This is a genomic window from Desertimonas flava (assembly GCF_003426815.1).
Lineage (GTDB): Bacteria > Actinomycetota > Acidimicrobiia > Acidimicrobiales > Ilumatobacteraceae > Desertimonas > Desertimonas flava.
This window is the reverse complement of sequence record NZ_QKYK01000020.1, coordinates 1-57671: the sequence shown is the minus strand read 5'-3', so window position 1 is coordinate 57671 and position 57671 is coordinate 1. Positions and strand designations below refer to the sequence as shown.

General features: G+C 70.4%; 50 protein-coding genes. 32 read left to right on the top strand and 18 right to left on the bottom strand.

The annotated features are described in order from the left end of the window. Nucleotides 1-2: 2 nt before the first annotated feature. The 10 genes from glmM to dusB all read left to right on the top strand — a co-directional run bounded on the left by glmM (nucleotide 3) and on the right by dusB (nucleotide 12248). A complete protein-coding gene (gene glmM, locus DN771_RS19820) occupies nucleotides 3-1388 on the top strand; it encodes a phosphoglucosamine mutase (RefSeq protein ID WP_420810934.1) in 1386 nt (461 codons plus the stop codon). A gap of 93 nt (nucleotides 1389-1481) precedes the next feature. Beyond that, entirely contained in the window at nucleotides 1482-5000 is a 3519-nt protein-coding gene (locus DN771_RS19815) for an SIS domain-containing protein (RefSeq protein ID WP_116999296.1), read from the top strand. 219 nt (nucleotides 5001-5219) lie between these two features. After that, entirely contained in the window at nucleotides 5220-5600 is a 381-nt protein-coding gene (locus tag DN771_RS19810; protein WP_116999295.1) for a holo-ACP synthase, read from the top strand. After that, nucleotides 5597-6964, top strand: a complete 1368-nt coding sequence (locus DN771_RS19805) for an NAD(P)H-hydrate dehydratase (protein ID WP_116999294.1) — start codon at nucleotides 5597-5599, stop codon at nucleotides 6962-6964. Before DN771_RS19810 ends, DN771_RS19805 begins: the two co-directional genes overlap by 4 nt. Then, entirely contained in the window at nucleotides 6961-8121 is a 1161-nt protein-coding gene (gene alr, locus DN771_RS19800; RefSeq protein ID WP_116999293.1) for an alanine racemase, read from the top strand. The genes DN771_RS19805 and alr overlap by 4 nt, the downstream gene beginning before the upstream one ends. Before the next feature lie 12 nt (nucleotides 8122-8133). After that, on the top strand, nucleotides 8134-8703 hold the full coding sequence (gene tsaE, locus DN771_RS19795; protein WP_116999292.1) for a tRNA (adenosine(37)-N6)-threonylcarbamoyltransferase complex ATPase subunit type 1 TsaE: 570 nt from the start codon (nucleotides 8134-8136) through the stop codon (nucleotides 8701-8703). Further along, a complete protein-coding gene (gene tsaB / locus DN771_RS19790) occupies nucleotides 8697-9401 on the top strand; it encodes a tRNA (adenosine(37)-N6)-threonylcarbamoyltransferase complex dimerization subunit type 1 TsaB (RefSeq protein WP_116999291.1) in 705 nt (234 codons plus the stop codon). Before tsaE ends, tsaB begins: the two co-directional genes overlap by 7 nt. Then, nucleotides 9398-9940 carry a ribosomal protein S18-alanine N-acetyltransferase gene (rimI, locus tag DN771_RS19785; RefSeq protein WP_116999290.1) on the top strand — a complete coding sequence of 181 codons (543 nt, stop codon included), beginning with the start codon at nucleotides 9398-9400 and terminating at the stop codon, nucleotides 9938-9940. Before tsaB ends, rimI begins: the two co-directional genes overlap by 4 nt. Further along, nucleotides 9937-10956 (top strand): tRNA (adenosine(37)-N6)-threonylcarbamoyltransferase complex transferase subunit TsaD, encoded by a 1020-nt coding sequence (gene tsaD, locus DN771_RS19780; RefSeq protein ID WP_116999289.1) that lies wholly within the window; start codon nucleotides 9937-9939, stop codon nucleotides 10954-10956. Before rimI ends, tsaD begins: the two co-directional genes overlap by 4 nt. Nucleotides 10957-11048: 92 nt before the next feature. Next, on the top strand, nucleotides 11049-12248 hold the full coding sequence (gene dusB, locus DN771_RS19775; protein ID WP_116999288.1) for a tRNA dihydrouridine synthase DusB: 1200 nt from the start codon (nucleotides 11049-11051) through the stop codon (nucleotides 12246-12248). A gap of 80 nt (nucleotides 12249-12328) precedes the next feature. Here dusB and phnE read toward each other — a convergent pair whose 3' ends face one another. The 5 genes from phnE to DN771_RS19750 all read right to left on the bottom strand — a co-directional run bounded on the left by phnE (nucleotide 12329) and on the right by DN771_RS19750 (nucleotide 17357). Continuing rightward, on the bottom strand, nucleotides 12329-13231 hold the full coding sequence (gene phnE, locus DN771_RS19770; protein ID WP_116999287.1) for a phosphonate ABC transporter, permease protein PhnE: 903 nt from the start codon (nucleotides 13229-13231) through the stop codon (nucleotides 12329-12331). Beyond that, a complete protein-coding gene (locus DN771_RS19765) occupies nucleotides 13228-14070 on the bottom strand; it encodes a PhnE/PtxC family ABC transporter permease (protein ID WP_116999286.1) in 843 nt (280 codons plus the stop codon). Before DN771_RS19765 ends, phnE begins: the two co-directional genes overlap by 4 nt. Further along, complete coding sequence (gene phnC / locus DN771_RS19760; RefSeq protein ID WP_116999285.1) at nucleotides 14067-14846, bottom strand: phosphonate ABC transporter ATP-binding protein; 780 nt, start codon at nucleotides 14844-14846, stop codon at nucleotides 14067-14069. The genes DN771_RS19765 and phnC overlap by 4 nt, the downstream gene beginning before the upstream one ends. A gap of 105 nt (nucleotides 14847-14951) precedes the next feature. Continuing rightward, entirely contained in the window at nucleotides 14952-16667 is a 1716-nt protein-coding gene (locus DN771_RS19755) for a phosphate/phosphite/phosphonate ABC transporter substrate-binding protein (protein ID WP_116999284.1), read from the bottom strand. A gap of 138 nt (nucleotides 16668-16805) precedes the next feature. Next, nucleotides 16806-17357: a 5' nucleotidase, NT5C type gene (locus tag DN771_RS19750; RefSeq protein WP_116999283.1), complete on the bottom strand. Its 552-nt coding sequence runs from the start codon at nucleotides 17355-17357 to the stop codon at nucleotides 16806-16808. A gap of 39 nt (nucleotides 17358-17396) precedes the next feature. On the opposite strand from DN771_RS19750, the gene DN771_RS19745 reads away from it, so the two are divergent. From DN771_RS19745 to DN771_RS19715, 8 genes are all read left to right on the top strand, one after another. Continuing rightward, nucleotides 17397-18011, top strand: a complete 615-nt coding sequence (locus DN771_RS19745; RefSeq protein WP_227462417.1) for a Maf family protein — start codon at nucleotides 17397-17399, stop codon at nucleotides 18009-18011. Between the two features lie 159 nt (nucleotides 18012-18170). Then, nucleotides 18171-18470 (top strand): co-chaperone GroES, encoded by a 300-nt coding sequence (groES, locus tag DN771_RS19740; protein ID WP_162942168.1) that lies wholly within the window; start codon nucleotides 18171-18173, stop codon nucleotides 18468-18470. A gap of 8 nt (nucleotides 18471-18478) precedes the next feature. Beyond that, complete coding sequence (gene groL / locus DN771_RS19735; RefSeq protein WP_116999281.1) at nucleotides 18479-20116, top strand: chaperonin GroEL; 1638 nt, start codon at nucleotides 18479-18481, stop codon at nucleotides 20114-20116. 212 nt (nucleotides 20117-20328) lie between these two features. Next, complete coding sequence (locus tag DN771_RS19730) at nucleotides 20329-20862, top strand: GNAT family N-acetyltransferase (RefSeq protein WP_116999280.1); 534 nt, start codon at nucleotides 20329-20331, stop codon at nucleotides 20860-20862. 38 nt (nucleotides 20863-20900) lie between these two features. Then, complete coding sequence (locus DN771_RS19725) at nucleotides 20901-21377, top strand: methyltransferase (RefSeq protein WP_162942167.1); 477 nt, start codon at nucleotides 20901-20903, stop codon at nucleotides 21375-21377. An 85-nt stretch (nucleotides 21378-21462) separates the two neighbouring features. Then, on the top strand, nucleotides 21463-21939 hold the full coding sequence (locus tag DN771_RS19720) for a hypothetical protein (protein ID WP_116999278.1): 477 nt from the start codon (nucleotides 21463-21465) through the stop codon (nucleotides 21937-21939). A 69-nt stretch (nucleotides 21940-22008) separates the two neighbouring features. After that, a complete protein-coding gene (locus tag DN771_RS29690; protein WP_162942166.1) occupies nucleotides 22009-22176 on the top strand; it encodes a hypothetical protein in 168 nt (55 codons plus the stop codon). A 31-nt stretch (nucleotides 22177-22207) separates the two neighbouring features. Continuing rightward, the gene (locus tag DN771_RS19715) at nucleotides 22208-22843 is read left to right on the top strand and encodes an NUDIX hydrolase (RefSeq protein WP_162942165.1); all 636 of its coding nucleotides are present in this window, start codon (nucleotides 22208-22210) and stop codon (nucleotides 22841-22843) included. Nucleotides 22844-22952: 109 nt separating this feature from the next. On the opposite strand, the gene DN771_RS19710 is transcribed toward DN771_RS19715, so the two are convergent. Beyond that, nucleotides 22953-24380: a pyridoxal-dependent decarboxylase gene (locus tag DN771_RS19710; protein ID WP_116999276.1), complete on the bottom strand. Its 1428-nt coding sequence runs from the start codon at nucleotides 24378-24380 to the stop codon at nucleotides 22953-22955. A gap of 99 nt (nucleotides 24381-24479) precedes the next feature. Continuing rightward, nucleotides 24480-24896 carry a hypothetical protein gene (locus DN771_RS19705; RefSeq protein WP_116999275.1) on the bottom strand — a complete coding sequence of 139 codons (417 nt, stop codon included), beginning with the start codon at nucleotides 24894-24896 and terminating at the stop codon, nucleotides 24480-24482. Nucleotides 24897-24995: 99 nt separating this feature from the next. Here DN771_RS19705 and guaA point away from each other — a divergent pair, with 99 nt between their 5' ends. After that, the gene (gene guaA / locus DN771_RS19700; RefSeq protein WP_116999274.1) at nucleotides 24996-26564 is read left to right on the top strand and encodes a glutamine-hydrolyzing GMP synthase; all 1569 of its coding nucleotides are present in this window, start codon (nucleotides 24996-24998) and stop codon (nucleotides 26562-26564) included. A gap of 109 nt (nucleotides 26565-26673) precedes the next feature. Next, a complete protein-coding gene (locus tag DN771_RS19695) occupies nucleotides 26674-27987 on the top strand; it encodes a C40 family peptidase (RefSeq protein ID WP_116999273.1) in 1314 nt (437 codons plus the stop codon). Nucleotides 27988-28014: 27 nt separating this feature from the next. Here DN771_RS19695 and DN771_RS19690 read toward each other — a convergent pair whose 3' ends face one another. Further along, nucleotides 28015-28887, bottom strand: coding sequence for an NAD(P)-dependent oxidoreductase (locus DN771_RS19690; RefSeq protein WP_116999272.1), 873 nt, complete (start codon nucleotides 28885-28887; stop codon nucleotides 28015-28017). A gap of 191 nt (nucleotides 28888-29078) precedes the next feature. On the opposite strand from DN771_RS19690, the gene DN771_RS19685 reads away from it, so the two are divergent. Further along, a complete protein-coding gene (locus tag DN771_RS19685) occupies nucleotides 29079-30125 on the top strand; it encodes a phosphotransferase family protein (RefSeq protein ID WP_116999271.1) in 1047 nt (348 codons plus the stop codon). A 73-nt stretch (nucleotides 30126-30198) separates the two neighbouring features. On the opposite strand, the gene DN771_RS19680 is transcribed toward DN771_RS19685, so the two are convergent. Genes DN771_RS19680 through mftA form a run of 4 tightly spaced genes read right to left on the bottom strand, consistent with a single transcriptional unit; the run spans nucleotide 30199 to nucleotide 32394 of the window. Continuing rightward, entirely contained in the window at nucleotides 30199-30783 is a 585-nt protein-coding gene (locus tag DN771_RS19680; RefSeq protein WP_116999270.1) for a glycerol-3-phosphate acyltransferase, read from the bottom strand. A 3-nt stretch (nucleotides 30784-30786) separates the two neighbouring features. Continuing rightward, nucleotides 30787-31959 carry a mycofactocin radical SAM maturase gene (gene mftC / locus DN771_RS19675; RefSeq protein ID WP_116999269.1) on the bottom strand — a complete coding sequence of 391 codons (1173 nt, stop codon included), beginning with the start codon at nucleotides 31957-31959 and terminating at the stop codon, nucleotides 30787-30789. After that, nucleotides 31956-32243: a mycofactocin biosynthesis chaperone MftB gene (gene mftB / locus DN771_RS19670; RefSeq protein ID WP_116999268.1), complete on the bottom strand. Its 288-nt coding sequence runs from the start codon at nucleotides 32241-32243 to the stop codon at nucleotides 31956-31958. The genes mftC and mftB overlap by 4 nt, the downstream gene beginning before the upstream one ends. A 13-nt stretch (nucleotides 32244-32256) precedes the next feature. After that, nucleotides 32257-32394, bottom strand: coding sequence for a mycofactocin precursor MftA (gene mftA, locus DN771_RS19665; protein WP_116999267.1), 138 nt, complete (start codon nucleotides 32392-32394; stop codon nucleotides 32257-32259). Nucleotides 32395-32732: 338 nt separating this feature from the next. Here mftA and rpoB point away from each other — a divergent pair, with 338 nt between their 5' ends. Continuing rightward, nucleotides 32733-36350 (top strand): DNA-directed RNA polymerase subunit beta, encoded by a 3618-nt coding sequence (rpoB, locus tag DN771_RS19660; protein WP_116999266.1) that lies wholly within the window; start codon nucleotides 32733-32735, stop codon nucleotides 36348-36350. Nucleotides 36351-36397: 47 nt separating this feature from the next. Beyond that, on the top strand, nucleotides 36398-40321 hold the full coding sequence (locus DN771_RS19655) for a DNA-directed RNA polymerase subunit beta' (protein WP_116999265.1): 3924 nt from the start codon (nucleotides 36398-36400) through the stop codon (nucleotides 40319-40321). A 171-nt stretch (nucleotides 40322-40492) separates the two neighbouring features. Here DN771_RS19655 and DN771_RS19650 read toward each other — a convergent pair whose 3' ends face one another. From DN771_RS19650 to DN771_RS19640, 3 genes are read right to left on the bottom strand one after another with little or no spacing between them, the layout of a single operon-like run. Continuing rightward, the gene (locus DN771_RS19650; protein ID WP_116999264.1) at nucleotides 40493-41650 is read right to left on the bottom strand and encodes a CaiB/BaiF CoA transferase family protein; all 1158 of its coding nucleotides are present in this window, start codon (nucleotides 41648-41650) and stop codon (nucleotides 40493-40495) included. A gap of 48 nt (nucleotides 41651-41698) precedes the next feature. After that, the gene (locus DN771_RS19645; RefSeq protein ID WP_116999263.1) at nucleotides 41699-41950 is read right to left on the bottom strand and encodes a hypothetical protein; all 252 of its coding nucleotides are present in this window, start codon (nucleotides 41948-41950) and stop codon (nucleotides 41699-41701) included. Nucleotides 41951-41979: 29 nt separating this feature from the next. Further along, complete coding sequence (locus tag DN771_RS19640; protein ID WP_116999262.1) at nucleotides 41980-42870, bottom strand: phytanoyl-CoA dioxygenase family protein; 891 nt, start codon at nucleotides 42868-42870, stop codon at nucleotides 41980-41982. A gap of 72 nt (nucleotides 42871-42942) precedes the next feature. Here DN771_RS19640 and DN771_RS19635 point away from each other — a divergent pair, with 72 nt between their 5' ends. Beyond that, nucleotides 42943-43746, top strand: coding sequence for an AraC family transcriptional regulator (locus tag DN771_RS19635; protein WP_162942164.1), 804 nt, complete (start codon nucleotides 42943-42945; stop codon nucleotides 43744-43746). Nucleotides 43747-43752: 6 nt separating this feature from the next. On the opposite strand, the gene DN771_RS19630 is transcribed toward DN771_RS19635, so the two are convergent. From DN771_RS19630 to DN771_RS19620, 3 genes are all read right to left on the bottom strand, one after another. Continuing rightward, nucleotides 43753-45195, bottom strand: coding sequence for a DUF3048 domain-containing protein (locus tag DN771_RS19630; protein WP_162942163.1), 1443 nt, complete (start codon nucleotides 45193-45195; stop codon nucleotides 43753-43755). Between the two features lie 88 nt (nucleotides 45196-45283). Then, complete coding sequence (ggh, locus tag DN771_RS19625) at nucleotides 45284-46627, bottom strand: glucosylglycerate hydrolase (RefSeq protein ID WP_116999259.1); 1344 nt, start codon at nucleotides 46625-46627, stop codon at nucleotides 45284-45286. Next, complete coding sequence (locus DN771_RS19620; RefSeq protein ID WP_162942162.1) at nucleotides 46618-47601, bottom strand: magnesium and cobalt transport protein CorA; 984 nt, start codon at nucleotides 47599-47601, stop codon at nucleotides 46618-46620. Before DN771_RS19620 ends, ggh begins: the two co-directional genes overlap by 10 nt. Nucleotides 47602-47788: 187 nt before the next feature. Between DN771_RS19620 and DN771_RS19615 the strand changes: the two genes are divergently transcribed. From DN771_RS19615 to DN771_RS19585, 8 genes are all read left to right on the top strand, one after another. Next, nucleotides 47789-49291 carry a class I adenylate-forming enzyme family protein gene (locus tag DN771_RS19615; protein ID WP_116999258.1) on the top strand — a complete coding sequence of 501 codons (1503 nt, stop codon included), beginning with the start codon at nucleotides 47789-47791 and terminating at the stop codon, nucleotides 49289-49291. A 97-nt stretch (nucleotides 49292-49388) separates the two neighbouring features. Next, entirely contained in the window at nucleotides 49389-50651 is a 1263-nt protein-coding gene (locus DN771_RS19610; RefSeq protein ID WP_116999257.1) for an ABC transporter substrate-binding protein, read from the top strand. A gap of 25 nt (nucleotides 50652-50676) precedes the next feature. Then, complete coding sequence (locus DN771_RS19605; protein WP_116999256.1) at nucleotides 50677-52743, top strand: ABC transporter permease; 2067 nt, start codon at nucleotides 50677-50679, stop codon at nucleotides 52741-52743. Nucleotides 52744-52954: 211 nt separating this feature from the next. Continuing rightward, on the top strand, nucleotides 52955-53743 hold the full coding sequence (locus tag DN771_RS19600) for an ABC transporter ATP-binding protein (RefSeq protein ID WP_205528670.1): 789 nt from the start codon (nucleotides 52955-52957) through the stop codon (nucleotides 53741-53743). After that, complete coding sequence (locus tag DN771_RS19595; RefSeq protein WP_116999254.1) at nucleotides 53740-54453, top strand: ABC transporter ATP-binding protein; 714 nt, start codon at nucleotides 53740-53742, stop codon at nucleotides 54451-54453. The genes DN771_RS19600 and DN771_RS19595 overlap by 4 nt, the downstream gene beginning before the upstream one ends. 1 nt (nucleotide 54454) lies before the next feature. Next, nucleotides 54455-55384, top strand: a complete 930-nt coding sequence (locus tag DN771_RS19590) for an LLM class F420-dependent oxidoreductase (RefSeq protein ID WP_116999253.1) — start codon at nucleotides 54455-54457, stop codon at nucleotides 55382-55384. Further along, a complete protein-coding gene (locus DN771_RS29685; protein WP_162942161.1) occupies nucleotides 55384-56229 on the top strand; it encodes an ester cyclase in 846 nt (281 codons plus the stop codon). Before DN771_RS19590 ends, DN771_RS29685 begins: the two co-directional genes overlap by 1 nt. Then, the gene (locus DN771_RS19585; RefSeq protein ID WP_162942160.1) at nucleotides 56216-57493 is read left to right on the top strand and encodes a TetR/AcrR family transcriptional regulator; all 1278 of its coding nucleotides are present in this window, start codon (nucleotides 56216-56218) and stop codon (nucleotides 57491-57493) included. Before DN771_RS29685 ends, DN771_RS19585 begins: the two co-directional genes overlap by 14 nt. Nucleotides 57494-57671 lie beyond the last annotated feature (178 nt).

Here is a 57671-nt window from a genome sequence, read left to right as displayed (position 1 = left end):
GAATCGGGGGCGTGAAGTTCGGGACTGATGGGGTGCGGGGGGTTGCCAACTCGGATCTGACGGCCGCGTTCGCGCTGGATCTGGGGCGGGCGGCTGCTCGGGTTCTTGCCAGGAAGGGGAGCGCCGACGCTGTGGCGACAGGCGCTCGCGCCGAGGCTGTGGCGACAGGCGCTCGCGCCGAGGCTGTCGTCGGCGGGGACACGCGGTTGTCGACGGCGATGCTCGAGGCGGCGTTCGTCGCCGGGTTGGCGTCCGAGGGCGTGCTGGTCCATCGTCTGGGCGTCGTGCCGACCCCCGTGGTGGCGTTCGAAGCAGCCCGTCGCAACGCGATCGGTGCGGTGATCTCGGCGTCACACAACCCCTACCGAGACAACGGCATCAAGCTGTTCGCCCCGGGCGGTCTCAAGCTGCCCGACGAGGTGGAGGAGCGCATCGAGGCCGACGTCGTCGCCCTGCCGCCTCCCACCGGTGAGCCCGCCCCGCTGCTCGACGTCGAGCAGTCACTCGACTACGTCGAGCACGTGCTGGCCGAGCTCCAGGGTCGCTCGCTCACCGGGCTGAAGGTCGTCGTCGACGCCGCCAACGGCGCCGCCAGCGCTCTCGGACCGGCCCTCTTCGCTGCGGCCGGGGCCGACGTCGTCGCCATACACGACCAGCCCGACGGCCGCAACATCAACCAGCACTGCGGAGCGACGCACACCGCATCGTTGGCGGCCGCGGTGCTGGCCAACGGCGCCGACATCGGCCTCGCCCTGGACGGCGACGCCGACCGTCTGATGGCGGTCGACCACCTCGGCCGCGTCGTCGACGGCGACCACGTGCTGGCGATCTGCGCCACCGATCTCCACCGCCGCGGGCTGCTGCGCGACGGCACCGTCGTCGCCACCGTGATGTCCAACCTCGGCTTCCGCATCGCCATGGAGCAGGCGGGCATCCGGGTGATCGAGACGGCCGTCGGCGACCGCTACGTGCTCGAGGCACTCGACGCGGGCGGCCTGTCGCTCGGCGGCGAGCAGAGCGGCCACGTCATCTTCCGCGACCGGGCCACCACCGGCGACGGCCTGCTCACCGGCATCGTCCTCGCCGATGTCATCCAGCGTTCGGGACGGCCGCTCGCTCGCTTGGCCGACGAGGCGATGACTCGGCTGCCTCAGGTGATGGTGAACGTTCGCGTCGCCGTACGCGTGCCCGACGCCGCCGATCAGCTCGCCGCCGAGATCGCCGCGGTCGAGCGGCAGCTCGGCGCCACCGGCCGGGTGCTCGTTCGTCCGAGCGGCACCGAGCCCCTCGTCCGTGTGATGGTCGAGGCGGCCGACGACGCCGTGGCGCACGAGGCGGCGTCGTCGCTCGCCGCCCTCGCCGACGCCCGCTGGGGCGCCAGCGCCTGATCGCCATCGGGGCCCCGGCAGGGCCCCGATCGTCGCCGACCGGGGCCCGTAACCGCTCGGCGGGGGTGGTCGGCACGGCGTAACCTGACCGTCATGTGCGGGATCATCGCCATCGTCAGCCGGCCTCCGACCAGGGCCGTGCCGGCCGCCGACGATGTGGTCGCCGGGCTCGACGCCGCGCTCGCCTGCCTGGGCGACCCGGCAGCGGTCGCCGATGAACTCGCCGGCGTCGATCGATCACTGCGTGGGTTGCCCGGTGTGCTCGCCCTCGCCGACCGGCATGAACTGCTGGCGGCCATCACCTCGCGCCTCGATCAGCTCGACGCCTACGCCGCCGAGGTCGACGCGGCCCTCGCCGGCATCGACGCCGGTGCGGCCGCCGACGATCTGGAACGCCAGAGCGCCACGGCGATCCGGCTCAAGGACGCGCTGTGGGCGATCCGGTGCGATCGCCTGCGCACCGTGCGCGAGGTCGACATCCTCGCCGGCCGCGGTGCGGGCGATGCCGCACGCGCCGGCTATCTCGCACTGCAACAGGCGCTGTCGGCGATCGATCGCATGGAGGTGCGTGGCCGCGACTCGGCCGGTGTCCACGTCTTCCTCTGGGGTCACGGTCTCGACCTCGCCGATCCGGCGATCGCCACCGTGCTCTCCAAGCGATCGGGCGATCCGCTCTTCCAGAACGGTTCGGTGCGCGCCGTCGACTCGTCGGCCGGCCCCGTGCTCTCGTTCGCCTACAAGGCAGCCGCCGAGATCGGGGAGCTGGGCGACAACACGGCGGCGATGCGAGCGGCGATCGCGTCCGACGAACTGCTGCGACGAGCACTGGCCGCGCCCACCGCGCAGGTGTCCGTCCTCGGCCACACCCGCTGGGCCAGCGTGGGCATCATCTCCGAGCCCAACGCTCACCCGGTCAATGGAGAGGAGAGCTCGCTCTCCTCCGGCGGATCGGAGAGCTTGCTCTCCTCCGGCGGATCGGAGAGCTCGCTCTCCTCCGGCGGATCGGAGAGGTTGCTCTCCTCGGGGGGGTCGGAGAGCGAACTCACCGGCGGGGAGCAGCACCACTACACGGTCGGGGTGCTCAACGGCGACGTCGACAACCACGCCGACCTCAAGGTGGCGCACGGCCTCCGCTTCGCCGGTCCCATCACCACCGACGCCAAGGTGATCCCCGCCCTCCTCGCCCGTCATCTCGACACCGTCGCCGGCAGCCCCGGACAGGCCGCGGTCGGTGCCGGAGCGCTCGCCGAGGCCTTCCGGCGCACGGTCGCCGAGTTCGAGGGCTCGGTCGCCATCGGCGCGGCGTCGGCGTCGGACCCTGGCACGGTGCTCCTGGCCCTGAAGGGCAGCGGTCAAGGGGTGTACATCGGTCTCGCCGACGACCGGTTCATCGTCGCCAGCGAGCCGTACGGCATCGTCGAGGAGACCGACCGCTTCGTCCGGCTCGATGGGGAGGGCGGCGGTCAACTCGTCGCCCTCGACGCGGCGGGCGCCGGGACGGTCGACGGGATCATCCGCCTCGCCTACGACGGCTCGCCGCTGCCGGTCACTGACGCCGACGTGGTGACGGCCGAAGTGACGACGCGGGACATCGACCTCGGCAACGCCCCGCACTTCCTGTTGAAGGAGATCACCGAGTCTCCCGACAGCTTCGCCAAGACGTTGCGCGGGAAGATCGCCGACGGGCCCGACGGGCTGCTCCGGGCCGTGGTGGGTCACCGGGCGCTGCCCGAGGATGTGGTGGCCCGACTGGCGGCGGGGTCGATCACGCGCGTACGGGTGATCGGTCAGGGTACGGCCGCGGTCGCCGGGGCGTCGATGGCCAAGACGCTCACCGAGCTCGCCGCCGGCAGGCTGACCGTGGACGCCATCACGGCCACCGAGCTGTCCGGCTTCGGGCTCGGTCTCGACATGTCCGACACGCTGGCCGTGGCCGTCAGCCAGAGTGGCACCACCACCGACACCAACCGCACCGTCGACCTGCTCAAGGCCCGCGGCGCGGCCGTGCTGTCGATCGTCAATCGGCGGTCCAGCGACCTCACCGACAAGGCCGACGGCGTGCTGTACACGTCCGACGGCCGGGACGTTGAGATGAGCGTGGCGTCCACCAAGGCCTTCTACGCCCAGGTCGCAGCAGGCATGCTGCTGTCGTGTGCCATCGCCGAGGCCGCCGGCGTGCCCACCGAGCGTCGCCGGCACGAACTGCTGTCGTCACTTCGCACGCTGCCCGACGCGATGCGCACCGTCCTCGCCCGGCGTGACGTCATCGCCGACGCGGCCCGCCGCTTTGCCCCCACCAAGCGCTACTGGGCCGTGGTCGGCAACGGTGTCAACAAGGTGGCCGCCGAAGAGGTCCGCATCAAGCTCAGTGAGCTCTGCTACAAGTCGATCGCCTGCGACATCACCGAGGACAAGAAGCACATCGACTTGTCGTCGGAGCCGCTCATCCTCGTCTGCGCGGCCGGGCTCGCGGGATCGACCGCCGACGACGTCAGCAAGGAAGTGGCGATCTTCCGGGCCCACAAGGCCACGCCGATCGTTGTCGCCGACGACGGCGACGTGCGCTACCAGGCCGCCGCCACCATCTCCGTGCCGCCGGTCGATCCGGCCGTGGGATTCGTCCTGTCGACGATGGCCGGGCACCTGTTCGGCTACGAGGCAGCCCTGGCGATCGATGCGTCGGCGCTGCCGCTCCGGGAAGCCCGCGAAGTGATCGAGCGGGCCGCCGTGCTCGACCTGTCGCCCGACGAGATGCTGCAGAACGTGCGGGCCGGCATCAGCCGGTGCTCGGACGAGTTCCACGACGGGCTCCGCAACTCCCGCTACGACGGCCACCTCGAGGCGAGCACGGCCGTGCGGCTGTCAGGACTCCTCGGCGACGCCCTGTCCGATCAGCCGATCGAGCGGTACCAGGCGGGCACCGGCAAGGTCGGCACGCCCGCCGCCCTCCTCGACGACCTCCTCGCCGCCCTCACCCAGGCGATCGAAGAGCTCACCCGGCCGGTCGACGCCATCAAGCATCAGGCCAAGACCGTCACGGTCGGCATCTCCCGCAGCGACGAAGGCGTGCTCGACCGGCGGCTCGTGCAGGCGGTGCTGACCGCCGGGGCGGGCCGCGACGTGCTGAGCTACCGCACGCTGAAGGTGCTCGCCGACCTCGACCCGACCGTCGCCGAGGTGGTGGGCTTCACGCGCTACGGCATCGACGGCGACACCGTCACCGTCGTCGATCGCGGCGGGATCTCGCGCGAGCTCTCCAGCCGCGTCGAGCGTCGCCCCGTGCTGTCGGGGACGAAGCGCAACGTGGCCAGCCAGCGGGAGATCCTCGTCGCGCGCGGGCGCAGCGACGGCCGCACCGTCATCTTCGTCCCCGAGGTCAAGTCGGGCGTCACCACCGGCATCACCCTGCTGCACGTGCGCTTCCACGAGCGACTCGACGCGGCGACGATGCGCGGTGCCCTGCAGGGCTACGACCGGCGCTACGACCGCCTGGTGGACTGGGTGACCGAGACCGAGCAGGAGTTCGACGACAGCCGGCTCGCCGACCTCGACGTCGCCGACCTCCTGATCGCGCCGATCAGCGAGACCGCCGATCTCTGGCGCACGTCATGACGAACACGGTGTCCCCGATGGTGCCAGCCCCACCCCGCTTCCGAGATAGTGCCTGGCACTATCTCGGAGCGGTTCGGTTGCCGGAGTTCAGCGAGCGCAGCGAGCGTCCTGAGGTCCGGGCGGTGAAGGTCGGCGGAGCGCTAGCTGCCGAGGCTTCAGCCGAGCCGGCTTGTCGGCCGGCCGTTCGCGCGGCCTGCGTGGCCGGGGAACCCAATTGACATGGTGAAGGGGGTCGGCGTCGACGTGGTCGACGTCGAACGATTCCGGCTGTCGCTGCAACGTACTCCGTCGATGCGCGAGCGGATTTTCGTCGCCGAGGAGCTGGAGTACGTCACCCCGAAGTCCGACCCCGTGCCCTCGCTCGCCGCCCGCTTCGCGGCCCGCGAGGCGGTCATGAAGGCGATGGGCGTCGGGCTCGGCGCGTTCGGCTTCCACGAGGTCTGGGTGCGGGTCCAGCAGGGCGGCGAGACCAACGGGGCGCCGTCGTTGATGGTCACAGGCAAGGCACTCGACCTCGCGATCGCCAGAGGGATCGGCCGCTGGCACGTGTCGCTCAGCCATGACGGCCCGGTCGCGATCGCCCAGGTCGTCGCCACGTGAGCCCGGTCGTCACGCCCGCCGAGATGGCGGCGATCGACGCCGCCGCGCCCGAGCCGGTCGACGTCCTGATCGACCGGGCCGGCGCCGCCGTCGCGCGTACCGCCCGGCGGATGCTCGGCGGCACCTACGGCCGCGTGGTCAACGTCGTCGCCGGCAAAGGCAACAACGGCAACGACGGGCGGGTGGCCGCCGCGGTGCTCGCCCAGGCCGGGGTGAAGGTGCGGATCTTCACCGCAACCGATGCGCCAGCGGTGCTCCCTGCGTCCGATCTGGTGATCGACGCCGCGTACGGCACCGGCTTCCGCGGCGAGTACGCCGCTCCCGACCCGAGCGGCGCGCCAGTCCTGGCCGTCGACATCCCGAGCGGTGTGAACGGCCTTACCGGCGCTGCCGGAGAGGGCGCGGTGACCGCGCAGCGCACGATCACGTTCGCCGCGCTGAAGCCGGGCCTCGTGTTCGGCGCCGGCAAGCAGCTCGCCGGGATCGTGGAGGTCGCCGACATCGGTCTCGATGTCACGCGAGCGGCCGCTCACGTGATCGAGGCCACCGATGTCGCCCGATGGCTCCCCAGCCGGGCCGCCGACGCCCACAAGTGGCACACGTCGCTGCGCATCGTGGCGGGCAGTTCCGGCATGACGGGTGCGGCCCGGCTGGCGACGGCAGCGGCGATGCGGGCGGGCTCGGGGATGGTGGTGGTCTCTGTTCCCGGCGCCGGCGCCGTCGACCTGCCGGTCGAAGCCGTGGGCCGGACGCTCCCCGCCACCGGCTGGGCCGACCCCGCCCTCGACAGCATCGAGCGGTTTCGCGCGGCGATCGTCGGACCCGGGCTCGGTCGCGCTCCGGGGACGGCCGGCGACATCGCGCGATTCGTCGCCGCAGCACCGACACCGCTGGTGATCGACGCCGACGGGCTCGTCGCCCTCGGTGCCGCGGTCACCGACTTCGTGAACCGCCGCGCCGCTGCCACCGTGCTCACGCCGCACGACGGCGAGTTCGAGGTGCTGTCCGGATCTCCGCCGGGTCCCGATCGCATCGAGGCCGCTCGCTCGCTCGCCGCCCACACAGGCGCCGTCGTCCTGCTCAAGGGTCCGACCACCACGGTCGCCGACCCGTCCGGAGCGGTTCGCCTCGTCGCCGACGGTGACCAGCGCCTGGCCACCGCCGGCACCGGCGACGTGCTCTCCGGCATCATCGGTGCGCTGCTCGCCGGTGGGGCCACCGCGTTCGACGCCGCCGCGGCCGGGGCCTGGCTCCATGCCGCCGCCGCCAACAGCATCCCGGCGGCGGGTCTCGTGGCCAGCGACGTGATCGCCGCGCTGCCATCGGTGCTCGCCGCGATCGAAGAGCACGGGAGCCCGCGGTGAGCGGGTCTCACCGCTGGGCGTGGGTCGAGATCGATCTCGACGCCATCGCCCACAACATCCGGTGTCTCCGTGACGTCGTCGCCCCCGCCGACGTGTGGGCGATCGTCAAGGCCGATGCCTACGGGCACGGCGCCGTCGAAGTGGCCCGCGCCGCGCTCGATGCCGGGGCGAGCGGGCTGGGCGTCGCCCTGGTGAGCGAGGGCGTCGAGCTCCGCCGGGCCGCCGTCGAGGCGCCGATCCTGGTGCTCAGCGAGCAACCGCGGGAGGCCGCCCCTGACATCATCGCCCACGGCATCACGCCGACCGTGTCGACGACGGCCGGCATCGATGCCATCGCCGCCGCGGCTGGCGACGCGGGCGAGACCGGAGTCTCGGTCCACCTCAAGATCGACACGGGCATGCATCGCGTCGGCGCCCGCCCCGACGAGGCCGCCGAGCTCGCCGAGTACATCGCCGCCACCGGCTGCCTCCACCTGGCCGGCCTGTTCACCCACCTCGCGGTGGCCGACGAGCCCGATCGTCCCGACACGGCTGCCCAGCTCGACATCTTCGACGCCGTTCGGGCCGCCCTGCCGCCAGTGGACCTCGTCCACGCCGCCAACTCGGCGGCGGCGCTGGTGCACCCGCGGGCGCATCACTCCTTCGTGCGTGCGGGCATCGCCGTCTACGGCATCTCGCCCGGACCCGGCGTCGACGACGAGGCCGCCATGCTCCGGCCCGCACTCTCGCTGAAGGCGCGGGTGTCGTTCGTCAAACGCCTGCCGGCGGGTGAGCGGCTGTCGTACGGCCTGCGGTACGCCCTTCCCGTCGACGCCAACATCGCCACCGTCCCGCTCGGCTACGCCGACGGCGTGCGACGCAACCTGTCGGGCCTCGGCGTCGACGTGCTCATCCGCGGTCGGCGTCACCCGATCGTCGGCACGGTGACCATGGACCAGCTGCTCGTCGACTGCGGCGACGCCGACGTGGCGGCCGGCGACGAGGTCGTGTTGATCGGCGAGCAGGGCGGTGTCGGCCTCCGCGTGGAGGACTGGGCGGGCCCGCTCGGCACGATCGGCTACGAGATCACGTGCGGCCTCAGCGCACGCCTGCGCCGTATCCACGTCCACCGGGCCGGCACCGACTCGTCCACCGGTGACGGGCGGTCGCCGCAGTAACGTAGATACGCCGTGTCGCCACCCGCTGCCCGCCTCTCCCTACTCGCGTCATCGGTGGCGTCGACGCACGCCATCGCCGGTGAGCTCGCGGCCGTCTGTCGCCCCGGCGACATCGTCGTGCTGGCCGGCGAGATGGGCGCCGGCAAGACGGCGTTCGCCCAGGGATTCGGGCACGCCCTCGGCGTGACCGAACCGATCACCTCACCGACCTTCACGCTCGTGCACAGCTACGACGCCACCGTGCTCGGCACGCCGATCACCCTTCATCACGCCGACATCTACCGGCTCGAGCAGTTCGCCGAGGTCGCCGACCTGGCGCTCGGCGAACTGGCCGAGTTCAAGGGCATCGTGCTCGTCGAGTGGGGCGACGTGGTCGCCGGCTCACTGGGTGAGCACCTCGTCGTCCGCTTGGACTTCCCCGGCGACGAGGACGCAGCCGGAGACGACGAGGACGACACGGTCGCCGACGTCGAGCCGCCGACCGGTCGCTGCATCACGATCTCGGCGACGGGAACGTCGTGGGCCCGTCGCTGGCCGTCCGTGACGTCCCGTCTCGCCGCACTCGGGTTGCCGTCATGTTGATTCTCGGGATCGAGACGGCCACGCCGCAGGTGAGCGTGGCGATCGGAGGTCACGAGGGCGTGATCGGGCTGTTCGAGATCGCCCGCGGCCGGCGGCACGCCGAGACGTTGATGCCGGCGATCGACTTCCTCTGCACGCAGACCGACATCGAGATCGGCGAGATCAGCGTGGTCGCCGTCGACATCGGCCCCGGTCTCTTCACCGGCATGCGGGTCGGCCTCGCCGCCGCCAAGGCGCTGGCGCAGGCGTTGCGCATCCCGATGATCGGCCTGTCCTCACTCGATCTGCTGGCCTTCCCCCACCGGCAGTCCGATCGAGTCGTCGTCCCGGTCGTCGACGCGCGCAAGGGCGAGGTGTTCTACGCCATGTACCGGCAGGTGCCCGGCGGCCTGCAGCAGGTGGCGGCGCCCCGGGTCGCCGGGGTGGACGAGCTCGTGGCCGACCTCCTCGCCCGCAGCCAGGAGGTGCTCTGCGTGGGCGACGGAGCACTGCGCTACCGCGACGAGATCTGCGACGGCTATCGCTGCGAATTCGCCGACGAGGCATCACCGAGCGCCGGCCCGCTCGTCCAACTGGCCCACGCCAAGGCGCTCCGCGAGGAGTGGGCCCAGCCGGCCGACATCCACCCGCTCTACCTGCGCGCCCCCGACGCCGAGATCAACTGGTCGACCCGTGCCGCAGCAGGAGGCACACCGTGAGCATTCTGGACCGGATGCTGGAACGTGCGGTGACGCGGCCGGTGTCCATCGACCCCATGCGCACCCGCCACATCGGCCAGATCATGGACATCGAGCGCGTCGCCTACCCGAAGCCGTGGTCGGCGCAGGTGTTCCACGACGAGTTGCGCGAGGAGCGGTCGGGGCGGCGGCTCTATCTCGTCGCCCGGCGCGGCACCCGAGTGCTCGGGTACGCCGGGGTGATGTTCATCGACGATCAGGCGGGCGGCGAGGCGCACGTCACCAACATCGCCGTGCACCCCGACGAGCGTCGCACGGGCGTCGCCACGCGCCTGATGGTGGCGCTGGCCAAGGCGGCCGTCAGCCGCGGGTGTTCGGCGTGGACGCTCGAGGTGCGGGCGAGCAGTCACGGGGCGCAGGAGCTGTACCGGCGTTTCGGGTTCGTACCCGCCGGCATCCGCAAGAACTACTACGAGGGCAACACCGACGCCATCGTCATGTGGTGCCACGACATCCAGAGCCCTGAGTACGCCCACCGCCTCGGGGAGCTCGCGCGATGAAACCAATCGACGAGAACACGGTCGTGCTCGGGATCGAGACGAGCTGCGACGAGACCGCTGCGGCGATCGTGCTCGGAGGCAGCGACATCGCGTCGAGCGTGGTGAGCTCGCAGATCGAGCTGCACGCGGCATTCGGCGGGGTCGTCCCCGAGGTGGCCAGCCGGGCCCATCTCGACCTCCTCAACCCCGTCGTCGCCCGAGCGATCGTCGAGGCCGGCGTCGAGGAGTCCCGCATCGACGCCGTCGCCTGCACCGTCGGTCCGGGCCTCATCGGCGCCCTGCTCGTCGGCGTGTCGGCGGCCAAGGCCCTCGCCTACGCGTGGGGCGTACCGTTCGTGGCGGTCAATCACCTCGAGGCGCACCTCTACGCGGCCCTCCTCGATGACCCCTCGATCGAGTTCCCGATCGTCGTGCTGCTCGTGTCCGGTGGTCACACGATGCTGGTCGAGATGCGTGCGCCCGGCGAGTACCGGCTCCTCGGCCAGACGATCGACGACGCCGCCGGCGAGGCGTTCGACAAGGTCGCCCGCTTCCTCGGCCTCGGCTATCCGGGCGGGCCGGCGATCGAGACGACGGCCCGCGACGGCGACCCGTCGGCGATCCGGTTCCCGCGGGCGATGCGGGACGCTGGGCTCGACTTCAGCTTCTCGGGGCTCAAGACGTCGGTGATGAACTACGTGCGCAAGCACCCCGACGTGGCGACGGCCGATGTGGCTGCCTCGTTCCAGGACGCCGTGGTGGACGTGCTCGTCGACAAGGCGCGGCGAGCGGCGGCCGAGATCGACGCCAAGGGCATCGCCCTCGGTGGTGGGGTGGCGGCCAACGGCGTGCTGCGGGCGGCGATGTCGGCCGCCGCTGCCGCCGACGAGCGGCGGGCCTATCTCCCGTCGCGCGAGATGTGCACCGACAACGCGGCGATGATCGCCGCCGCCGGCTGGCACCGCCTGCGTCTCGACGGCCCGTCGCCGCTCGACACCGGCGCCATTCCCAACCTCCGCCTCGTCATCCCCACCTGAGCCTCCGGGCCAGCTCGAGTTCCTGTACTGATCTTTCGTCACGGGTGACGAGAAACCAGTACAAGAAGTTCGGTCGGTAGCGTCGAACGGCGATGGAACTGCGGATCGGTGACTTCGTGCCGGCGGCGCCGGTGGTGCTGGCCCCGATGGCCGGCGTCACGAACGCGCCGTTCCGCGCCCTGTGTCGCCGGTTCGGCCCCGGCCTTGTGTACGTCAACGAGATGGTGATGGCCACTGCGGTCGTGCATCGCAACCCGAAGACCGACACGATGATGCAGTTCGGTCCCGACGAGCAGCCCCGCAGCCTGCAGATCTACGGCTCCGACCCCGAGATGCTGGGGCGGGCGGTCGATCGGGTGTGCGGTGACGGCATCGTCGATCACGTCGACCTCAACTTCGGCTGCCCGGCGGCCAAGGTGACCCGCAGGGGCGGGGGAGCGGCGGTCCCGGCCAAGCCGGCCCTGCTCGCCGCCATCGTTCGCGCTGCCGTGCACGCCGCCCAGCCGTACGGCGTGCCGGTGACCGCCAAGTTCCGCATGGGCCTGTTCGACGACCTGCTGACCCACCTGCGCGCCGGAACCGTCTGCGCCGACGAGGGCATCGCGGCGATCGCCCTGCACGCCCGGACCGCCGAGCAGCACTACGCCGGCGACGCCCGCTGGGACGCCATCGGCGAGCTCAAGGCCCACGTGTCGTCGATCCCGGTGCTCGGCAACGGCGACATCTGGGAGGCCGGCGACGCCGTGGAGATGATGCGCCAGACGGGCTGCGACGGGGTGGTGATCGGTCGTGGCTGCCTCGGCCGGCCGTGGCTCTTCGGCGACCTGCTCACCGTCCTCGGTGCCGGCCCGCGTGGCCCAGAACGCAGTGACGGCGAGGCCCCGGCGTCGCGCCCGCTCGGCGACGTGATCGACGTGATGGCCGAGCACGGCCGGATGCTGGCCGAGCACTACGCCCACGGGAACGTGGCGCCCGGCCGCAACAGCGGCGAATTCATCGCCATGCGCGACTTCCGCAAGCACACGGCGTGGTACTTCACCGGCTACCCGGTGGGTCCCGAGGTGCGGCGCCGGGCGGCGATGGTGTCGTCGATCGCCGAGCTCGACGACATCCTCGGCGGACTCGACCGCTCCCTCACCGTGGTCCCGGGTGGCGAGCGCATCAAGCGCGGCCACACCAACGGACCGATCAAGGTGTCACTGCCGGCCGGCTACCTCGACGACCCGTCGGCGCTCGAGCACGACGTCACCGTGCCCGACGACAACGACGTGATGGCGCTCTCCGGCGGCTGATCTGTGCGACCTAACGGTCGGTGCCAGGCGAACCGTCAGGTTCACGCGTTACGGAAGGTGCCTGGCACCTACCGTAACGCTCAGCCGACGCCGCCGGCTCCACCGCCGAGGTAGAGCTCGCCACGGAGTTCGGGGTCGAGGTCGGGGCCGCCGCGCAGCGGTGCACCTGGGCCGGCGAGGATGCGACGACGCACGGCGCCCGACACCGTGTCGACGAGGATCGTGATGACGATCATGACCACCATGCCGACACCGGCCACGCCGAACTCCTTGAACCGCAGGTTGAGGACCACGAGCTCGCCGATGCCGCCGGCGCCGACGGCGCCGAGGATGGCCGACACCCGGATGTTGATCTCGAAGCGGTAGAGCAGGAACGAGGCGATCTCCGGCATCGCCTGGGGCAGCACGCCCCAGCGCACGCGGTCGAGGCGGCCGGCCCCGGTGGCGTCGGCCGCCTCCAGGGGCCCCTTGTCGATGCCCTCGATCACGTCGGCCGTGAGCTTGCTCATCGTGCCGATCGAGCCGATGCCGATGGCGATCACCCCAGCCGTCTTCGACAGGCCGAGGACGGGAATGACGGCCAGGACGAGGACGATCTCCGGGATCGCCCGCAGCACGTTGAACACCTGCCGCGATCCGAACGCCACCCAGCGGCCGACGACGTTCTCGGCGCCGAGCACACCGAGCGGGATGATGAAGACCGACGCGAACAACGTGCCGAGCCACGCGATGGCGATCGAATCCCACATCGCCGAGAGCGCGTCGCCGACGTAGTCCCACGACGCGTTCTCCACCATCAGGCGGACGACGCGCCGCCACATCTCGACGGGCGCAGTCCACACCTTGCTCCACCGCACGTCGAGGCCGGTGATCGCCCACGTCGCCGCGCCGACGACCACGGCGATCGACACGATCAGGCCCCACCGGACGGGCGGGCTCGGCCGAACGGTGCCGGGACGCCCCGGAGTCGCCGACGACGTCATACAAGCCTCCGCCGCAGCAGCGTGGAGATGCGGTCGATCACGAACACGACGGCGATGAACATCACGGTGATGCCCCACATCCGCTCCCAGTCGTTCTGCCCCTGGAAGAACTGGATGCGCTCGCCGATGCCACCGGCACCGACGAAGCCGAGCACCGCCGAGCCGCGGATGTTGAGCTCGAAGGCGTAGAGGACGAACGACGAGTAGGCGGGGAGGATCTGGGGGATGACGGCGGTGCGGAGCATCTGCGTGCGTCCCGCGCCGGCGGCGTCAGCGGCCTCGAGCGGGCCGGTGTCGATGCCGTCGATCGTGTCGGCCGTGAGCTTGGTGACGACGGCGATCGTGAACATGAAGAGGGCGAGGAGACCCGCCAGCTTTCCGATGCTGACACCGGCGACGAACAGCATCGCCCAGAGGATCTCGGGCACGGCGCGGACGATTCCGGAGACGAGGCGCACAACTCCACGAAGCGGGAGCCAGGGCGCACCGAACCTCGTCGAAAGCAGCGCGAACGGGAGCGCCACGATCGATCCGGCGATGCTGGCCAGCACGGCCATGCGCAGCGTGTCCATGAACGCCGCCCGCGACCGGGGCGAGAAGATCTGACTGAGTTCGGCGTGGGGCAACGCTTCGAGCACCGGGTTCTTGTTGCCGATCGTGTCGAAGATGTCGGCGACGGAGAACTCGGTCGCCCGAACTGCCAGGACCGTGATCGTCACGGCGGCAACCCCGAGACCGATGCCGAAGAGGCCGGGCCGCGGCTTGCGCGGCCGTGCGTGCCGCGCCGGCAGGGTGGCGGGGCGAGCCGGCTCGCCGGGCGCGATGGCGGTGTCGGTCACAGTGCGGCGGCCGACTTGTCCATCGTGTCGTCGGCGGTGAGGCTGCGGCCGTAGATCCGCTCGAACACCGTGGCGTCGGCTTCGGCGCCCGTCCCGTCGAAGACGAGTTCGCCCGAGCGGAGGCCGACGATCCGGTCGGCGTACTTGGTGGCGAGGTCGAGGAAGTGGAGGTTGACGATGGTGGTGATGCCCAGCTCGCGGTTGATGCGCTGGAGATCCTTCATCACGACGTGACTCGTCGGCGGGTCGAGCGACGCCACCGGCTCGTCGGCGAGGATGATGCTCGGCTCCTGGGCCAGGGCCCGGGCGATGCCGACCCGCTGGCGCTGTCCCCCCGACAGGTTCGACGCCCGGACGTAGGCCTTGTCGACGATCTCCACACGCTCGAGCGCCTGGAGGGCGAGCTCCTTGTCGGCCGCCGGGTAGGCACCGAAGATCGTGCGGTAGGTGGGCACCTTGTGGAGCCGCCCCATCAGCACGTTGTTGAGCACGGTCGTGCGGTTGACGAGGTTGAAGCTCTGGAAGATCATGCCGATGCCGGCCCGGAGGTCGCGCAGGCCGCGGCCCGAGAGCCCCGACACCATCGTGCCGTTGACCTCGAGGGTCCCCGAGGTGAGCGGCACCAGCCCGTTGATGGCCCGCACGAGCGTCGACTTGCCGGCGCCCGACAGACCGACGACGACGACGAACTCACCGTCGGCGATCTCGAGATCGAGATCCTTCATCGCATGCACGCCACCCCCGTAGGTGACGCTGGCCTTCTCGAAGCGGATCATGCAACCCCTCGTGCAAACGGTCGTGGAAAACGGCGCCGGGCCGGATCGTTCGTGAGAACGACCCGGCCCGACGAGACGTGAACGCTCAGTTCTGCCCGGGTGACGTCACTCGAGCAGGTCGGAGAGCTGAGCCCGCAGGTCGCGGATGACGTCGAAGTCGGCCCCATCGACCGGCGTCAGGCCGTCGATGTCGTACACCTCCGAGAGGACGTCCGGATCGTTGGCGGCGATGTCGAGGAAGGCGGCGGTGATGGCCTCCTTGAGATCCTCGGGCAGGTCGCCGGCGACGGCGAAGCCGTCGTTCGGGATCGGGAACGACCAGGCGAAGACGACGACCTTCTCACCCACGTCGGGGTACTGGTCGACAAGGGTGGTGCGGGCGTCGTTGAACGAGACTCCGACCGACGCCGTGCCGTCGTACACGGCCTGGACCGCCGCGTCGTGGCCACCGGCGAAGATGGTCTCGATGTCGTCCTGCGGGTCGACGTCGGCGTTGAGCAGTTGCAGCGACGGCACGAGGTACCCCGATGCCGAGCCCTGGTCGACGAAGGCCACGGTCTGGCCGGCGACGTCGGCGAGGTGGTCCTCACCGATCGGGCCATCGGACGGACCGGTCGCGTCGAGCACGCCGTTGCAGAAGAGGAACCCGGACTCGGGATCCTCGACCGGCGTGTCCTCGCAGAACGTGTCGGGGTCGTTGGTGAACCACTGCGTGACGTACTCGTAGCTGCCGAAGCGCTCGGACTGGAGGATGAGCTCGGCGCCGGCATCGTCTTCGGCCTGCACCATCTGCACCGGGCCGAGGCCGCCGGCGATCTGTGCCTGACCGGAGGTCAGGGCGGTGATCACACCGGCGAAGTCGGACGGCACGATGGGCTCGACGTCGATGCCCAAACGCTCGGCGAGGGCCTCGGCGAGCGGTGTGGCGGTGTCGATGAGACCGCCCGCCTCCTGCGACGGGGTGAGCGTGAACGTCAGCGACTCCGGCCAATCCGGACCCGGGGTGACCGGGAACGTGATGCCGCCCGCGACGTCGGACCCGGCGGGCTCGCTGCCCTCGCTGGGACCGGTGCTCGCCGTCGGCTCCGTCGTGGCGGCCGGCTCGGTGGTCTCGGCGACGGCCTCGGTGGTGGCGGCCGGTTCGGTGGTCTCGGTGACGGCCTCGGTGGTGGCGGCCGGTTCGGTGGTCTCGGTGACGGCCTCGGTGGTGGCGGCCGGTTCGGTGGTCTCGGCAGCGGCCTCGGTGGTCGCTGTCGGCTCCGTCGTGGCGACCGCTTCGGTCGTGGCAACGGCTTCGGTGGTGGCGACCGCTTCGGTGGTGGCGACCGCTTCGGTGGTGGCGACCGCTTCGGTGGTGGCGACCGCTTCGGTGGTGGCGACCGCTTCGGTGGTGGCAACGGCTTCGGTGGTGGCGACCGCTTCGGTGGTGGCGACCGCTTCGGTGGTGGCGACCGCTTCGGTGGTGGCAACGGCTTCGGTCGTGGCCACGGCTTCGGTCGTGGCCACGGCTTCGGTCGTCGCGGCGGCCTCGGTCGTCGCGGCGGCCTCGGTGGTGGCAGCAGCCTCGGTGGTCTCGGCGGCAGCCTCGGTCGTCGCAGCGGCCACCGTCGCGTCAGCGCCCTCGGTGGTGGCAACGGCCTCGGTGGTCTCGGCGGTGGTCACCGCGACAGCGTCGGTGGCCTCGGCTTCCGTGGCGTCGGCAGCAGCCTGGGTCACCGCTGCCGGTGTGGTGGCCTCGCCGGCCGCGTCATCGTCGTCACCGCAGGACGCGAGCGCGAGTGCGCCGACGGCCGCGATGGCGATGAGCGAACGATATTTCATCGTGTGGTCCCTTCCATCTCCCTGATCCTCCCCCAAGAGGGGTTTGTGACGGCGGACCCGCCACTGGCTCGGCCGCTTAACTTAGCCAACCGCTGGTCATCCGGCGACTGGTTCGTCACGAGCGGCGCGGGCGGACGCTCAGAGGCCGCCCACCAGGGCGCGAAAGGCCGGCCATCCGTCGACGTCGACGGCGCCGTCGAGCGGCGTGTTCCAAGGCCTCACCATGCGGCACACCGTCGCCGCCGGCCGACGCGACACCAGCTCCGGCAGGACCAGGGGCGAGTCGTCGAGGTACACGTCGCACGCCACCGTCGACTTCCGGTGGCGGAAGTGGATCTCGCGCGTGGGCACCTCGTGATCGGCCAACCAGCGGAGTGTGTCGGGCACCGCCCAGTCGGGCTTGGCCGTGATGATCACGATCTCGTGCTTGGCGCCGGCCAGCTCTCGAAGGGTGTCCACGGCACCGGGGAACGGTTCGAGGTGCCGGAACACCGACGGTCGGTCCTCGCTGCCCTGGGCCCAGCGCCAGAACGCCTCCATGTCGGCGAACCCGCACAGTGTGTGCAGGTTGTCCCACTTGATCTCGGTGTCGATCGCGGCCAGGTCGCTGCCGAAGTCGTCGCGGTGACGCGCCATCCAGCCGGCGTTGAAGTCGCAGATCACTCCGTCCATGTCGATCCCGAGTCGCATCCCGACGAGTCTGCCTCGCCACGTCGGCAGACTGACGCCGTGACCCTTCCCCACCCGGCCGTGGCCGCCCTGACTCGTCCGCTGATTCTCGCCTCGGGGTCGCCGCGCCGTCGCGAACTGCTGGCGCAGCTCGGCGCCGAGTTCCGCGTGGAGCCGCCCGACGTCGACGAGACCCCGCGTCCGGGGGAGGCGGCTGTCGACCTCGTGCGGCGACTGGGTCACGACAAGGCGACGGCGATCGCCACGGCCCGACCGGACGCCGTGGTCGTCGCCGCGGACAGCGTCGTCGACGTCGACGGCGTGGTCCTCGGCAAGCCCGGGAGCGACGACGAGGCCCGCAAGATGCTGCGTCTGCTGTCGGGGCGTTGGCATCACGTCCACACCGGCGTGTCGGTCGCCGCGGGCGGGCAGGTCCGAACGGAGGTGGTGAGCACGTCGGTCGAGATGACGGCGTTCGGCGCCGAGCAGATCGACTGGTACGTCGGCACCCGGGAGCCGCACGACAAGGCCGGCGCCTACGCGATCCAGGGCCACGGCGGCGCCTTCGTCACGCGGATCGAGGGCAGCACGAGCAACGTCGTCGGACTTCCGCTCGCCGAACTGGTCGCGTTGCTGGCGGCGCTGACGACCTGGCTGCCGGCCGGGCGGCGGTGATCGTGGCCGGCGTCCGAACTCCGGCGAAGCAGGGCGTTTAGCACTCTCACCCCGCGGTTGCTAACGCGGCGTGTCGCAGCCTACGCTGGCACTCGCACCAGCCGAGTGCTAACCGTTCTCGGACGCATCCTGTTCCGACACGATCACGCCAATGGAGGCATGAATCCCATGAGCCTGAAGCCGCTCGATGACCGCATCGTCGTCCAGCCCAACGAGGCCGAGCAGACCACTGCCTCGGGTCTCGTCATCCCCGACACCGCCAAGGAGAAGCCGCAGCAGGGCAAGGTGCTCGCCGTCGGTCCGGGCAAGCGGGCCGAGAACTCCGGCGAGCTCATCCCGCTCGGCATCGAGGTCGGCCAGACCGTCCTCTACTCGAAGTACGGCGGCACCGAGGTCACCGTCGACGGCAGCGATCTGCTGATCCTGTCGAGCCGTGACGTCCTCGCGATCGTCGACTGAGGCAGACCATGGCCAAGATTCTCAAGTTCGACGAGGACGCACGCCGCGCCCTCGAGGCGGGCGTCAACAAGCTCGCCGACGCCGTCAAGGTGACGCTCGGCCCCCGCGGCCGCAACGTCGTCCTGGACAAGAAGTGGGGAGCCCCCACGATCACGAACGACGGCGTGTCCATCGCCAAGGAAGTCGAGCTCGACGACCCGTTCGAGAACATGGGCGCCCAGCTCGTCAAGGAAGTGGCGACGAAGACCAACGACGTCGCCGGTGACGGCACCACCACCGCCACCGTCCTCGCCCAGGCTCTCGTGCAGCGTGGTCTGCGCAACGTCGCCGCCGGCGCCAACCCGATGGGCCTGAAGAAGGGCATCGAGAAGGCCGTCGCCGCCGCCGTCGCGTCGATCCAGTCGCAGGCCAAGGACGTCGGCGACAAGACCGACATCGCGGCCGTCGCCACGATCTCGGCCGCCGACCCGTCCATCGGCGAGGTCATCGCCGACGCCATCGACAAGGTCGGCAAGGACGGCGTGGTCACCGTCGAGGAGTCGAACACGTTCGGCACCGAGCTCGAGTTCACCGAGGGCATGCAGTTCGACAAGGGCTACCTGTCGCCGTACTTCGTGACCGACCCCGAGCGTCAGGAAGCCGTCCTCGAGAACCCGTACATCCTCATCCACCAGGCCAAGATCTCGACGGTGCAGTCGCTGCTGCCGTCGCTCGAGGCCGTGATGAAGACCGGCCGCCCGCTGGTCATCATCGCCGAGGACATCGAGGGCGAGGCGCTCGCCACCCTCGTGGTCAACAAGATCCGTGGCACGTTCAACGCCGCGGCCGTCAAGGCCCCGGGATTCGGCGACCGCCGCAAGGCGATGCTCCAGGACATGGCCGTCCTCACCGGCGCCCAGGTCGTCAGCGAGGACGTCGGCCTGAAGCTCGAGAACGTGACGCTCGACCTGCTCGGCACGGCCAAGCGCGTCATCATCACCAAGGACAACACCACCATCGTCGACGGTGGCGGGGAGAAGGACGAGGTGAACGGTCGCGTCAACCAGATCAAGGTCGAGATCGAGAACACCGACTCCGACTGGGACCGCGAGAAGCTCCAGGAGCGCCTCGCCAAGCTGGCCGGCGGCGTTGCCGTCATCAAGGTCGGCGCGGCCACCGAGGTGGAGCTCAAGGAGAAGAAGCACCGCATCGAGGACGCCGTCTCGGCCACTCGGGCCGCCATCGAGGAGGGTGTGGTCGCCGGTGGCGGCACCGCTCTCGTCCGGGCCCGCGCCGCCGTCGCCACCGAGGTCGAGAAGCTCGAGGGTGACGAGGCCACGGGTGCTCGCACGGTGTACGAGGCGCTCGTCGCCCCGGCTCGCAACATCGCCGAGAACGCCGGCCTCGAGGGGTCGGTCTGGGTGGAGCAGGTCGAGAAGGCCAAGGGTGCCAACGGCCTCAACGCCGCCACCGGCCAGCTCGAGAACCTGGTGAAGGCCGGCATCATCGACCCGGCCAAGGTCACCCGGGCGGCGCTGCAGAACGCCGCGTCGATCGCCGCCCTCGTCCTCACCACCGAGGCGTTGGTGGCGGACAAGCCCGAGCCCCCGGCACCGGCCCCCGCCGGCCCGCCAGGTGGCATGGGCGGCATGCCCGGCATGATGTGAGTCTCAGAGGGGGGAGCAAGCTCCCCCCTCTGGAACCCCCTCACTGTTCGAGCGAAAGAGCGGCCCTCAAAGCAGGGCCGCTCTTTCGCGCTGAAATCCTTCTCCTCCGTCAGCGCGAGTTGCATGTCAACTCGTGATGTCTCCATCTGCACTGCCCACGAACCTCGCTCCGCGCGTTGGTCATCTCGTGACGGGTGATAGACGTCTCGCTCATGGGTCACGAGGATGACATCGGAATCGGCGTGGTTCGGGACGTCGGCGAGGGCTTCACGGCTGAGCTGGCGGAGTTGTGGTATCGGGTGTCGGTGGCCGGGGGATCGGTGGGATTCGGGACGCACGTGGAGCGGGCCGCGGTCGACCCGGTCGCGGCGCACATCGCCGCCGAGGTGGCGGCCGGGCGCACCACGCTGCTGGCGGCCCGGCGTGACGGTCGCCTCGTCGGCACCGTCCGTCTCGAGCCCGGACCCGAGCCGGTCGTGCGGCACCGGGCGATGCTCAAACTGCTGATGGTCGATCCCGACTTCCAGCGATCCGGCCTCGGACGCCGCCTCGTCGACGCCGCCGTCGCGGCGGCGGCCGACGCCGGCATCGAGCAGCTCTATCTGTCGGCGCGCAGCCGAACCGGGCTCGAGGAGTACTACTCGCGGCTCGGGTGGCGCGAGGTCGGGCGATTCCCCGGAGCCATCCGGGTCGCCGACGGCGACGACCGCGACGAGGTGTGGTACTTCCGTCCGGCGGTGACGTGAGGAGGGGCGAGCGACGACGAGGTCGGCTGGCGTGGGCGGTGGATGGGCTCGATCTGGCCGGCCATGAGCGCGTGCTCGAGATCGGTGGGGGAACCGGTGCCGGCGCCGCGCTCGTGCTCGACCGGCTCGAGACCGGCTTCCTCCTCTGCATCGACCGGTCGGCCGGCGCCGTGGCCAAGGCGGCGGCGCGACATGTCGGCGCGGTCGCCGCCGGTCGCGCCGCGTTCGAGGTCTCGCCGTTGGCCGACTTCGAGGCCGTCTCACCGTTCGACGTCGCCCTGGCCATCAACGTCAACGTCTTTTGGACGGGGGAGGCGGAGCGCGAATGCGCGGCGTTGGCCGCGGCACTGCGACCGCACGGCGCGGTCCACCTCGTGTTCGAGACACCCGGGGCACTGGACGACGCCCTGCTCGAACGAGTCGCCGCGAACCTCGGGCGCCACGGGTTCGCCACGACCCTGTTGCGGAGCGACTCGCCGGCCCTCGCGACCGTCATCGGACGCCTCGCCGCCTGAACGTACCGAGTAACAGATGGTGCCAGGCACCATCTGCTACCCGGGCACCGGCCCACCTCGGCGGTCGACCCGATACGTTCTCGGCGTGGTCGCCGACGACAAGCGAATCGACAAGGCGCAGCGCCCGTTCTGGCTGCACCAGGGCGCCGAGTACGTGCTCGGACTGATGCTCGTTGCGGGTGGAGTACAGAACCCCGAGCCGTTCTTCCCGGTGCTCGCCGGCGGTCTGATCGTGGTCAACGCGGCGATCGTGACCGGCCCGCTCGGCGCCTGGCGGGCGGTCGGCCGACCCCTTCACCGATGGCTCGACGTCGGCGTCATGGCGGCGATCGCCCTCGCCGCCGTCCTGCCGTTCCTCGAGATCGACAACGCGTCCCGCCTGATGATGCTCGGCGTCGTGGCCGTGATGGCGTTGATGTGGGCGACCACCAACTTTCGCAACCCCGGTCCCCGTGTCCGTCCGGCCGGCGCTCCGGTCGATCGCAGCGAGTCCATCGGCCGTGCCGCCGGCCGGCTCGTCAACCAGGGGCGGGCGTTCGCCCGCAAGCGCCGTGACGGCTGAACACCAAGGCTCACGACCGCTGCTGACGACGGCTGCTGACGTCTGGAGGCAGCCGGTAGCGTCACCCCCATGGCGTTCGACACCCCTCCGCCCGATCTCACCAAGCTGATCACGGCATGGGAGCAGTGGGAGGCCGGCGAGGAGCTGCCGGGCAAGGTACTCGCCAACCTCAAGACCGCCGGTCTGCCCGAGGTGCTGCGCCAGCTCAGCGAGTCCGGGTGGACGCCCGCTGACTGACAGCCGCACGCGCCGCCCGGGCGGTGAGCAGGTGATACCTCGCCCGCACGCCTGGTCGGTGCTCGACGCCCCACCGCCGGCCCCGTATCCGCTCGAGGTGAGCACCGAGGACGTGGTGGCGGCTCTGGCCGCCTCGCCATCGAGCCGGCCGGCCACCTACGAGGGGCCTGACGCCCGCCCGGCCGCGGTCCTGGTGGCTCTCGCCGACGGGCCCCACGGCGATGCCGGGGTGCTGCTGACCCGGCGGTCACGGAAGCTGCGCAGCCACTCGGGCGAGATGAGCTTTCCCGGCGGTCGCCTCGATCCGGGGGAGACGGCCGAGCAGGCGGCCCTCCGCGAGGCCAACGAAGAGGTCGGCCTCGTCGCCGCCGACGTCGAGGTCGTCGGCGAGCTCAACCATCTGGCCACCGTCGTCAGCCGCAGCTACATCGTCCCCATCGTCGCCCGCGTTCCCGCCCAGCTCGATCTCCAGCCGACTTCGATGGAAGCCGAGCGCGTCCTCTGGGTGCCGCTGCGCGAACTGGTCCGTCCCGACACGTGGCGCGTCGAGCGATGGGGCGAGCCGCCGACGTCACGGCGCATCTACTTCTACGAGCTCGACGACGAGACCGTCTGGGGCGCCACCGCGTCGATGCTCACCGATCTCCTCGGCCGCCTCGCCCGCTGACACGTTCGCAGCCCCGGCCACAGCCAGCGGAGCCTCCAAGGGGGAGTGAGGCGCCGATCGTCCCGGCTTTCGGCACGATCCCAGCCTCACGCGGAGCACGGGCGGCGGGTCACCCGGCCGGGACGGGCGCGACCAGGGACTGGAGGAGCTCCCACGCGGCGCGGACGTGGCGGCGCTGGGTCTGCGCGCCGCCGACGGAGAAACGCAGCACCGGGCGGTCGTCGAGCACCGTGCGCGTGAACAACACCCGCCGGGTCGCGTTGGCGTCCTCGATCAACCGTTCCGTCGCCTCGTCACCGCCGGCGCGATCGGCCACGCGCAGGCACACCAGGTTGAGCGGGTGGGGCGCGACGATCTCGAAACGGGGGTCGTCGGCGATCCATGCGGCGAGTTCGGCGGTGATCGTGACGTGATCGCGGATGCGCGCCTGGAACGTGTCGATGCCGTCGAGGCGCAGACCGAACCACAGCTTCAGCGATCGGAACCGGCGTCCGAGCGGGATCTGCCAGTCCCGCAGGTCGACGGCCGCGCCGGCCGCGGCCGCAGCCGAGCGGAGGTACTCGGGCAAGATGCTCAACGCGCCGAGCAGTGCCGAGCGGTCCGCCGTCCAGTAGACGTCGCAGTCGAAGTTGATGCCCATCCATTTGTGCGGATTGGTGCAATAGCTGTCGGCGGACTCGAGGCCGTCGTTGACCCAGCGGTACTCCGGGGCGAGGGCGGCGATCCCGGACATCGCGGCGTCGACGTGCAGCCACATGCCGTTGGCGCGTGCGATCTCGGCGATCGCCGGGGTCGGATCGAACGCCATCGACGAGGTCGTGCCCCGTGACGAGCAGACGAAGAACGGCACCAGACCGGCCGCGCGGTCGGCGGCGACGGCCTCGGCCAGTGCGTCGGGTCGCATGGCGAACGTCTCGTCATGGGCCACGATGCGGGTCTGGGCGGTGCCGATGCCGGCGATCCGCAGACCCTTCTCGAGGCTCGAGTGCGCCTGCGAGGTGATGTAGGCGACGAGCTTGGTGGTGTCGCCATCGTTGTTCACGCGGCCGCTCGTCGCCCGCCAGCGGGCCGAGAGGATGGCGACCAGCGTCGCCTCGCTGGCCGTGCCCTGGATGACGCCGCCGCCGTCGCTCGTCGAGAGGAAGCGGTCGGGGAGTCCGAGCAGCGCGGCGAGCCAGTCGACGACGCGGATCTCCAGCTCGGTGCATGCCGGCGAGGTGACCCAGCTCATCCCGTTGACGCCGAGACCGGCCGAGAGCAGTTCGGCGAGGATCGAGGAGTACGAGCTGTTGGCTGGGAAGTAGCCGAAGAAGCTCGGATGCTGCCAGTGCGTGAGTGCCGGCACGATCGTCGAGTCGACGTCGGCGAGGACGCTGGCGAAGTCGTCGACGGTGTCGGGCGGCGCCTCCGGCAGCGCGGCCAACACATCGCCCGGAACGACGTCCGACGTCACCGGCCGGGACTCGACGTTCGCGACGTACTCGGCGATCCAGTCGACGAGCTGGTGGCCGGCGCGGCGGAACTCCTCTGGCGTCATCGCGCCAGTCTGGCGTGCCCGCGAAGTGGACGACGCGACCGAGGAGTTGGAGCTCGTTGCGCCGACGGCCCGAGGCGTCGGGCGGTCGGGCAGTGAGCGTCAGGATGCGTTGAGGGCGCGGTCGCGTTTGCGGACCGACACCACCAGTCGCCAGCCGATCAGCGCCATGCCGCCGGCGATCACGCCGAACGTCAGGCCCTGCCGCCAGCCGCCCTTCGCCTTGCTGCCGCAGTTCGGCCGTTGCACTGCGCCGATGCATTCCGACAGGTTCTCGCGCTCGGGCATGAAGTCGTTGTTGGCGATCGCCGCGCCCGCCGCACCGACCGACACCACGGTCTCGTCGCCCTCGGCGACCGCCGCCGGGACCACCGAGGCGGGCGGTGCGGAACCGTCGGGCGGGGTGGATGCCTCGACCGCCCCCGACGTCAGCGTGGCGACGGCCAGGGTGACCAGCAGGATGGCGACGAACGAGAGGAGGCCGCGGCCGAGGTCGGGCCGCGATCCGGGGCGAGGCATGCAACCGGTCTACCGGAATCGAACCGAATTCACCCAGACGTCACCTGCCGACCAGCGGTCGGAGCGAATACGATCGGAGCCTTGAGCGACACGGAGTCCATGCCCACCGCAGCCGTTCCCCCCGCCGACCCGGCCGGCCCCGTGCTCGTCGTCGACTTCGGGGCGCAGTACGCCCAGCTCATCGCCCGGCGCGTCCGCGAGCTCGAGGTCTTCTCGGAGATCGTCCGTCACCGCATCACCCCGGCCGAGGTGGCGGCCAAGCGCCCGTCGGCGCTGATCCTGTCGGGCGGGCCGGCCAGCGTGTACGTCGAGGGCGCCCCGCTGCTCGATCCGGAGATCTACGAGCTCGGCGTCCCCATCCTCGGCATCTGCTACGGCGCCCAGCTGCTCGCCCTCCAGCTCGGCGGCGATGTCGACCGTGGCGCCCGCGGCGAGTACGGCCGCACGTCGATGCGTCGTGATGCCCCCTCGCTGGTGCTGCCCGACGACGCGCCCGAGACCCACGACGTGTGGATGAGCCACGGTGTGGCCATCAAGACGCCGCCGCCGGGATTCACCGCCACCGCGTCGACGGCCGACGCCCCCGTGGCCGTGCTCGAGAACGAGGAGCGGCGCATCTACGGCGTGCAGTTCCACCCCGAAGTTGGGCACACGCCCTACGGCATGGGGGTCTTGCGGCGGTTCCTCCACGAGCGGGCCGGCGCCCGGCCGACATGGACGATGTCGTCGATCGTCGACGAGCAGGTCGCCAGGATCCGCGAGCAGGTCGGCGAGGGCCGGGCGATCTGCGCCCTCTCGGGCGGCGTCGACTCGGCGGTCGCCGCAGCGCTCGTGAACCGGGCGATCGGCCACCAGCTCACGTGCGTCTACGTGGACACCGGCCTGATGCGCCTCGGCGAGAGCGCCGACGTCACCGAGACGTTCCGCCGGGAGATGGGCCTCGAGCTGATCCACGTCGATGCGGCCGATCGCTTCTTCGCCCGCCTCGACGGCGTCACCGAGCCCGAGGAGAAGCGCAAGGCGATCGGCGACGAGTTCATCCGCATCTTCGAGGAGCACACCGGTGGGCTGGTCGAGGCCGGCTTCCTCGTGCAGGGCACCCTGTATCCCGACCTCATCGAGTCCGGAGGCGCCGACGGCACCGCTGCCGTGATCAAGAGTCACCACAACGTCGGTGGGCTCCCCGAGGACATGAAGCTCGAGCTCATCGAGCCCTTGCGGGACCTGTTCAAGGACGAAGTGCGCAAGCTCGGCCTCGAGCTCGGCTTGCCCGACCACATGGTGTACCGCCAGCCGTTCCCCGGTCCCGGCCTCGGCGTGCGCATCATCGGTGAGGTGACCCGCGAGAAGGTGGCCTTGCTCCAGCGGGCGGACGCGATCGTGCGGGCCGAGATCGCCGCCGCCGGCCTCGAACGGGAGATCTGGCAGTCGTTCGCCGTGCTCGCCGACATCCGGTCGGTCGGGGTGATGGGTGACGAGCGCACCTACGGCCACCCGATCATCATCCGCGCCGTCACCAGCGACGACGCGATGACCGCGGATTGGGCGCGCCTGCCGTATGACCTGCTCGAGAGGATGTCGAACCGCATCATCAACGAGGTCCATGGCATCAACCGCGTGGTGTACGACGTCACGTCGAAGCCGCCGGGCACGATCGAGTGGGAATAGGCCCTCACGATGTGGGTCGGCGCCTGTCCGCGATTTTGATGACGTTTGTCGCGATCGCGTCGCGATGATTGACATCAGTTCGTAATCTTGGGCTAGGCTGCCGTGCGTCATGAAGCCGTCACGCCGTGATTTCTGGTCCGCCCGTCTCACGTCCGTCCTGGTCGCCGGCGCCGCCATCGTCGCAGCGCCCCTCCTCACCGGAACGGTGGCGGGGGCCGATCCCATCGAGGACCAGCGCAATCGCGTCGAGCAGCTGACCGACCAACTCGAGGCGTTGGAGGAGCAGGCCGACATCCTGGCCGAGGAGTTGGTCGTTGCCACCGACGAGCTCCGCCAGCTCAACGAGGACGTCGCAGACGCCGAAGAGGCCGTCGCTGCCCAGGAGCAGCGGGTCGCCGAACTGCAGAGCACCCTCGGAGACGTCGCGGTCCAGACCTTCATGGGTGCCGGGTCGGGCGGTCTCGGGGCGCTGTTCTCCAGCACCGACACGCTCACCGCCGATCTCCAGCGTGACGAGCTCGCCCGCGTCGCGCTCAACTCCGGCACCGCCGACTCCGACGACCTCGAGCGGGAGCTCAACCAGCTCGCCGAGGACAAGGACGACCTCGAGGAGAAGCGGGGCGAAGCCGAGGACAAGCAGGCCGAGGTCGCCGACGCCCAGGAGGCGACCGAAGCGCAGAAGGCCGAATACCAGCAGGCTCGGGCCGAGGCCGAGGCCGAGCTCGGTGACCTCATCCGCGAGGAGGAGGAGCGCCGGGCCCGCGAGTCGTACGAGCGCATGCTGGCCGAGCAGGCCGCCGCCCAGGCGGCGGCCGAACAGGCCGCCCAGCGCCAGCAGGCGCAGCAGCAGCAGCAGGCCGACACCGCTCGTCCCACCGTCACGCCGCCCTCGGGTGGTGGCAACTCGGGCGGCAGCAACAACTCCGGCGGCGGCAGCAACAACTCGGGCGGTGGCAACTCCGGGGGAAGCTCGAACGGCGGCAACTCCGGCGGCGGTGGCAGCTCCGGCGGTGGTGGCTCGTCCGGTGGTGGCGGCGGAGGCGGTGGCGGTGGCGCCATCCCACCGGCGTCGTCCCGAGCGGGCGGCGCGGTGAACGCCGCGATGAGCGAGCTCGGCACGCCGTACCGGTTTGCCGCGGCCTCTCCGGGCGTCGCCTTCGACTGCTCCGGGCTCACGTCCTGGGCATGGGGCACCGTCGGCGTGTACATGCCGCACCAGTCGGCCCAGCAGTACGCCTCATTGCCGCACGTGTCGGCCGCCCAGCTGCAGCCCGGCGACCTGATCTTCTTCTACTCGCCGATCAGCCACGTCGGCATGTACATCGGCAACGGCCAGATGGTGCACGCCCCCAACACGGGATCGGTCGTCAATGTGACCAGCGTCAACTTCGGCAAGGCGGTCGGTTTCGCCCGCCCGGGCTGACGCCACGGCCCATCCCGGGCACCACGCTCAGGGTGTCTGCAGCAACGCGATGAGCGACGACGTGTCCCACCGCGACCCGCCGCGGGCTTCGACCCGCTCGTAGAGCTGGTCGACGAGCGCGGCGACGGGGAGACTGGCGCCGATGCGTCGAGCCTCGCCGAGGGCGATGGCGAGATCCTTGCGCATCCACTGCACGGCGAAGCCGAAGTCGAACTCGCCGCGTGCCATCGTGCGCGCCCGGTTGTCCATCTGCCAGCTCTGGGCGGCCCCCTGACCGATCACGTCGGCCACGAGGTCGACGTCGAGGTCGGCTCGCGCTGCGAAGTTGATCGCCTCGGCGAGTCCCTGGACGATGCCGGCGATGCAGATCTGATTGACCATCTTCGTGAGCTGGCCGGCGCCCACCGGCCCGAGGTGTTCGCACTTCTTGGCGTAGGCGGCGATCACGTCACGGGCCGCGGCGAACGTCGACGGCTCGTCGGCACCGCACATGACGGTCAGCTGCCCGTTCTCGGCGCCCGCCTGCCCGCCGGAGACGGGGGCGTCGACGAATCCCACGCCGGCCGCCGCGCACCGACCGGCCAGCTCCCGAGCCAGGTCGGCCGAGGCGGTCGTGTGATCGACGAGGATCGCTCCGCGCTCCATCGCCCCGAGGGCACCCTCGTCGCCGTACACGACCGAACGGACGTCGTCGTCGTTGCCGACGCAGACCATCACGAGCCGTGCGCCGGCGACGGCGGCGGCGGGCGTCGCGGCGGACGCCTGGCCGTTGGCGGCGACCCAGGCCTCGGCGCGGGCAGCGGTGCGGTTGTACACCGTCACGTGGTGGCCGGCGGCCGCGAGGTGGCGGGCCATCGGTGCGCCCATCACGCCGAGTCCGAGGAAGGCGATGTCTGTCATGTCGTGTGCTCCGATCGGAAGGGTCCAGAGAACCCGTCGTGTTGGCCCTGTTCGGACGTCGTCCGCATGGTCGCACTCCAGGGCCATCTGCTGCCAGCGAACCCGCCCGGCGACCATCGCGGACCGACCCTTGGCGACGCTGCACGCTCGAATCGGGTGCCGGACGGGCGCCCCAACTACGGTGACCGGTCGTGACTGAGGGCATCGATCCGGAAGGCATCGACACGGAGAAGGTCGGTGCGTGGCTCACGGCCAACGTCGCGGGAGCAGAGCCTCCCTTCCGCTACGACCGGATCGGCGGCGGTCGCTCGAACATGACGTTCAGCGTCGTCGGCGCCAACGGCGACCGGTACGTGCTGCGCCGGCCCCCGCTCGGCCACGTGCTCGCGACAGCGCACGACATGACCCGCGAGCACCGCGTGATCACGGCGCTCGGCCCGACGGCGGTGCCGGTGCCGGCGACGCTCGGCCTGTGCACCGACGAGTCGGTGAACGGCTCGCCGTTCTACGTCATGGAGATGGTCGACGGTGTCGTGGTCGACGCCCCGCCGAAGGCCGAGCCGTTGAGCATGCCGGTGCGGGCGCACATGACCGAGAGCCTCGTCGACGTCCTGGTCAGCCTGCACGACGTCGATCCCGACGCGGTGGGACTGGGCGACTTCGGCCGGCGTGAAGGGTATGTCGAGCGCCAGATCCGTCGCTGGTCGAAGCAATGGGCCGGCTCCAAGACGCGTGACCTCCCCGCCGTGGACGAGCTGGCCACGGCGTTGGCGGACAACATCCCCGAGCAACAAGGGGCGGCGATCACCCACGGCGACTACCGGTTCGGCAACACCATCATCGACCCGGCCACCGGCGACATCGTCGCCGTGCTCGACTGGGAGCTCTGCACGATCGGTGACCCGCTCGCCGATCTCGGCTACATCGGGGTGCACTGGTCCGACGAGGCATCCGACGACGGGCGCCACAACGATCCCACGTCGGCCGGAGGGTTCGGTACCTTCGCCGCCCTGCTCGAGCGCTACGCCAGCAAGTCCACGCGGGACCTCTCGGCGATCGACTACTACGTCGCCTTTCAGTACTGGCGGCTGGCGATCATCCTGGAGGGCGTCTACGCCCGCTACCTCCACGGGGCGATGGGCGACCAGCTCGGCAGTGCCGAGGTCCACGCCATCGGCGACGGCATCTTCGACCTCATCGACGGCGCCCAGGCGGCCCTCGCCCGCTACCGCCCCTGACGGCCGTGCCGACTTCCGAGATAGTGCCTGGCACTATCTCGGAAGTCCCGCGCACCGCGCCCGTCGTCGCGCGTCAGGCGGCTGAGCGGTCGAGGGAGAGCTCTTCGCGGCGCACCATGCGCTTGATGTTGCCGGCATGGCGGACGATGAGCAGGGCGGCCAGGCCGGCCATCGTGACCACCTCCCACGCCGGGCGACCGCTGATCGCCACGCCGATCGGCGTGGCGACGACGGCGACGATCGACGCGATGGCGGCCTTGCGGGTGATGCGCGAGAGCCCGAACCAGATCGCCAGCACGCACAGGCCGACGATCGGATGGAGCGTCAGGGTGACGCCTCCGGCGGATGCCACGCCCTTACCGCCACGGAAGCGCCGGGTCACGGGGAAGACGTGGCCGACGACCGCGGCCAGGCCCAGCGCATGCCCGCCGGCCCGCCCGCCGAGCCACAGCCCGACCAGAGCCGCGACCACGCCCTTGAGCATGTCGAGGAGGAACACGACGACGCCCTTGCGCCAGCCCAGCGTGCGGGTGACGTTCGACGCCCCCGGGTTCCCCGACCCGGACACGTGGATGTCGACGCCCGACGCCGACGCCACCAGATCGGCACTGGGGAACGTCCCGACCAGATAGGCGGGGATGACGGCGAGCCACCACACGGCTCAGCCCAGGGGTGCGGTCGCCTGACGGCGCGACATCAGCCGCACCGGCCGTGAGTGGTCGGCGGCCGGCTTGGGGACGATCGCCAGGTCGACCGCCCCGATCGCGGCCTCTCCGTGGCCGTTGACGCACTCGGGGTCGGGGCCGTCGAGCGGCAGCCCGGTGAAGAACTTGGCGGCCATGCACCCGCCCTGGCAGGCGTCGTAGCTGCCGCAGCTGGTGCACGCACCCGCCGCCTCGGGCTCGCGCAGGCCGAGGAACAGCTCGCTCTCCCGCCAGACCCTGGTGAAACCACCGGGGTCGCGCACCGAGCCGGCCTTGAACTCGTCGTGGATGACGAACGGGCAGGCGTAGACGTCGCCGATCGGGTCGATCAGGCACACGACCCGGCCCGCGCCGCACATGTTGAGCCCGGGCAGCGACACGTCGGCGCTCAGGGCGTTGAGGTGGAAGAAGCTGTCGCCGGTGAGCACCGGGAGCGGCGCCGACGAGTCGCCGTGGAGGAGCAGCCAGTCGAAGATCTGGCGCTGCTGGGCGTTGGTGGGGTGCAGTTCGTGCCAGGAGTCGGCGCCGCGTCCCGAGGGCCGCAGGCGCGTGATGCGCAGCTGGGCGCCGTACGAGTCGGCCAAGGCCTTGAACTCGTCGAGCTGGTCGACGTTGTGGCGGGTGACGACGACGGAGATCTTGAACGGCCCGAACCCGGCATCGGCCAGGTTGTCCATGGCCTGGCGGGCCTTGGCGTACGAACCGTCACCGCGGACGTGGTCGTTGGTGGCGGCGTCGGTGCCGTCGAGGCTGATCTGCACGTCGAGATAGCCGGTGGCGGCGAGCCGGCGGGCGGCGGCCGCATCGAGGTAGGTGCCGTTGGTGGAGAACTTCACGCCGATGGCCAGGCCGCCGTCGGGCGGGGCGACGGCGTGGTCGACGATGTCGAAGAAGTCGCGGCGCAGCATCGGTTCGCCGCCGCCGATGTTGATGTAGAAGACCTGGAGGCGCCGCAGCTCGTCGAGCACGGCGGTGGCCTCGTCGGTGGTGAGTTCGCGCGGGTCACGACGCCCCGACGACGACAGGCAGTGGACGCAGGCCAGGTTGCAGGCGTAGGTGAGCTCCCACGTGAGGCAGATCGGCGCGTCGAGGCCCTGCTTGAGCTGCTGGACGAGGGGCGAAGCGGTCACGGGGCGGCCTCGGGGACCTCGACGAGCAGGCCGGAGTCGGCCAGCGAGGACAGTGCCCCGGCGAACGACGGCCAGCGAGACTCGGCGATGCCACAGCCGGCGAGGGCGGCGGCCGTGGTGGCGTGACGGGGAAGGGCCTCCACCACTCGCACGACGTCGGGGTGCCGGAGGAAGACCAGCTTGCGGTTGCCGTAGTGGTAGGCGAGCGCGCCGAACGGCTCGGGCCGCAGGGCCACCTGTTCGTCGAGCCGCAGGTGGCGATCCAAGACGTCGCGGTCGGTCACCGGTGGGCCGGGCTCAGTAGACGCCGCACATGCCGTCGATGGAGATCTCCTCGACGAGCAGTTCGGTCTCGATCAGTTGCGGTTCGGCCGGCTCGGCGGCGGGCGTGTCGAGCGCGGCGTCGCGGTCGTCGGTGACGGTCGGGCTGTTCATCGGCCAAACGCTAGTGCGTGGACGCCGGCGGCGGCCTGCCCGGTGCGACGCCGGCGGCGGCCTGCCGGTGCGGCCCGCCGGCCCCGTCGCGGCGCCGTCTGGGGTACTTGACACCGGGAGCCTTGCTGTTTACCCTGTCTCGCACACGCCCCAGAACAGAGGTTCCCTGCCCGGCTGCGCCCAGCCCCGTGGCGGGTTGATTCCCTACGCTCTGCGCCGATAGGCTCGTCAGTTGCCGTGCGTCGCCTGTCCTCACACTCACCTCGAGTGCTCGTTCGTCGCGCCCGCACTTCCGTGACTCATCTCGTGACCCCCACCTACCTGTAAGGGAGTGATTCGTGGCCAATGCTTCGGCGTCAACCGCTGTGTCCCGTGAGCGCTACTCGTTCGCCAACCTGCTCGAGCCGCTCGAGCTGCCCGACCTGATCGCCATCCAGCGGTCGAGCTTCGAGTGGTTCCTCAACGAGGGCCTCGCCAACACGTTCCGCGACATCAGCCCGATCAAGGACTTCTCCGAGAACCTCCAGCTCGAGCTGGAGTTCGACCCGTTCGACGAGGATCTTCGTCCGCCGCCCAAGTTCTCCGTCGAGGAGTGCAAGGAAAAGGACATGACGTACTCGGCGCCCGTCTTCGTGCGGGCCCGGTTCATGAACCGCAACACCGGCGAGATCAAAGAGCAGACGGTGTTCATGGGTGACTTCCCGATCATGACGGAGAAGGGCACGTTCATCGTCAACGGGACCGAGCGCGTCGTCGTGTCGCAGCTCGTGCGTTCCCCCGGCGTCATCTTCGAGCCCGGCGAGCGCTACCGCCTGCGTAACCTCACCAAGCACCAGCTGGTCAAGGGCACGATCCATCCCTACCGCGGCGAGTGGATGGAGTTCGACGTCGAGCAGAAGCCCGGCAAGGACGTCACCGCCGGCACCCGCGTCGCCCGCAAGCGTCGCCTCGGCATCTTCATGCTGCTGCGCGCGCTCGGCTACGACGAGGAGGGCGCCCCCGGCTTCCTCGACCGCTTCGTCAACCACTTCGACTTCCTCCAGGGTCAGTGGGACAAGGAGCGCGACCTCGCCCCGACGCAGGACGAGGCCCTCGTCGAGATCTACAAGCGAGCCCGTCCCGGCGAGCCGCCGACCGTGGAGTCGGCCCGCGCCTACTTCCGTAACGCCTTCTTCGAGAGCCGTCGCTACGACCTCAGCCGCGTCGGCCGCTACAAGCTCAACCGCAAGCTCGGCGCCGAGGTTGCCCGTCTCGGTGAGCTGTTCGGCCTCACCGAGGACCAGCTCGACCTGCCCGAAGAGGACCAGAACGTGCTCAGCCGCTGCGAGGTCCTCGCCGCGGTCACGTACATGCTCCACCTCGTCAAGCAGGAGCCCGGCTACCGCCTCGACGATCAGGACCACTTCGCCAACCGGCGCATCCGCTCCGTCGGCGAGCTGATCCAGAACCAGGTGCGCATCGGCCTCAGCCGCATGGAGCGCGTCGTCCGTGAGCGCATGACGACCCAGGACGTCGAGGCGATCACGCCCCAGACGCTCATCAACATCCGCCCCGTGGTCGCCGCGATCAAGGAGTTCTTCGGGACGTCCCAGCTGTCGCAGTTCATGGACCAGGTGAACCCGCTGTCGGGCCTCACCCACCGGCGTCGCCTGTCGGCACTCGGCCCCGGCGGTCTGTCCCGTGAGCGCGCCGGCTTCGAGGTCCGCGACGTCCACTTCAGCCACTACGGCCGCATGTGCCCGATCGAGACGCCGGAAGGCCCCAACATCGGCCTCATCGGCGGTCTGTCCACGTTCGCCCGCGTCAACGAGTTCGGCTTCATCGAGTCGCCGTACCGCAAGGTGGTCGACGGTCGCGTCACTGACGAGATCGTCTACATGGCCGCCGACGAGGAGGAGAACTACGTCGTCGCCCAGGCGAACACCGCCGTCAACCCCGACGGCACGTTCGCCGACGAGCGGGTGCTCGTGCGCCGGTCACCGCAGGCCGCCAACCTCGAGGACCTCAAGCGCATGCTCGAGGCCGAGAGCTTCTTCGGCGCCACCACCGACATCGCCTACGTGCCGCCGGCCGAGGTCGACTACATGGACGTCTCGCCGAAGCAGATCGTCTCGGTCGGCACGGCGCTGATCCCGTTCCTCGAGCACGACGACGCCAACCGGGCCTTGATGGGCGCCAACATGCAGAAGCAGGCCGTCCCGCTGGTGCGGGCCGAGGCGCCCTACATCGGTACGGGCATCGAGGACCGCGCCGCCCGTGACGCCGGCGACCTGATCCAGGCGCTCGAGGACGGCGAGGTCACCGAGGTCACCGGCGACACCATCACCGTCCAGTACAAGACGCTCGGCAAGAAGGTCTACCGCCTGGCCAAGTTCCGCCGCTCGAACCAGGACACCTGCATCAACCAGCGGCCGCGCGTGTTCGAGGGCGACAAGGTCACCAAGGGCACGATCATCGCCGACGGCCCGTCGACCGATCACGGCGAGCTGGCCCTCGGCAAGAACCTCCTCGTGGCCCTGATGCCGTGGGAGGGCTACAACTTCGAGGACGCCATCATCCTGTCGCAGCGGCTCGTGAAGGACGACGTGCTCACGTCGATCCACATCCACGAGCACGAGGTCGACGCCCGTGACACCAAGCTCGGGCCCGAGGAGATCTCCCGGGACATCCCGAACCTCAGCGACGACATCCTCGCCGACCTCGACGACCGCGGCATCATCCGCGTCGGCGCCGAAGTCGGCCCCGGCGACGTGCTGGTCGGCAAGGTCACCCCCAAGGGCGAAACCGAGCTGACCCCCGAGGAGCGCCTCCTGCGCGCCATCTTCGGTGAGAAGGCCCGCGAGGTGCGCGACACGTCCCTCAAGGTGCCCCACGGCGAGAACGGCAAGGTCATCGACGTCAAGGTGTTCAACCGCGACGACGGCGACGAGCTGCCGCCCGGCGTCAACCAGCTGGTGCGGATCTACGTCGCCCAGAAGCGCAAGATCAGCGTCGGCGACAAGCTCGCCGGCCGCCACGGCAACAAGGGCGTCATCTCCAAGATCCTCCCGATCGAGGACATGCCGTACCTCGCCGACGGAACCCCCGTCGACATCATCTTGAACCCCCTCGGCGTGCCGAGCCGGATGAACGTCGGGCAGGTGCTCGAGGCCCACCTCGGCTACTGCGCCCGCTGGGGTTGGGACGACGTCAAGAACGACAAGAAGGTCGGCCGCGAGCCGATCCGCGGCACAGAGTCGAAGACGCGCCCCAACACGACGCCGTCGACGTTCATCGCCACGCCGGTGTTCGACGGTGCCCACTGGGACGAGGTCGACCGGGCCGGGCAGCACCCGACCATCCAGTCGATCCTCGAGAACCTCAACCCCGAGTCGGTGGACGGCCGCCGCCTCATCGGTTCCGACGGCAAGACGACGCTGTACAACGGGCGCACGGGCCAGCCGTACGACAACCCGATCACCGTCGGCTACATGTACATCCTCAAGCTGGCCCACCTCGTGGACGACAAGATCCACGCCCGGTCGACCGGCCCGTACTCGATGATCACCCAGCAGCCGCTCGGCGGTAAGGCCCAGTTCGGTGGCCAGCGCTTCGGTGAGATGGAGGTGTGGGCCCTCGAGGCGTACGGCTCGGCCTACTGCCTCCAGGAGCTGCTCACCATCAAGTCCGACGACGTGCTCGGCCGCGTGAAGGTGTACGAGGCCATCGTCAAGGGCGACAACATCCCCGAGCCGGGCGTGCCCGAGAGCTTCAAGGTGCTCATGAAGGAGATGCAGGCCCTCTGCATCAACGTCGAGGTGCTCGCCACCGACGGCTCCGAGATCGAGATGCGCGACCTCGACGAGGACGTCTTCCGGGCCGCCGAGGAGCTCGGCATCGACATCTCCCGCCCCGAGCGCGGCACCGACGAGGACGACGCAGAGCGCGAAGCCCGCCGGGCCAGCCGTTCCTTCTGAACGCGACGAACTGAGACAGAGAACTACGAGAACGAGAAGAGACGCGAATGCTTGACGTCAACATGTTCGACCAGCTCAAGATCGGGCTGGCCACGGCTGATCACATCCGGCTGTGGTCGCACGGCGAGGTGAAGAAGCCCGAGACCATCAACTACCGCACGCTGCGTCCCGAGAAGGACGGCCTGTTCTGCGAGAAGATCTTCGGACCGACCCGCGACTGGGAGTGCTACTGCGGCAAGTACAAGCGGGTCCGCTTCAAGGGCATCATCTGCGAGCGCTGTGGCGTCGAGGTGACGCGCTCCAAGGTGCGCCGCGAGCGCATGGGCCACATCCAGCTCGAAGCGCCCGTGGTGCACATCTGGTACCTGCGCGGCACCCGCTCGTGGCTCGCCTACCTCCTCGCCGGCATCGAGCCGAAGGAAGAGCTCAAGGCCAAGCAGCTCGAGAAGGTCATCTACTTCGCCGCCAATCTCGTCACCTGGGTGGACGAGGAGAAGCGTCACGAGGATCTGTCGAACCTCGAGAACGAGTACCTCGAGGAGCGCGCGGCCATCGAGAAGGAGCTCGAGCTCGAGATCGACCGCCGGTTCAAGGAGCTCGAGGCCGAGGCCGAGACGGTCGAGGCCGAGGGTGGCGACACCAAGAAGCTGCGCCGTGACGCCGACAAGGACGTCGAGGCCATCCGCGAGCGCTACGCCGTCGAGCTCGACCTCATCGCCCGCACGTGGGACGAGTTCAAGGACCTCCACGCCCGCAAGATCCTCGACGACGAGATCCTGTGGCGCGAGCTGCGCGACAAGTACGGCGACTACTTCGAAGGCGGCACGGGCGCCGATGCCATCAAGAGCCTCATCGACCGCATCGACTTCGACGAGGAAGAGATCAAGCTGCGCGAGGCGATCGACCCGGGTGACTCGGGCCGCAAGCCGCTGAGCGCCCAGCGCCGTCAGAAGGCGATCAAGCGCCTCAAGATCGTCGCCAGCTTCAACCGTCGTGACGAGCACGGGCGCCGCCTCAACGACCCCAAGGCGATGATCCTCGACGTCGTCCCGGTGATCCCGCCCGAGCTGCGCCCGATGGTGCAGCTCGACGGTGGACGCTTCGCCACGTCGGACCTCAACGACCTGTACCGCCGCGTGATCAACCGCAACAACCGTCTGGGCCGCCTGCTCAGCCTCGGTGCGCCCGAGATCATCGTCAACAACGAGAAGCGCATGCTCCAGGAGGCCGTCGACGCCCTGTTCGACAACGGCCGCCGCGGCCGCCCGGTCACCGGGCCGGGCAACCGCCCGCTGAAGTCGCTGTCCGACATGCTCAAGGGCAAGCAGGGCCGGTTCCGTCAGAACCTGCTCGGCAAGCGCGTCGACTACTCGGGCCGTTCGGTCATCGTGGCCGGCCCGACGCTCAAGCTGCACCAGTGCGGCCTGCCCAAGCTGATGGCCCTCGAGCTCTTCAAGCCGTTCGTGATGAAGCGCCTCGTCGACCTCGAGCTGGCGCAGAACATCAAGACGGCCAAGCGCATGGTCGAGCGCAGCCGCCCGCAGGTGTGGGACGTCCTCGAGGACGTCATCAAGGAGCACCCGGTCCTGCTGAACCGGGCGCCCACGCTGCACCGCCTCGGCATCCAGGCCTTCGAGCCGGTGCTGGTGGAGGGCAAGGCCCTGCAGATCCACCCGCTGGTGTGCACGGCCTTCAACGCCGACTTCGACGGTGACCAGATGGCCATCCACGTGCCGCTGTCGGCCGAGGCCCAGGCCGAGGCCCGCGTGCTCATGCTGTCGGCGAACAACATCCTGTCGCCGGCCAGCGGTCGCCCGATCGTGACGCCGACCCAGGACCTCGTGATCGGTGCCTTCTACCTCACCGAGCAGGTCGACGGCGCCAAGGGCGAGGGCAAGGTCTTCCGCCATCTGTGGGAGGCCCTGCGCGCCTACGACGAAGGTGTGCTGTCACTGCACGCCAAGATCACGCTGCGTCGCCCGAACACGTCTGGGGATGGCTCGGACGGCACGTCGTCGCCGGTGGAGACCACCGTCGGCCGGGCCCTCTTCGAGGAGGCGTTGCCCGACGGCTACACCGACCGCTTCGGCCACATCACGAGCGTGGTCAAGAAGCGTGAGATGGGCCTCATCGTGGAGCGGCTGTCGGACTACTACCCGAAGGCCGTCATCGCCGCCGCGCTCGACGCCCTGAAGAACCTCTGCTACCGCTTCGCGTCGCAGTCAGGCCTCACTGTCTCGATCGACGACGTGAAGACGCCGAAGGCGAAGCAGGAGATCCTCGACGGCTACGAGGCGCAGGCCGACAAGGTCGAGTCGCAGTTCCGCCGGGGCGTCATCACCGACGGTGAGCGTCGTCAGCAGGAAGTGCGCATCTGGACCGCGGCCACCGCCGAGGTGCAGCAGGCGATGGAGGCCGAGTTCGCCGCCCAGCGCTTCAATCCGATCGACATGATGGTCGGCTCGGGCGCCCGCGGCAACATGACGCAGATGCGCCAGATCGCCGGCATGCGCGGCCTCGTGGCCAACCCCCGTGGCGACATGATCCCCCGGCCGATCAAGAAGAACTTCCGTGAGGGTCTCGAGACCCTCGAGTACTTCATCGCCACGCCGGGAGCCCGAAAGGGCCTCGTGGACACCGCGCTGCGGACCGCCGACTCGGGCTACCTCACCCGGCGTCTCGTCGACGTCGCCCAGGAGCTGATCGTCCGTGAGGCCGACTGCGGCACCACGCTCGGCATCTGGGTCGAGAACGTCCAGCCCGACACGGCCAACAGCAAGTCGTACCTCGACACCAGCCTGTTCGGCCGGGCCCTGCTCCGTGACACCAAGCTGGCCGACGGCACCGTGCTCCCCAAGGGCACCGTGGTCGGAGAGACCGAGCTCAGCGCCCTGCGCGACGATCCCGACATCACCCGCGTGCAGGTCCGCTCGGTGCTGGCGTGCGACGCCGAGCTCGGCGTCTGCGCCACCTGCTACGGCCGCTCGCTGGCCACCGGCAAGGGCATCGAGCTCGGTGAGGCCGTCGGCGTCATCGCCGCCCAATCGATCGGCGAGCCGGGCACGCAGCTGACGATGCGTACCTTCCACACCGGTGGTGTGGCCGGTAAGGACATCGCCGGCGGTCTGCCCCGCGTCGTCGAGCTGTTCGAGGCCCGCACGCCGCGTGGCGCGGCCCGTCTGGCCCGGGCCACCGGGGTGGTGCGCGTCGGCGAGGACGAAGGCAAGGGCATCCCGGTCACCGTCGTCACCGACGACGGCGAGGAGCACGAGACCATCTTGCCGGTGGGCGCTCGTCCGATCGTCGCCGACGGTGCCGAGATCACCGCCGGTGACCCGATCACCGACGGTCCGTGGGACCCCAAGGACCTCATCGAGATCAAGGGCATCCGCGACACGCAGAACTACCTGGTCGACCAGGTCCAGAAGGTGTACCGCGAGCAGGGTGTGTCGATCCACGACAAGCACATCGAGCTCATCGTTCGCCAGATGACCCGTCGCGTTGGCGTGCAGGAGCCCGGCGATGCCGGCTTCCTGCCCGGTGAGCGCGTGGACGCCAAGGTGTTCCGTGACACCAACCGTCGGGTCGTCGAGGAAGGCGGTCGTCCCGCCGAGGGCCGTCCCGAGATCATGGGCATCACCAAGGCGTCGCTGGCCACCGAGTCGTGGCTGTCGGCGGCGTCGTTCCAGGAGACCACCCGGGTGCTCACCGAGGCCGCCATCGATGGCCGCGGCGACAGCCTCATCGGGCTCAAGGAGAACATCATCATCGGCAAGCTCATCCCGGCCGGTACCGGCATGATGACGTATCGGGAGTTCGACATCGCAGCTCCCGACTACGAGCCGATGACGTTCTACTCGTCCGATGCCGACGAGGCCGATCCGGCCGCGTGGCTGTCGAACATCCACGGCAGCTACGAGGACGGCACGGCGCCGGCCCCGGCGGCCGAGGCGGTTCCCGCCGAGGGCTGACCCCCGCTTCTGCGTCCGCCCGTCCCGATTCGTCGGGGCGGGCGGACGTTTCGCGTGACGGGCCGGTTGCGGTCCGCGCACGAGGCGGCCGCCGCCGACGGCGTCGGAGATGTGTGAGCGGAGGGCGCGGAAACCTGTCGTTCCCGCTCACAGATCGTCGCCAGGCGCAGGTCAGCGGCGGCGGGGGGTGACGATGTCGTCGGTGTGCTCACCGAGTGCCGGTGCGAGGCCGCGCGGGCTCCACGGCGTGGCGCCGAAGTCGACGGGAGTGGCGATCATCGGCGTGACACCAGGGCCGTCGGGGACGTCGACGATGCCGCCGATGTCTCGGAGGACGGGATCGTTGACGACCTCGTAGGGGTCCTGCACGGGTGCCCAGAACATGTCGGGCTCGCCGGCGAAGATCTCTCGCCACTCGGCGAGGGGACGGCGGGCGAACTCCTCGTCGAGCAGCTCGCGCAGCTCGACGGCGTTCTCGGCCCGAGCCATCGCGGTCGCGAATCGTTCGTCGTCGATCCACTCAGGGTGCCCGACGACGCGGGCCAGCGGCGGCCAGTGGCGGTCGCCGACCAGGCCGACGATCCAGAACCGTTTGCCGTCGCCGGCGGTGTAGTTGTTGGCGGTGGGACTGGGCATGCGGCTGCGCTCGCCGATCGCCGGGTGCTGGCCCCAGCCGAGCACCATGTTGAGGTCGAAGCTGATCGTGTACACGCCCTCGCGGTAGAGGGAGGTGGTGACGAGCTGGCCCTCGCCGGTCCGCTCCCGCGAGTACAGCGCGGCGCTGATGCCGCCGGCGAGCGCCAGCCCGGTGTTGTGATCGCCCATCCCGCCGCGCTGGAACGGCAGCTCGCCCCCCTCGGGAGTGAGCAGGTGAGCGATCCCGGCGCGCGACCAGAAGGCGGCGATGTCGAAGGCGGCCTGATCGGCGTCGGCACCGTAGCGGCCGTAGCCCGTGATGTGTCCGTACACCAGGCGTGGGTTACGGGCGAGCAACGTCTGGTCATCGAGCCCGAGCCGGGCGAGCGCCGCCGTGCGCACATTGGTGACGAACACGTCGGCCTCGTCGAGGAGCTCGAGGGCGATGGCGAGGTCCTCGCCGGTGGACAGATCGAGGATCACGCCGCGCTTGCCCCGGTTGTCCATCTCGAACACCGGATTGGTCGGCATGTCCCCGCCGAGCATCTGCTGGAAGAGCCGCGACGGATCGCCTTCGGGCGGCTCGATCTTGACGACGTCGGCGCCCCAGTCGGCGAGGATCCCTCCCGCCGCCGGCGCGGCGACCCACACCCCGAGCTCGACGACCTTGATCCCCTCCAGTGGTCCGGGCATGGGCCCGGTTGTACTCGCTGGTCCCTGCTCGATTCGAGCCGGGAGCCGTCAGAGGTCCACGATGCGCTCGAACACGAACTCGTGGCGCAGCACCGACACCTCGTGCTCGTGGCCGTTGACCGGTGGAGTGATCGGCGAGATCTGCAACAGGCGCCATCCGTCGACGAGCGCGGCGAGCCCGGTGGCATAGGGCGGCTCGTCGCTCTCACCGGTGGTGTGGGTGGTGCGACCGGTGCCGTCGTAGAACGTCCATGCGCAGACTTCGCTGTCGAGTGCCGAGCTGTCGAGGTAGAGGATCATCACCTGCTGGCGAAGGCCTGGGTCGGCGCTCACCGCGACACCGCCGTGGCCCGGAGGAATCCCTGGCCGCTGCCATGGCGACCGATGCGCAGGTCCGTCGCCTCCGACACGGTGGTCGGCACGATGTCGCGGCGGCTCCAGTAGTAGTCGAGATCGAACGTCTCGTCGCCGGTGAGGTGACGCCACAGTCGGGCCCGGTTCATCTGCTCGAGCCGGCTGTCGTTGCCCGACCACGGCGGCGTCCGCATCAGAGTCGCCTCGACGTCGGGGTGATCGATGTCGTCGGTGTTCCACAGGCGGAGCTGGCGCACCGTGGGATTGAGCCGCAGCTTGTACATCACCCGGCGCCGCTCGGACTCGTTGCGCCCGCCGCCGTGCCAGATGCCGTGGTGGAGGATGAGCACGGTGCCCGGCTCGCACGTCACGCGCTGCAGCCCGCGGACGTTCTGGTACCGGGCGACGTCCATGTGGCTGACGCGCCGGAAGTGGCTGCCGGGGACGAGGAGCGTGCCGCCGTCGAATCGGCCGACCGCCTCGGGAAAGTACATCAGCTGCACGTCGAAGGCGTCCGTGCGCGTGTCGAACACGGCGTCGGCGTGGAGGTGCTGGGCCGCCTCCTGCTGCGGCCGCCGCACGTGAACGAACTGGTGGTCACCGGCCGGCGCCGGCCCGACGAGGCTCTGGATCGCTCCGGCCAACGCAGGGAGCCGCAGCAGGTCGCCGATCGCCGTACCGGCTGGATGCGTGCGGTGCACCGCGGTGCCGTAGGCGAACTGGGGCAGACCGTCGCGGAACGCCGCCATCGCCCTGGTGTTGATCTCGGCCGGGACCACGCCGTCGAGGCGGAGGAAGCCCCACGCGACGAAGTGGGCCATTTCGACGGAGGTCAGCAGGTGCTTGCGGTCGACGAGATCGTCCATCGCCCGGAGACTAGGAAGAACGTCATCGTCTGTCGTGGTCGTCGTGTTGCAGGGAGTGGTTAATTTGTGCTCATGCCGGACATCCGCCCTCGCGTGGCCCTGCGCCTTGGCAGCCCGCCCGAGGTCGTGTCCCTGGGCCGTGGTGTCCACGGTCGAGACCGGGACCACGACCGCTTCCGGCTGCCCGAGCTGTGGTCGCTCCACCTGTACGACTACCGAGCCGACATGAGGGTCGAGGGGCACCGGTTCGAGATCCGTCCCGGCACGATGACCCTCGTCCCGCCCGACTCGTTGATCGACTACTTCTACGACGGACCGTCCAATCATTGGTACGTCCATCTCCGCGAGGCCGACGCCGACGGCGACGTCACCGAGCTGCCGATGTACGTGGATGTCGGCGGCGAGCAGGCGGCGATGCACGACCTGTTGCGGTCGGCCGTCGTGTCGGCGGCGGCGACCGGTCGGCCCGGCCCGCGGGCGCGGGCGGACGTGTGGACGGTGCTGCTGCGGCTCGGCGACGTGTGGTCCCGCCGGACCCGCGATTACGACGGCCGGCGGGAGGACCTGATCGTCGGGGCAGCCATGAGCTGGATGGAGGCGCACCTCGCCGAGCCGATCACCATCGCTCAGGTCGCCGCCGCGGTCGGTGTCTCGCGGAGCCATCTCGCCCGGCAGTTCCGCGCAGTCCGCGGCTCCACGGTGGTCGGCTACCTGCGGCAGCGCCGGGTCGAGCGGGCTCGGTTGCTCCTGGTGGGGACGACCTTGCCGATCGGCACGATCGCCGCGACGTGCGGCTTCGCCGACCTGCAGGCGCTCAACAAGACGTGCCGGGCCGTGCTCGGCGTGCCGCCGCGACGGATCCGCGCCGGCTCGTGAGCGTGATCAGCCGTCGGTCAGTTCGTGCTCGGAGCTGACCAGTTCCACCCAGGTCCGCCCCGGGGTGAGCAGGATCGGCTGCCCGTCGGCTTCGAGGGTGAACGGTGACGTCGCGGTCTCGCGGCGCCATGTCCCCTCCACGCGCCGACCGTCGAGATAGACGACCGCACGTCCGGAGCCCACGGTGTGTGCCTCCGGGCTGTCGTCGACGACGGTGTACTCCGTGACGAGGACGACGACGTTGTCGGTGCTCGCGCGCCCGTCGGCCAGGGCGTGCGGGTGGCCGAGCTGTGATCGGACGAACAGGCCCGCACCGGGATCCCAGTCCCACCGCACGTCGTAGGCGCCCACCCGCATCTCGGTGAACGACACCGGTGTGCCGGTCTCGGGCGAACCCGGGGCGGCGTAGCCGAAGATCGGCACGGCGTCTCCGGACGACGTGAGCTGCGGCCAGATCTGGCGCAGGTCGGCGAACAGGTTGTGGGGTTCCGTCAGATCGGGGCGTCGGACCAGCCCGGGCGCCCCCTCGCCGATCAGCTCGATCCCGGTCGTCAGGAGGGCCTGCTGGACCCTGTCGTTCGCGCCGCTCAGCACCATCGCCGGGTCGCCGAGGGCGAGCGCCAGATCGACGTCGGTGGTGCGGGCCGAGCGCACCGGGCCGACCTGACCGGCGTCGACCGAGTTGAAGACTGCGGCGAAGCGGGTCGCGCTGCCCTCGACGATCTCCTCGAACACCACATCGGCCTGATTGAGCCCGGCCTGCGGTTCGGAGTCGACGTTGTCGACCTTCACGACGATCGCCGGACGCGGGACCGCGACGCCGGTCAGTGGGAGACCGCCGAGCGGGGCCAGCGTGGTCGACGTGGTGGACGTGCTGCTGGTGGTGACGGACGCTGTGGGCGGAGCCGGGGGTGCTGCGCCGGTGTTGGCGCCGTCTCCGGTGCTCGCGGTCGTCGGTGGGGTCGTGGTGGCGTCCACCACCGTGGTCGAGGTGGACGTCGTCGTGGCTTCCGTCGTGGTGGTGGCGTTGGGGTCGAACCCGGTACCGGTGAGGGAGACCGAGAAGTCCTCGCCGTCGGATTGGCTCGTTGTCTCGCTGACGGTGAACGACGAGGTGTCGTTGAACGGGCCGGTCGCGCCGGGCGAGAAGGAGTAGGTGACCGAGCACGAGCCGCCGGCGGGGAGCGTCGTCGCCTGACAGTTCTGCGACGCGTTGAACTCGGCCGATGGTGGCGCCCCGCCGAACATGTTGATCGGACCGAACGGATCGCCGCCGGTGTTGGTGAGGGTGACCGACGCCGTCGCCGAGCTTCCGACGTCGACCTGCCCGAAGTCGATGGCGGTCGTGCTGATCGCGATGTCGGTGTCGACCGCGTCGGCGATGCCGGCACCGACGATCGTCGCCGCCGACGCAGCGGCAAGGGACAGAGCCGCACCGGCCCGGCGCATGCTCACTCGGCCTGATGAAGTAGTGGCCATGGCGCAGCGTCGCCCCGGCCGGCGCCGTCGTCAACGGAATTGGTGTGCCGAGTGGCGATCAGGTGGGCGTCAACCAGTCGACCGTCACCGCTGCCGTCCACGACTGATCGCGGCTCCCGAGGGCAGCCCCGGTGAACGGGTGGTAGTACTCGGCGAACGATCCGTCGGCGAGGTAGGAGAGCCCGCCCGCGCGCAGCTGCGCGGCGGCGTCGGTGTGGCCATGGCGATCGAGCGCCCACCAGAACAGCCACGAGACGACCGGCCAGACGGGCCCCCGCCAATAGCGGGTGGGCTCGAACGCCGGCGACGCCGGGCTGGTGGACGGAGGACCCACGGCGAACAACGCCGGGTGGCCGCAGCAGTCGTCGCCGAGGAACCGATCGACGAGTTGCGTCTCGGTCTCGGATGAGCCCGTGCCGCACAGCAATGCGGCGAACCGGGCGGGCGACGCCGCAACGAGGTGATGTCCGGTGCGCTCGTCGACGTCCGCGGAGTCGCCCGTCGCCGGATCGGTGGCGGCCCCGACCGCAGCGCGCAGTGACGCGGCCTGCGCCGTCAGCCAGTCGACGTCGGCGGCCGGGGCGTCGATCAGCGTCCCAGCGGCGGCGAGGGCTTCGCTCGCCGCCGCGAGCACGGCCGTCATGAAGACGTCGCCCACCCGGAAGCTCACCGATGCCATCACCTCGGCGTCGTCGTACCGGGCCGCCTTGAGCTCCTCGATGAGCCAGAGGTAGCGGTCGTAGTCCTCGTTCGACGGACGTTCGCCGGCCTCGGCGACGTGGTCACGGTCGACTCGCCGGTAGGCGGGGAGCGAGCCGGGTACCTTCACCCGGGAGTAGGGCTCGTCGAACCGTGGCGAGTTGTCCATGCCGGACTCCCACCCGTGCACGATCGTGACGAGCCCGGTGATGGGGGACCGGCGGGCCGTCGCCAGCCAGCGGTGCCAAGCCATCAACGGTGGCCACATGCGGCCGACACGGTCCCGCACGGCAGCCCGCTCGCCGCCAGGTGTGCGGAGGATCCGCTCGATGGCGATGCCGTGGATCGGCGGCTGGGTGACTCCCGATGTGGCCGGAACTCCGGGCGCGGCGTCCGTCAGGTCGGCACAGGCCCATCGAGCGGCGTCGGGGAAGTAGTCGCCGGACTCTGCGCTGTACACGATGTGCGGGATCATGCCGGTGCGCCACTGGCCGGTCAGGAGATGTTCGAGCTCGGTGCACGCCCGCTCCGGGGACAGGTGCGCCAGGCCGATCGCCACGAACGCCGCGTCCCAGCTCCACTGGTGCGGGTACAACCGGGGCGCGGCGACCGTGGCCGATCCCCGATCGTTGGCGCGCAGCACGGCGGCCGCTCCGTCTCGGAGATCGGGGAGCGCGCGGCGCGCGCCTGCGCCTACAACCACTTCGCCTTGCGGAAACGGCGGTAGAGCCAGATCGACACGAGGAGCGTGACGGCGCAGACGCTCACGAACCCCAACACGTGATCGTGGCCGGGGATGCCGCCGAGGTTCATGCCGAAGAGGCCGGCGACCACGGTGGGGATCACGCCGATGGCCACCCAGGCCGAGATGCGCCTGGTGTCCTCGTTCTGCTTCATCGCCGCTTGCGTCATGCTGGCCTGGAGCGCGTTGTTGAGGAGCTGGTGGGCGGTGCGCCCGCGCTCGACGACCGCCGACAAGGCTTCGTCCACGTCGCGGAACAACGGCACGATCTCCGGGTCGACCCATGGAAGGCACTCGGGTCCGGTGAGGCGCTTCATCGACGAGGACAGCGGTTCGAGGGCGATGAGGAAGTCGAGCACCTCGCGGATCAAGAAGTAGATGCGCCGCGTCGGCTGACCGCGGGACTCGCTGAAGACGTCGCGCTCCACCTCGCGCACGTCGTTCTCGAGCCCGTCCATCACCGGGCCGTAGGACTCGACGACGTGGAGGAGGGCGGCCTGGAGGACGGCGCCGGGCCCGTGCCGCATGATGTCCGGCGTCCGTTCGAGGTCGGTGCGCACGCCCTGCAGCGGGGCGGCCTGGCCGTACCGCACGGTGACGATGTAGTCCTGGCCGGCGTAGAGGAAGAGATTGCCGAACTCCACCTCTTCCCGAGTGTCGACGTAGCGCGCGGTCGGCACGACGGTGAGCAGGCAGCTGTCGTGCCGTTCGACCTTGGGCCGGTCGTGCTTGTGCCGCGCGTCGGCGATCGCCAGCTCGGGGATGTCGAAGGCCTTGGCGACGTCACTGAGCTCGTCGTCGGTGGGCATGCGGAGACCGAGCCAGGCGAACCCGGACCGGCTGCCGCCCTTGTGGCGCTCGGCGGCGAGATCGTCGATGGAATCCGTGTCGAGCGTGCGCTCGCCGCTGACGTACCAGGCGCCGTCGATGATCACCCGCCCATCGTGACATGCGGCAGTCGCCCCGGAGCGGCTGTGACGTTTGACTTTAGTGACCCCTCGCAACATATTGTTGCCTCGACGGCGGCACGAGACAGTCAGGACAGGGGGCAGCAGGTTGGCACACGCGCACGAATCGAGTTCGGCAAGCACTGGGCACCAGTACGAACGCAACGCCGCCGTGATGGCGATCGATCGCTTCCGGCGCTCCGGTCCCAATCCGGCGTTCGCCGTCCTCGGCGGTCCGACGACCACGTACGCCGACTTCGGTGACCGGGTGTCGGTGGCCGCAGCCGCCCTCGCCGCGGCGGGCATCGGCGCCGGCGACCGAGTGGCGTTCGCCGCCGGCAACACCCCCGACATCGTGGACTACCTCGTCGCCACGCTCGCCCTCGGCGCCGTCTTCGTTCCCCTCAACACCCGACTGAGCGCGGCCGAGCTCCAGTTCATCGTGACCGACGCGCAGTGCGCGGCCACCGTGGCGGACGCCGACCTCGCCCGCCACCTCGCCCCGGTGCAGGACGACCTCGGCTCGCGGCTGCTCGGTTGCGGAGACGCACCGTTGCCCGGCGGATGGACGCGCGACCGCGAACTCGTCGACGGTTCCGTGCCGCTCCTCCGTCGCGCCGCCGACACCGATCCCGACGACCTGGCGATCCTCATGTACACGTCGGGCACGACCGGCAACCCCAAGGGCGTGATGATCAGCCACGCCAACCTGCTCGCATCGGTGCGCAACCTGATGCTGATCGTCACGTTCGGCAACGACTCGGCGATGTTGGCGATGACGCCGATCTTCCACGTCGCCGCCCTCGCCCTCGTGCTGTGCACAGTGGCCACCGGCGGTCGTGTCGTGATCATGCCGTCGTTCAGCCCGCCCCGGTTCTTCGACGCCCTCGACGAGCACCCGATCACCTTCACGTTCGGTGTGCCGGCGATGCTCCAGCTGATCGCCGCCGAGGACCGCTTCGCCGACAGCGACCTCTCTCGCGTGCTGCTCATGTGCGCCGGCGCACCGGTTCCGCCGGCCTTGCTCGATCGCTACCTCTCGCAAGGCGCCAAGATCACGCAGGGCTACGGGCTCACCGAGTCGACCGGCACGGTCAGCCTGCTCGAGCCGTCGATGGCGAGGGCCAAGCTCGGCTCGGCCGGTCTGCCCTTCCCGACCACCGCCGTCCAGCTGCGCGACGAACAGGGCCGGGTGATCGACACTCCCGGTGTCGACGGCGAGATCTGGGCCAAGGGAGCGAGCATGTCCCGCGGCTACTGGAGCCGGCCGGCCGAAACCGCCGAACTGCTCGACGCTGACGGATGGCTGCGAACCGGCGATGCCGCCCGGATGGACGACGAGGGGTACCTCTACATCACCGACCGCGTGAAGGACATGATCATCAGCGGTGGCGAGAACGTCTATCCCGCCGAGGTCGAGAAGGTCCTCGTGACGCACCCGTCGATCGCCGAGGTTGCCGTCATCGGCACGCCCGACGAACGGTGGGGCGAGACGGTCTGTGCGGTCACCGTGTTGGTTCCCGGCGCCACACTCGACCTCGACGACCTCCAGGCCCACGCCCGCCAGCAGCTCGGCGGGTACAAGGTGCCGCGTCGTCTCCACGTCGTGAGCGAGCTCCCACGCAACGCCTCCGGCAAGGTCCTCAAGCGCGCCCTCCGCGCCGATCTGGCCGACTGATCATCACCCGCCCGACACCGACCATCTCCACACCACCACACCTCACCACCACACCTCACCACCACACCTCGCCACACCACCAGATCACGGGGGAACCATGAACCGAACCATCACACTGCGGACAACTGCGGCCCTCGCCGCATCCGTCGTCGCCCTGGGCGTCGGCGGTGGACTCACCGACGCCTCGACGGGCACGGACACCGCCGACAGCACTACGGCCGGCGAGGAGTCGTCGATCCCGACCGAGACGGGACCGGCCGACGAGTCGCTCGAGCCCGTCGTCATCGGCATGATCAACATGGATGAAGGCACGCCGTCGTACCCCCTCGTGTCGGCGGGGGCCGACGCCGCCGCGGAGTACGTGAACGCCAAGCTCGGTGGCATCCAGGGTCGTCCGGTCGAGGTGCGTCACTGCAACGTCGGGGTCGACCAGGCGAGCAACCAGGAGTGCGCCCAGGAGTTCGCCAACGACGACTCGGTCAGCGCCGTGATCAACGGCTACGTGTTCAGCTCGTCGTTCGGCCTGCCGATCCTCGAGGCCTCGGGCGTGCCCGTGCTGCTGCAGACGCCGCTCACCCCGGCCGACTTCAACGCCGCCAACGCCTACGCCTACCAGGGCGGCAACGCCGGGGGTGGCGCCGGCACGGCGACCTACGCGGCCCGCTTCCTCGGGGCCGAGAAGATCGTCATCTTCGGCGCCGATGACGACGCCCTGCGGGCCGCCGTCGCCCAGATCGAGGCCCTGCCGGCCACAGAGGGTGTGGAGATCCTCGTCAGCCACATCTCCAACACGGCAGCCGACGTCACCGCCGACGTGCAGGCGTCGGAAGCGGCCGATGCCGACGCGATCCTCGCCCTCGTCAACGCACCGCAGTGTCTGCAGATCGCCCAGACCGTTCGGGACCTCGGCATCGAGACGCCGATCGTCAGCACGACGGTGTGCGCCGTGCCGGCGACCCTGCGCGAGAACCCCGCGGTGTTCGACGGCTGGAACATCGTCGGCAGCGGGCTCCCGCCGATGCTTCCCGAAGGGGTCTCGGCCGAGCTCGACTTCTTCCGCGAGGTGTACCCGCAGTACGGCGGGTCCGAGGAGGAGCTCTCGTCGTTCCACGCCCTCGGCGGGTTCGCCGCCCTGCTCGCCCTGTGGGACATCGGCAACGCCATTCCCGACACGATGACCCGCGAGGACTGGAGCGCGGGGATGGCCGCCTTCGACGGCCCGTACTTCGGTGGCGTCTCCAGCGTGTCGTGCCCCGGCGAGTACTACCCCGCCGTCTGCGCCAACGACGTCCGGGCCTTCCAGCTCGACGATCAGGGCCAGATGACGCAGGTCGAGGACTGGTTCGACCCGCTCGGCTGACCGCCGGACGTGATGGAGATTCCGGATGAACGAGTACCTCCTGTTCCTGGTCCTGGGCATCGGGACGGGTGCCCTGTACGCCGCCCTCGCCCAGGGCGTCCTCGTCGCCTACCGCGGCTCGGGGGTGGTCAACCTGGCCCAGGGCGCCGTGGCCATGTACGGCGCGTACACGTACTACGAGCTCCATCGCGCCGGCCGGCTGTTCCTGCCTCCGATCCCGAACCCGCTGTCACTCCTCGAGGGGGTGACGGCGTGGTTCGGGGCCGACCTGTCCCTTCCCGACATCCCGACCTTCGTCGGGATCGGGGGTGGCTCGATGCCCGTCGTCCCCGCCCTCGTCCTGTCCCTCGCCGTTGCCGCGGCCCTCGGCTACGCCATGCACGCCCTCGTCTACCGCCCGTTGCGCACGGCGCCGCCGCTCGCCAAGACGGTCGCCGGCGTCGGCGTCATCATCGTGCTCCAGTCGACGATCGGGCTGCGGTTCGGTTCCGACGCCCGGTCGGCCGAGTCGATCCTGCCCGACCAGCCCATCCACATGCTCGGCGGCATCGTCAAGGCCGACCGCCTGTGGTTGGCGGTGATCGTGGTGGCCGCCGGCATCGGGCTCTGGGCCCTGTTCCGTTTCACGGTGTTCGGCCTCGCCGCGCGGGCAGCCGCCGGCAACGAGAAGGGCGCCGTGCTGCTCGGCTACTCGCCCGACCGTCTGGCCGCCCGCAGCTGGGTGTTGTCGTCGGTGCTGTCGGCGGCCGTCGGGATCCTCGCCGCCCCGTTCGTCACGCTGTCGCCGACCACGCTGACGCTGCTCGTCATCCCGGCGATCGGCGCCGTGCTGCTGGCCCGCTTCGAGTCGGTCGCCGTCGCCACGATCGCCGCCATCGCCCTCGGCATGGTCGACCAGCTGCTGATCCTCCTGCTGCGCAAACCGCAGTTCGGGTGGCTGCCGAGCAACGGCAGCCGCGAGCTGTTGCCGCTGCTCGTCATCGTCGCCGCTCTCTTCGCCCGCGGCCGTTCCCTCCCGGTCCGCGGGTCCACCGAGATCGAGCGGCTGCCCCGGGCCCCCGAGACCCGACGGCCGGTTCGGCTGGTGGCCGTGCTCGCCGTCGTGTTCGTCGTGGGTCAGTTGACGCTCGGCTACGAGTGGCGCCAGGCGCTCACGGTGTCGGCCATCGGCACGGTCATCGCCCTGTCGCTCGTGGTCGTCACCGGCCTCGTCGGCCAGATCTCGCTCTGCCAGATGGCCGTCGCCGGCTGTGGCGCGTTCTTCCTCACCCGCTCGGCGGGTGACTGGGGGATCCCGTTTCCCCTCGCTCCCATCCTCGCCGCCGGCGTGGCCACCGTGATCGGTCTCGTCGTGGCCGTCCCCGCCGTGCGCATCCGCGGCGTCAATCTGGCGCTCGTCACCCTGAGCTTCGCCTACGCCGTCGACCAGCTGGTCTTCAACAACGACGATCTCGTCGGCAGTTCGGCCGACGCCGTGCCGGCGCCCTCCCCGAGCTTGTTGGGCTACAAGTTCGGGCCCCTCGACCAGCTCGACGACCGGGGGGTCCCGAGTGTCCCGTTCGGCATCTTCGCCGGCGTCGTGATGATCGTGGCCGTCGTCGCCGTGGTCAACCTCCGGCGCAGCAACGTCGGCCGGTCGATGCTCGCCGTGCGGGCCAACGAGCGGGCGGCGGCATCGGTGGGCATCGATCACGTGCGCACCAAGTTGCTGGCGTTCGCCCTCGCCTCGTTCCTCGCCGGCATCGCCGGCAGCCTGCTCGCCTATCAGAACTCGGGCCGTGTCGAGCCGACGACGTTCGCCGTGATGACCTCGCTGTCGGCCCTGGCCATCGCCTATCTCGGCGGCATCTCCTCGGTGGGTGGTGCCATCACGGCCGGCGTGCTGGTGGCGGGCGGGCTCTCGAGCACGGTGCTCGACAAGGTGATGCACATGGGGGAGACGGAGCAACTGGCCACCGGCGCCCTGCTCATCGTCACGGCGATCGCCAATCCCGAGGGGATCGCCGCGGCGCTGCGGCACACCGGCGGTGTGATCCGACACCTCGCCGGACGCCGGCGAACGCCCGCCCCCGTCGTGGAGGCAACGGCGTGAGCGAGGAACGAGCGAACGCCATCCGTTCGAGCGAGCGCCAGCGAGCCGGACGGGGATGGGGCGCGAGCGCAGCGAGCGGGGGCGCAGCCCCGGAGGTAACGGCGTGAGCGAGGAACGAGCGAACGGCGTCCGTTCGAGCGAGCGCCAGCGAGCCGGACGGGGATGGGGCGCGAGCGCAGCGAGCGGGGGCGCAGCCCCCGGAGGCAGCGGCGTGAGCGAGGAACGAGCGAACGGCGCCCTGCTGGAGGCTCGCGGCGTCACCGTGCGGTTCGGCGGCGTCACCGCCAACGATGCCGTCGACGTGTCGATCGCCGAGGGTGAGCTCGTCGGGGTCATCGGTCCCAACGGTGCGGGCAAGACCACGTTCATCGACGCCATCACCGGATTCGTCCCGTCGACCGGCGAGGTGCGTCTCGGCGACACCGACCTGTCGTCCCTGCCCGCCGTCGCCAGGGCGCGGGCCGGGTTGATCCGCACCTGGCAGTCCGTCGAACTGTTCGACGATCTCGACGTGGTCGACAACCTGGCCGTCGCCGATCGTCGCCCCCGCCGCTTCGACGTCCTGCGCGGGCTCGTCGGCCTCGGTCGCAACCGCGATCGCGAGCGCATCGGCGCCGTCCTCGACCGGGTCGGGCTGGCCGACACGGCCGATCTCTTCCCCGACCAGCTGTCGCACGGCCAGCGCAAGCTCGTCGGCGTCGCCCGGGCCCTGATCACCGACCCCGCCGTCCTCTGCCTCGACGAGCCGGCGGCCGGACTGGACGAGCAGGAGAGTGCCGCCCTGGGCCATCGCCTGCGGGCGTTGGTCGAGGCGGGGTCGACGATGCTGCTCGTCGATCACGACATGCGCCTGGTCCTTGGCGTCTGCGACCGCATCTACGTCATGGACACCGGTCGGGTGATCGCTGCTGGGACGCCCGGCGAGATCCGCAACGATTCCGCGGTGCTCGCCGCCTATCTCGGCGACGGCCGGGCCGACGAAACGGGGGACGCACCATGACCCTCCTGGAGACCACCGGTCTCACCCTCGGCTACCACGGCCAGGCCGTCGTGCGTGGCCTCCACCTCTCCGTCGACGAGGGGGAGATCGTCGCCCTGCTCGGCGCCAACGGCGCGGGCAAGACCACCACGCTGCTCGGACTGTCCGGTCTCGTCGCCGCGATGAGCGGCGACGTCCTCCTCGACGGTCGCTCGCTCGCGTCGGTCGCTCCCGACGAGCGGGTGCGGCGCGGCCTCGCCCACGTCCCCGAGGACCGGGCGCTGTTCGCCGATCTGACGGTGCTCGAGAACCTCCAGCTCGGTCAGCACAGCCGCCGACGCAGCGTGGACGACGCTCTCGATCGGTGTCCCGAGCTGCGCCCCCTTCTGTCGCGTCGCGCCGGTCTGTTGTCGGGCGGCGAGCAGCAGATGCTCGCCATGGCCAGAGCCCTCGCCGGTAAGCCACGGTTGCTCCTCGTCGACGAGATGAGCCTCGGGCTGGCGCCACTGATCGTCCAGCGACTCCTCGACATGCTCGACGAGCTCGCCCACGCCTCCGGCTGCGCGGTGCTGCTCGTCGAGCAGCACGTGCAGCAGGCGCTCGCCGTCGCCGACCGCGGCTACGTCCTCAACCGCGGCGAGATCGCCCTCCACGGCACGGTGCCCGTGCTTCGCGAGCGGTCGGCCCAGCTCGAGGCGACCTACCTCGGCGAATCGGTGGGAGGGCACTGAGGTGCCATCCGCCGCTGGTGACGGCATCCAGATCGGGCTGGTCGTCCCCCAGCAGGAGATCGGGAACGATCCGGCACTGATCGCCCACTGGGCGCGGGCCGCCCAAGCCTCGGGCTTCGCCTACCTCGACATCTTCGACCACGTCCTCGGCGCGGACGTGAGCGAGCGGCCGGGCTGGACGGGCGTCTACACGCGCCACCACGCCTTCCACGAACCGTTCGTACTGCTGGCGTTCCTCGCCGGACAGGTGGACCTCGAGCTCGCCACCGGCGTGCTCGTGCTCCCGCAGCGGCAGACGGCGCTCGTCGCCAAGCAGGCCACCACCCTCGACGTGATCTCGCGTGGGCGCTTGCGGCTCGGCGTCGGCATCGGATGGAACCACGTCGAGTACGAGGCGCTGGGATCCACGTTCGACGACCGCGCGGCGCGCTACGACGAGCAGATCGAACTGCTCCGCCGCCTCTGGGCCGAACCGGTCGTCACGTTCGACGGTGCGTACCACCGAGTCGACGGCGCCGGGATCGAGCCGCGGCCGGCCCGCGGCTCGATATCGCTCTGGCTGGGCGGGGGGACGGCGCCGGCGGTGCTCCGGCGCGTCGGGCGTCTCGGCGACGGGTGGATCGTGCACGATCCACACCCGGGCCAGGCGGTGACCAACGCCTGGAAGGTGATCACCACAGCCGCCGAGGCCGCCGACCGCGACCCCGCGTCGATCGGCCTCCAGGGCCGGATCGACATCCACGGACCGCTCGATCCCGACCGCCTGGTCCGCTCGCTCGACCGGTGGCGAGACGTCGGCGCCACCCACGTGTCGCTGCACGCCACACATCAAGGCGATGCTCGCGCCCACATCGATCTGATCCCGACGCTCGCCGAACTTGCCGGCCTGCAACCGTCCCCGCCGTCCCCGCCCGCCGTAGGAGCCCTCTGATGACGTCCGCCGACCCCGCCTCCAGCCCATCCGCCACGCCGCTGATCCACCCGTTCGTGGCCCTGATGAAGCGCTACGCGATCGACTACACCAACGCCCACGACCAGTCGATCTACCCCGAACTGTTCGTCGACGACTACACCGTGAACATCGGTGGCGTCGCCCTGGTGCGGGACGAGAGCTACGGACCGGCGGTGCGCTGGCTGTACGACAGGGCGCCGGGGCTCGGGCTCCTCGTGCACGAGCTCGTCCTCAACGGCGACCGACTGTGCATGCGGTTCAGCGAGCACGCGTCGATGCCGCTGCCCGGTGGTGGGCGGGCGCTGTCGTGCTGGCGGGGCATCGGTATGTATGCCTGGAACGGCGAGCGGCTGGTGTCCAACTGGGTCGAGCAGGACTTCCTCAGTCGTCGCCGCCAGCTCGAGACCGGTGAGCCCGACGCCCTCGAGCCCCCGCACCTCGATCCGTGGGTCACCACGGTTCCCGTGCCGCCCGATGCCGCCGCAGAGGCGACCGCCCGTGCCGCCGTCACCGACGACCGGCTGCACGAGGCGACCGCCGCCCACATCGACGACCGGGTTGGCGACGCCGGCCCGCTCGTCGTGGAGCCCGACGACGTGACGATCAACGACTCGTTCTCGGCCGGACGGCGGGTTGCGGTCCACGCCACCGTCCGCGGGTCGTACCGTGGGGGAGTGCTCGGCGTCGCGGATCAGGCCATCGGTCGCAAGGCGTCTCTCCAGGTGGTCGCCCTCGTCGACGTCGACGCCGACGGGTCCCTCCGTGAGGTCCGGGCCGTCACCGATCGCGAAGGGGTGCGGGCCCAGCTTCGTGCCGCCGACTGACCTGCCCACCGACCTGCCCAGCGACCTGCCGACGGAGGTCCGTGCCGATCTGCGCCGCAAGGGCGCGGCGACCCGGGAGCGCATCCTCGGCGCGGCCTCGCGCCTGTTCGCCGTGCAGGGCTTCGACGCGACCAGCGTGGAGGCGATCGCCGAGGCGGCCGACATCACCGTGCCGGGCATGTACCGGCACTTCGCCACCAAGCACGTGCTGCTACTCCGGGTCGCCCGCTGGGCGACCCGTACGTCGCAGGCCCGCCAGGCCTTGGTCGGTGGCGCCGACCACGCCGCCGGACTCGCCGATCTCTTCGCCGAGTATCTCGCCCCCGGCGAGCTGGAACGGCGCCGCCTGTCGATCGAACTGAGCCGCGCCGCCCTGCAGAACCACGAGTTGCGCGACGCCGTCGGCGAGTTCAACGCCCTGCTGCGGGACAGCCTCACCGAGATGTTCACGGCTGGGGACGCCGGTCGAGATCCGGCCGAGGCGGCCCTGCTCGCCCACCTCTTCCTCGTCCTGCTGATGGGGGCGATCCATCTCGACACCCTCGACGCCGAACGCATCGGCGACCCCGCCCTGATCGAGTTCCTGCAGCAGCGGTTCCGCGCGATCCTCGCCGACCCCGGTTCGGTGCCGGCGCGCCGACCGCGTGTCGCCTCGGCGATCGCCGACGCCGTGACCGAACCCGAACCGACCGACGGTCGTCGGGCGCGCACCGTGCGGACGCGCCGCAGGATCCTCGATTCGGCCGAGGAGCTGTTCGCCCTGCGCGGCTACGACGGCACGACCACCGAGGCGATCGCGTCGAGGGCCGAGATCACCGTCCCCGGCCTCTACCGGCACGTCACCACCAAGGAGGCACTCCTCGTCGAGGTGGCGAAGCGGGCACTGTCGCGCTACCGCCTCGCCGGTCGCTTCCGTGACGACATCGGCGTGGCCGATCAGATGGCCGACCTCATCGTGGCGTTCAGCACCCGCACCGACCGGGTCAGCCGCCGCCTGGCGATCGAGCTCGACTTCGGCGCGTGGCGCAGCGCCGGCATGGCCGACGACCTGCGTGCGTTCCACCGACGCGTCCGCCGCAACCTGTCGGTCGCCCTCGCCGCCGAACAGGGCACCGAGCCCGGGCCCGACCACGACCTCGCCGCCCTCGTGATGCTGATGCTCTTCATGGGCGTCGCCCACCTCGACACCGTCGACCCGTCGTTGCTCGACAACCGGGCCTGGGCCGACCTCCTCCGTCGCCGCGTGCCCCAGCTCGTCGGCTGACTCCCTCGGCGCCCGGCTGGCGCGTCCGTGACGGCGAAGTGCCGACGGAGCGCGCTCAGACCAGGCTGTTGCGGTTTGTGGTCGCTCGGGTGTGGGCGATCGTGGGCGCGGCGGTCGTGTTGGTGACTTGTGTCGGTCGTGGCTGGCGGTGTCCGGGGTGGGAGTCTTGCCGTGTCGT

Bases quoted from the DNA above. Each gene is read 5' to 3' on its own strand.
- DN771_RS19815 (WP_116999296.1), top strand. From the start codon at position 1,482: ATGTGCGGGATCATCGCCATCGTCAGCCGGCCTCCGACCAGGGCCGTG.
- DN771_RS19810 (WP_116999295.1), top strand. From the start codon at position 5,220: ATGGTGAAGGGGGTCGGCGTCGACGTGGTCGACGTCGAACGATTCCGG.
- tsaB (WP_116999291.1), top strand. From the start codon at position 8,697: ATGTTGATTCTCGGGATCGAGACGGCCACGCCGCAGGTGAGCGTGGCG.
- tsaD (WP_116999289.1), top strand. From the start codon at position 9,937: ATGAAACCAATCGACGAGAACACGGTCGTGCTCGGGATCGAGACGAGC.
- dusB (WP_116999288.1), top strand. From the start codon at position 11,049: ATGGAACTGCGGATCGGTGACTTCGTGCCGGCGGCGCCGGTGGTGCTG.
- phnE (WP_116999287.1), bottom strand. From the start codon at position 13,231: ATGACGTCGTCGGCGACTCCGGGGCGTCCCGGCACCGTTCGGCCGAGC.
- phnC (WP_116999285.1), bottom strand. From the start codon at position 14,846: ATGATCCGCTTCGAGAAGGCCAGCGTCACCTACGGGGGTGGCGTGCAT.
- DN771_RS19755 (WP_116999284.1), bottom strand. From the start codon at position 16,667: ATGAAATATCGTTCGCTCATCGCCATCGCGGCCGTCGGCGCACTCGCG.
- DN771_RS19750 (WP_116999283.1), bottom strand. From the start codon at position 17,357: ATGCGACTCGGGATCGACATGGACGGAGTGATCTGCGACTTCAACGCC.
- groES (WP_162942168.1), top strand. From the start codon at position 18,171: ATGAATCCCATGAGCCTGAAGCCGCTCGATGACCGCATCGTCGTCCAG.
- groL (WP_116999281.1), top strand. From the start codon at position 18,479: ATGGCCAAGATTCTCAAGTTCGACGAGGACGCACGCCGCGCCCTCGAG.
- DN771_RS19730 (WP_116999280.1), top strand. From the start codon at position 20,329: ATGGGTCACGAGGATGACATCGGAATCGGCGTGGTTCGGGACGTCGGC.
- DN771_RS29690 (WP_162942166.1), top strand. From the start codon at position 22,009: ATGGCGTTCGACACCCCTCCGCCCGATCTCACCAAGCTGATCACGGCA.
- DN771_RS19710 (WP_116999276.1), bottom strand. From the start codon at position 24,380: ATGACGCCAGAGGAGTTCCGCCGCGCCGGCCACCAGCTCGTCGACTGG.
- DN771_RS19705 (WP_116999275.1), bottom strand. From the start codon at position 24,896: ATGCCTCGCCCCGGATCGCGGCCCGACCTCGGCCGCGGCCTCCTCTCG.
- guaA (WP_116999274.1), top strand. From the start codon at position 24,996: ATGCCCACCGCAGCCGTTCCCCCCGCCGACCCGGCCGGCCCCGTGCTC.
- DN771_RS19695 (WP_116999273.1), top strand. From the start codon at position 26,674: ATGAAGCCGTCACGCCGTGATTTCTGGTCCGCCCGTCTCACGTCCGTC.
- DN771_RS19690 (WP_116999272.1), bottom strand. From the start codon at position 28,887: ATGACAGACATCGCCTTCCTCGGACTCGGCGTGATGGGCGCACCGATG.
- mftA (WP_116999267.1), bottom strand. From the start codon at position 32,394: ATGAACAGCCCGACCGTCACCGACGACCGCGACGCCGCGCTCGACACG.
- DN771_RS19655 (WP_116999265.1), top strand. From the start codon at position 36,398: ATGCTTGACGTCAACATGTTCGACCAGCTCAAGATCGGGCTGGCCACG.
- DN771_RS19650 (WP_116999264.1), bottom strand. From the start codon at position 41,650: ATGCCCGGACCACTGGAGGGGATCAAGGTCGTCGAGCTCGGGGTGTGG.
- DN771_RS19645 (WP_116999263.1), bottom strand. From the start codon at position 41,950: ATGATCCTCTACCTCGACAGCTCGGCACTCGACAGCGAAGTCTGCGCA.
- DN771_RS19640 (WP_116999262.1), bottom strand. From the start codon at position 42,870: ATGGACGATCTCGTCGACCGCAAGCACCTGCTGACCTCCGTCGAAATG.
- DN771_RS19635 (WP_162942164.1), top strand. From the start codon at position 42,943: ATGCCGGACATCCGCCCTCGCGTGGCCCTGCGCCTTGGCAGCCCGCCC.
- DN771_RS19630 (WP_162942163.1), bottom strand. From the start codon at position 45,195: ATGCGCCGGGCCGGTGCGGCTCTGTCCCTTGCCGCTGCGTCGGCGGCG.
- DN771_RS19615 (WP_116999258.1), top strand. From the start codon at position 47,789: ATGGCGATCGATCGCTTCCGGCGCTCCGGTCCCAATCCGGCGTTCGCC.
- DN771_RS19610 (WP_116999257.1), top strand. From the start codon at position 49,389: ATGAACCGAACCATCACACTGCGGACAACTGCGGCCCTCGCCGCATCC.
- DN771_RS19605 (WP_116999256.1), top strand. From the start codon at position 50,677: ATGAACGAGTACCTCCTGTTCCTGGTCCTGGGCATCGGGACGGGTGCC.
- DN771_RS19595 (WP_116999254.1), top strand. From the start codon at position 53,740: ATGACCCTCCTGGAGACCACCGGTCTCACCCTCGGCTACCACGGCCAG.
- DN771_RS29685 (WP_162942161.1), top strand. From the start codon at position 55,384: ATGACGTCCGCCGACCCCGCCTCCAGCCCATCCGCCACGCCGCTGATC.